The organism is Brevibacillus brevis, from assembly GCF_031583145.1.
Taxonomy (GTDB): Bacteria; Bacillota; Bacilli; order Brevibacillales; family Brevibacillaceae; genus Brevibacillus; species Brevibacillus brevis_E.
The window spans coordinates 392,501-450,171 of sequence record NZ_CP134050.1; the positions used below are offsets into that span (position 1 = coordinate 392,501).

A 57,671-nucleotide genomic window follows, 5' to 3' on the forward strand; every position below is an offset into this window, starting at 1 on the left:
AAACGGCGGCCGTAACTATAACGGTCCTAAGGTAGCGAAATTCCTTGTCGGGTAAGTTCCGACCCGCACGAAAGGCGTAACGACTTGGGCGCTGTCTCGGCAAGAGACCCGGTGAAATCATAATACCTGTGAAGATGCAGGTTACCCGCGACAAGACGGAAAGACCCCATGGAGCTTTACTGTAGCCTGGTATTGGAACTTTGTGCATCATGTACAGGATAGGTGGGAAGCTGAGAAGCAGGGGCGCCAGCCTCTGTGGAGCTGTCGGTGGGATACCACCCTTGATGTACGGAGTTTCTAACTCGTCGCCCTCATCGGGCGAGAGGACCATGCCAGGTGGGCAGTTTGACTGGGGCGGTCGCCTCCCAAAAGGTAACGGAGGCGCCCAAAGGTTCCCTCAGAATGGTCGGAAATCATTCGTAGAGTGTAAAGGCAGAAGGGAGCTTGACTGCGAGACCTACAAGTCGAGCAGGGACGAAAGTCGGGCTTAGTGATCCGGTGGTTCCGCATGGAAGGGCCATCGCTCAACGGATAAAAGCTACCCTGGGGATAACAGGCTTATCTCCCCCAAGAGTCCACATCGACGGGGAGGTTTGGCACCTCGATGTCGGCTCATCGCATCCTGGGGCTGAAGTAGGTCCCAAGGGTTGGGCTGTTCGCCCATTAAAGCGGTACGCGAGCTGGGTTCAGAACGTCGTGAGACAGTTCGGTCCCTATCTGTCGCGGGCGTAGGAAGTTTGAGGAGAGCTGTCCTTAGTACGAGAGGACCGGGATGGACGCACCGCTGGTGCACCAGTTGTCACGCCAGTGGCACAGCTGGGTAGCTATGTGCGGACGGGATAAGCGCTGAAAGCATCTAAGCGTGAAGCCCCCTCCAAGATGAGACTTCCCACAGCGTTAAGCTGGTAAGACCCCTCATAGACGATGAGGTTGATAGGTTCGGTGTGGAAGCGCGGCAACGCGTGGAGCTGACGAATACTAATCGGTCGAGGGCTTATCCACACAATCTTGGCAATCATGCAGATCCAGTTTTGAAGGAATGGGAAAAGAAAGCTGTATTCTCTGTTACTTGAAAAAGTAGCGGTGAATACAGCTTTCTTTGCGTTCGGGCGGTGGCGTTCCATCGAGTCAGATCTCTTATTTTGGTGGAAGCGGAATCTTTTGCTTTTTCAAATCTAATTCAAAAAAATAGATGCTCTAATGAATCTATCTATGACATCATGTCTGTCTATTGGCCCAAGCCAAGAGGTGGATGAAATGGAGGAAAGCAAGGTGAATCCAACGCTTCGAAAGATCGCCATGGGTCTAATGGTACTGGCCGTGGTGACCGGATGCTCAAGCAATCCTGAAAATTCTAACAGGAGAAATAGCCAGGCTGCCCGAGCCGTGCCTGTAGAGGTGAAAAAAGCAACACAGGAAGAATTTGCGGTGCAGATGAATCTATCGGGACGGCTGGAAGCGATCCAGCAGGTCGATGTTCCTTCCAAGGCTACGGGCCGGGTCCAGAAGCTGCTTGTAAAGGTAGGGGACCAGGTCAAGAGTGGGCAACCGATTGCCGTCTTGGACGGAGAGGAGCTGCAGATTCAGCTGCAAAAGGCGCAAGCATCCATGATGTCAGCGAAGGCCAAATACGCAGAGGCGACAGAAGGAACAGACGCGGAGACGCTTGCGCAGACAGCCAATTCGCTGGCGGACCTGCAGAACAAGGCAAACGCCGCGAAAGTAGATCTGGAGCGTTCGGAAAAACTGTTCAGCGAAGGCGCCATTTCCACGGCAGAGGTGGAGAAAGCCCGATTGGCGTTGACGACGGCTTTGACCAACCTGGAGAATCAGAAGCAAAAAGCGCAGCAAGAGAAAAAAGGTCCGACGAAAGCAGAATTGGACAGTGCAGCGGCAACGCTCAAGCAGTCTGAAGCGGATTACGCCTTGTCCCAGTTAAATGTGGCCAATCTAACGATCAAGTCGCCGATCGATGGCGTGATCGGCTCTCTGTCCGCTACAGTCGGGGAAAACGTATCAAACAACGCGGTCGTAGCGCAAGTGATCAATATCTCTACCATGAAAGTCACTGCGAAGGCTAGCGAGGGGCAAGTGGGCCAATTCGAGCCGGGGCAGACCGTGACGGTGAAGGTCCCATCAGCCAATATGACGGTGAATGGAAAAATCACGTCCGTCAGCCCGTTGGCGGATTCGAGCAAGTCATACCCGATCGAGATCGAGGTAGAGAATAAGGAGTTGCGGGCAAAAGCAGGGATGGTCGCTTCAATTGAAGTGAAAGGAAATCCACACAAAGCCATCGTGGTTCCACGCGAGGCTGTCATTACGAAAGCCCAAAGCTCGTATGTATTCGTAGTCGAAGGAGAAAAAGCGAAACAAGTGACAGTCACAACAGGGGAATCCGATGGAACGAAAATCGAGATCCTGAGCGGACTGCAGGGCGGGGAGTCCGTGGTGGTGCAGGGTCAGAATACCCTGACAGACAATTCGACCGTAGCGGTCATCGATCCGACCCAGCTGCAAAACGGTGGAGGAAAAAAGGCAGGGAATCGCGGCCAGGGCAGCGGGGCCGGTCAGCAAGGCGGCGCTGGTCGGCAAGATGGTGCGGCTCAGCAAGGTGAAGCGGGTCAACAAGGCGGCGCCGGTCAGCAAGGTGAAGCGGTTCAACAAGGCGGCAGGGGTCAGCAAGGTGGAGCCGGTCGCCAAGGGGGAGAAAGCCAGCAAGGCGGACAGGGCACTTCGGGTGGACAAGCCAACCCTGGCGGACAAACCAACAGCACAGGCACCCCCGAGCCAACGGCAACTCCAAAAGGATAGGTGATCCCCATGCATATATCGGAACGAGCCATTCGACGACCCGTCACGGTCATGATGGGCGTCCTCATCGTGATTATCTTGGGAATCATGTCGCTGAGCCGGATTCCTATCGATTTGTACCCAAAAATTGAAATACCGACCATCGCCGTCATCACCAGTTATTCGGGGGTAGGTCCCGAAGAAATGGAGAATCTCGTCACCAAGCCGATCGAACAGGCCGTCGCGACGGTCGCTGGCATCAAGTCGGTGAGCTCCACCTCCAGGGAAGGGAATTCGATGGTCATCGTAGAGTTCAATTACGGGGTGGATTTGGACAAGGCCGTCACGGAAGTCACGCAAAAAGTCGAGCGTGCGAAGCGCTCCTTGCCGGACGACGTGGACTCTCCGACGGTGGCCCGAATGGACCCGAACAGTACGGCCGTACTGACCTTGGCGGTGTCGGCAGACATGGGAGCCGACCAACTGAAAAGCTACGTGCAAGACCAGATCGCCCCTGCGCTGGAGAGGGTGAACGGCGTCGCTTCCGTGACTGTATCCGGCGGTTTGGACCGGGAAATCAAGGTGGTTGTCGATCAGAGCAAACTGGAGCAGTACGGAATCACGGTCTCGGATATCAGCCAGCAGCTGAAGAGCCAAAACATGGACTCTTCCGGCGGGAACATCACGGAGGGCGGCGTGTCTTACACCGTCCGTTCTCTGGGGAAATTCAAGTCGGTAGACGACATCCGCAAGGTATCGATTCCGTTGAAGGACGGAAGCCGGATCTTCCTCGAAGATGTGGCGCAAATTCAGGACGGATTCAAAGAAGTATCCATCGAAAACACCATGAACAATCAGACGACGGTCACGCTCTCGATCATGAAGCAGTCGGGAACCAACACGGTTGCGGTCGTGGATGACTTGTACGCCGAGATGGTCAAGCAAAGGATGAGCATGCCGCAGTCGATGTCTGTCATGGCGCTCTCCGATCAGTCGTCGTTTATTCGCGCGTCTATCAACACGCTGGTTCATGACACCCTCATCGGAGGGGTGCTGGCGATCCTGATCATCTTGCTGTTCCTGAAAAGCGCGAGCAATACCGTCATTATCGCCACGGCGATCCCGATCTCGGTCATTTCCACGTTTACGCTCATGTATTTTGCCGACATGTCGATCAACATCATGAGCTTGGGCGGTTTGACGCTGGGGATCGGGATGATCGTCGACGACGCGATCGTCGTTTTGGAAAACATCCATCGGCACCGGGAGACCGGCCTTTCCATCAAGGATTCGGCTGTCAAAGGTACCAAGGAAGTGGCGATGCCCGTTATCGCTGCGACTTTGACGACTGTCGCGGTCTTTTTCCCGATCGTGTTTGTGGAAGGCGTCACTGCACAGATGTTCAGAGACCTCGGGGTCACGGTGTCGTTCTCCCTGCTCGCGTCTCTGATCGTCTCGCTGACGGTCACCCCTATGCTGACGGCCAAATGGACCACTTCGCATAAGAAAGACATGCTGAAAGCCGCACAGGCGGATTCACCGAAACACTCGCGCGTCCTGTCGACGTACAGACGCATCCTGAACTGGTCCCTGCATCACCGCAAATCGGTCCTGGCGATCGGGATCGCGTCGCTGGTGGCGGGCGTTGGTCTGATTCCGTTTATCGGGTCCGAATTCATGCCGACGTCCGATCAGGGGCAAATCAACGTCTCCATCTCCATGCCGAACGGGACGGAGCTGGAGAAGACGAGGGAAGCGGTCACGCAAGCGCAGGCGATTTTGTCGACCATTCCCGAGGTGAAGACCATCTTTACGGCAGTGGGCTCGACGAATGCTACCCGCGGCAACTCCGCCTCGACTTCAGCGGGTTCCTTTCTGCTGATCCTCTCCGACAAATCGGAGCGGCAACGGTCGACCGCGGAAGTCACAGACGAAATCAGACAAAAGCTCAACCGCTTTCCCGGGGCAAGGCTCAGGGTCAGCGAGGCCGGGGGCACAACCTTGCCTGGCATGGGCGGTGGCGGCGGACAGTTCGGCGGCGCTTCGCCGATTTCCTACGCGATCCGCGGAAACGACGAAGATACGTTGAAGGAAGTAGCAGAGGGCCTGACGGCGGCGATCGCAGAAGTGCCCGGTGTGCGGGAAGCCGACAACAACCTCGAAGAGTCCCGCCCGGAAATCCAGGTGAAGCTGGACCGGGTGCGCGCCGCTGATTTGGGCGTTACACAAAGCCTCATTTCCAGCACGATTCAGACGGCCTTAAAAGACCAGGTCGCGACGAAATACGAGACGGCAGGGACGGAAGTGGACGTGACGCTCAGCCTTAGCGACGGTCAGGCGAGCAGCATGCAGGATATCGGAAACCTGCTGCTGACGACGCCAAAAGGAGAGCTGATCCAGATCAAGGATGTGGCGGATGTCGTCATGGCAGCCGGTCCACAGGCGATTCAGCGCTACAACCAGACCCGCGTGGTCAACGTCACCGCGGCGACGGCTCCCGGTCAAGACTTGGGAAGCGTGACAGCCGCAATCGATCAAGTGTTGGCCACTTATCCGATTCCGCCGGGCTACACAATTGAGAAGCAAGGTCAGAACCAGCAGATGGATGAGTCGACCAAGAGCATGCTGATCGCGTTTGGCCTTGCCATTGTACTGGTGTACATCATTCTGGCCGCCCAGTTTGAATCGATGGTCTATCCGCTTTCCATTATGCTTTCCGTTCCGCTGTCCATTTTCGGGGCGACATTCAGCCTCTGGGTGACGGGACGGCCGATCAGCGTCCCCGCCTTTATCGGGCTGATCCTGCTGGCAGGGCTGGTCGTGCGCAATGCGATCGTGTTGATCGACTTTACCAACATCCTGCGCCGCGAAGGGATGGAGCGGACGGAGGCATTGCTCACCGCAGGTCCTGTTCGTTTGCGCCCGATCCTGATGACGACGTTTTGTACCGTGCTGGCACTTTTGCCGCTGGCGCTCGGACTGGGGGAAGGGGCGGAAAGCCAGGCACCCATGGCGACGGTGGTCATCGGAGGGTTGCTGTTTTCTACCATGCTTACCCTTGTTGTGATCCCGGTCGTTTATGCTATGCTTGATGATATGTCGATCCGTTTGAAAAAAGTGGTGCGGATCACGCTGCCGTTTCGCAAGCCAAAAACGGTGGGCATGGAAAAATAAGGAGCTTGGGTAAGCGGCTTTGCAGATGAAAGAGGGATTGATATGCTGATTCTTGCAGTAGAGGATGAGCAAGCCCTGCTTCAGGCGATCGCCGGAGTCCTCTCGGATGAAGGCTACCAAGTGGACACCGCCGAGCGTGGAGACGACGGGCTTTTGCTGGCCCAGCGGGGAATTTACGACCTGCTGGTGCTCGATATCATGATGCCGGGAATGGACGGGCTGACTATGGTCAAAACGCTCCGTGCGAAGGGGATTACGACGCCGGTGCTGTTTTTGACGGCAAAGGACAGCGTGAAGTCCCGCGTGGAAGGTCTGGACGCGGGGGCGGACGACTACCTGGTCAAGCCGTTTGCCGCGGAAGAACTGACTGCCCGTGCGAGAGCGCTTCTGCGCCGCAACGGCAAAACAGGAGCGGAGGGCGAAATGTCGTACGGCCCGCTCTCCCTGAAAGTGAACGAATACGACGGCTTCATCGACGACGAGCCGATGAAGCTGACGACAAAGGAATACGAGCTGCTCAAGTACTTTTTGCAAAACCGGGAACAGATCTTGACCCGCCAGCAAATTTTTGACCGGGTGTGGGGGATCGACTCGGAAGCCAACTACGGGGTGGTCGACCTGTACGTCCACTACTTGCGGAAGAAGCTGGGGCCTTATGAAGGCTTTATCCGCACGATCCGCAACGTGGGCTACATTTTGAAGAAGGAAGAACGATAATGTTTCAAAAAACCCGGATTCGCCTGGTGGCTTTGAATGTCATCGTCGTTTTCCTGCTGCTGAACGGCTTGGGAAGCGCCGTTTACTTCACGATGAAATACCGCCTCTACTCCCAGGTGGACCACGAGCTGTCCAAGGTGGCGCAGCGATTGATGGTGGATCCGTTGCCGCGCCTCCAGCGGATCAACGAGGATCCGTTTCCGTACAACCGAAGCGAGCGCAAAAAATTCAGCGATCTGGACCGCCGGTATGCCCTGATCGTATGGGATGGGCTGGGACAAGTCATCGGCACGGCTTTCGGCGACCGCCTGGAGCCGGACGACCTGGCAGACTTTCGGCATATCGGCAAGCCGGACGGCATCGAGACCATGACGGTCGACGGGCAAGCCTTTCGCGTCCAGACAGTCACGATTCCGAAAAAGGTGGTCGTCGGCGAGCGCTTGCAGTTTGCCATGCAGTATCAAGTCGTCTACAATTTGGCCCCGGAGCAAAACATGCTGAACAGCCTGCTTTACGTCGTGGTGATCGGGGATGCCGTCAGCATCGTGATCGCGGTCGTGGCCGGCCTGTTCCTCGCCAGAAGGGCTCTCGTGCCGATCCAGGTCTCCTGGGAGAAGCAGCAGCAGTTCATCGCGGACGCCTCCCATGAGCTGCGTACGCCTTTGGCGGCCATTCTGGTCAATCTGGAGCGCCTGTTTCGCTATCCGGACCATACGATCGAGCAGGAAAGCGAAAAGATCATGATCGGGATGCAGGAGGCGCGGCGGTTGACCAAGCTGGTGTCGGACCTGTTGACGCTGGCCCGCAGCGATTCGAACGAACTGCAAATCATGCAGCAAAAGCTGCGGCTGGACGAGCTGGTGCTCAAGTGTACGCAGGTATTTTCCCAGATGGCGATCGTCAAGGAGGTCAGCCTGGAGACAGACATCGAGCAGCCGCTGGAGATGGTTGGTGACGAGGAACGCTTGCACCAGCTGCTGGTCATTCTGCTGGACAATGCCCTGAAGTACACGAACGAGGGCGGCGAGATCTTCGTCTCCTGCAAAAGAGAAGGACAGCGCGTGGCAGTCATGGTCAAGGATACCGGGATCGGTATACCGAAAGAGGATATTCCTTTTCTGTTTGACCGATTTTTCCGCGTAGACAAGATGCGCTCGCGAGTGACGGAAGGGACAGGACTGGGCTTGTCCATCGCGAAGTGGATCGTGGACGCGCACCACGGCAAAATCCAGGTGAGCAGCGAGGAAGGGGTAGGAACGAGCTTTCTGGTCACGCTGCCGCTCAAATAACCATAGAAAACGAAAAAAGCCGATTTCTCCAAAAGGGAAGTCGGCTTTTTTCGCTGAAGGGCGAGAGGGAATGGAGTTGTAGGAGGCTGCTTGTAGGATGCTGCGGCGAACAGGCGGCGGATCATAAATCCTTGGCCTTTGTCTTTGAAGGGAAAACCGCCCGCTCGCCTCTCTCGTACAGCGTAAGAATGCTGTGGACGGCCCGCAGTCTCGGTACCACTAAATAGACAGCCAGGGCGGAACCGATACTGATCAGTGCGCCCACGATGACATCCGCAGGATAATGTACCCCTACCCAGATACGGGAGATGCCTACGCAGAGGGCGAGCAGCATCCAAAGCAGTCTCCCCTTCTTTTTGAAAAGCCAGTAGCTCATGCAAAAGGAAAAAAACAAGATGGTATGGTCGCTCGGGAAGGAATTGTTGACCGCTTTTTCTACGAGCTGGTTCACGTCCGGCAGCTCCGCAAATGGCTGCTGGTTGAAGTGGAGGCTTCCCGCTGCTTTTCCGAGCAACTCGGCGAGGAAGAACGTGACAGTCGCACAGACCACCATCATTCGGTTTTCATCTGTTCGCGTAAACCAATACAAAAGCGCGCTCAACGCCAAGATGTAGACCATATACTCTGCTATGAATGTAAATGCAGGATTCAACACAGGGAAATGCTTTCCCAGGTCATTGATCATCCTGAAGTAGTGAACGTTGATTTCACTTGCGTTCATGTTACAAAAATCCTCCTCTTTCCAGATAGCAGGATTTTATCCCATTCGGAGGGATAGACAAATCGATTTATCTTTACACGCACTTACAGTATTGTAAGGTTGGCGGCTCGATCTTGCGGATGTATGCAAGACGGCGACTAGATCGTGCAAATGCCATCAATCATAAGGCCAATATTCGTTTTCAAGGTGCTGGCCTATTTACGGGCCGACACTTACTAGACTTTTTCGCTTTACATCTTTACAAAGTCAGTTACACTTGGGAAAGAGGGTATACTACCCAAAGGCAGCTTTTGAACAAGGAGTGAGAGATGATGGATTTGACAGTGACGACTGCAGCGGTTGACTGGTTTCGTCAGGAATGGGGGTGCGAAGCCGGAGACAGCATTCGCTTCTTTGTTCGATACGGCGGAGTGAGCACCGTTCAGGACTCGTTTTCGATGGGGATCGCCAAGGAACAGCCGAACGAAGTGGGCATTTCCACAGAGGTGAACGGCATCACGTTTTACATGGAAAAGGATGAGCTGTGGTACATGAACGGAAAAGGGCTGACGGTCGACTATTTGCCGGCGACGGACGAAGTAGACTTTCGGCTGACGTAATACAGACAGAGAGCCAGAGACAGAGGATCCGTTGTTCGGGTCTTCTTTTTTTAATTGGGCGACCGCGGCTCCGCCAAAAGCCATGGGGCACTCAGGTTTTCGAATGGAAAGAGGAAAGACTCTTGCACTTGGAGAGGGTTGGATTTATAGTAAGCATAACACTAACTACTAAGGGTGAGTCGATGGAGGACATCTTTAAAGAGCTGCAGAAGCTGGGCTTCTCCCCCTATGAGTGCAAGGCGTACATTGGGCTGCTCAAGCACCATCCGGTCACAGGCTACGAAATCAGCAAGAGGTCGGGCGTGCCCCGTTCGATGATTTACGAGGTAGTCGGAAAGCTGGTCGACAAAGGGGCGGTGTACATCGTGCCGACCGACCCAGTCACGTACGCACCTTTATCTGCCAGAGAGCTGATCGGGCGGCAGCGCAAGCAATTCGAGGAGTCGTTTGACTATTTGGAAAAAGAGCTCTCGGCATTGGAGAGCGAACGCGACGTCGATGTCATACGGCGGATTGATGGGGATGACCTCGTCGTCTCGGAAATGACGGAGTTGATCGGGAAGGCAAAACAAGAGGTATGGCTGTCGATTTGGGAGCCGCAAGTTCCCTTCGTGCAAAAAGCGATCGGCGAGCGGATGGAGGAAGGTGTCGATGTCTTCACCGTGCTTTTCGGGAGTCGGGATATACAAGCAGGAGTGACGTACCACCACGACTACATGTCGCCTGAAGTGGCGGAGAAGCGCATGGGCGGCCGGCTGACCATCGTGGCCAGAGACCACGAAGAAGTGCTGATCGCCAACTTCACGCCAAACGCCAGCGCCTGGGCGGTCAAGACGCAGGATCCTGCCCTGGTGCTGGTGGCGGTGGAATATATCCGGCACGACATCATGTTTGCGGCGGTGACCAAAGAGCTGGGGCCGGAGAAAGTAGAGGCGCTTTGGCGCAACAGGCCGGATCTCTTTCACGTCGTGACGGGAAGGCGGTATGAGCAAGGCGAGCGCGAATAGGCAGCCGGCTGGATTGTGTGGCATATATAGAAAAGGGAAAGGGAGAAGCAGGATGAGGGAGCAAGACATTCACATGAAATCAGCTGCCGTCTGGCAGAAAGAAGACTCTTTCCTCCAAGGAGTCAAGGATTGCATCCCGACGTTGCTCGGGTACTTGAGCATCGGGTTTGCTGCGGGCGTGGTGGAAAAAACAGCGGGTCTCAGCGTTGCCGAAATCGCGTGTTTATCGCTGTTGCTGTACGCAGGCTCCGCCCAGTTCATCGCGGCGGGAATGTTCGCCGCCAACGGTTCTGCCTCGGCGATCATCGTCACGATCTTCTTCGTCAACCTCCGGCATATTTTGCTCAGCGCGGCGCTCTCGCCGTATTTCCGCCACCTTTCCGGGGTACGCAACATGCTCATCGGAGCTTTGCTCACCGATGAGACGTTCGGAGTGGCGATCAACGAAGCGGCGAAGCGGAAGCAAATCAGCGAGCGCTGGATGCACGGCCTGAATATCACGGCCTACGCCAACTGGTTCCTCGCCAATATAGCCGGGGCGTATTTGGGGCAGTGGATTGCAGACCCGGAGAAGTTTGGACTCGACTTTGCCCTGCCGGCGATGTTCATCGGACTCCTGGTCTTGTCCATGGTAAGCCGGAAGAAATGGCTGCTGGACGGAGCGGTCGCCATCAGCGCCGTCATCCTGACTGTGGGCATCTCGCTCGCTTTTGGAGGAAATATCGGTGTCATCGCAGCGACCGTCATCGCATCTACGATCGGGATGGTGATTGAAAAATGGAAGTAAGATGGGATGTTATGGTCATCATACTGGGGGCGGCGCTCGTCACGTTTATTCCCAGGGTGCTCCCTTTGGTGCTGTTCAGCCGGATCGCGCTGCCTGAGTGGGGGATCCGCTGGCTGAGCCACGTTCCCATTTCCGTTATGGCTGCCCTGGTCGGACAAGAGTTGTTTTTACATGACGGCAAGTTGGCTTCCCTGACGGAAAACGTGGAGTGGATCGCGGCGATTCCGACGTTTCTCGTCGCGCTTAAAACGCGCAGCTTGCTCGGGACGGTAGTCGTCGGGATCGTGTCCATCATGGCGTTGCGCTATTTGGTTGCGTGGTTGTGACAGGAAGAAAGGAAGCTGGAAGCTCCGAAAGCTGGTGCTTCTTTTTTTGACTGAAATAATGGTGTCATAAATGGAAAGAGGGGCAAAAGCGATTGGTGGATTCCTGTTTGCAGCTCGGCGTCGCGGCGATGGTGCGGGCAGCGACGGTTGAACCAGATCAAAGGTGCTTTTTCCGATGAAGGGAATTCCTGTTTTTGGTATGATGGCATAGAGGTGAGTTCCATGATCATTCGAGAGATATGTACCTGCCCACTGGAGATCGTTCATGACATTATCAAAGGCAAATGGAAAACCATGATCGTATTTCAATTGAGAAACGGGAATACGACCCTAGCTCAACTGGAGCGAGACATTGACCAGATCACCCAAAAGATGCTGTTGCAGCATTTAAGAGAACTTCAGTCTTGCGGGATCGTGGATAAAATCAGAACGGAAGGGTATCCGTTGCATGTCGAATACTTTCTTACGGACCGCGGGAAAAGGCTGTTAGATGCGGTAATGATTATGCAAGAGATCGGTATTGAATACATGGTGGAAATGGGTCAAACCGAACTTCTTGATCGCAAAGGCATCCCCTACCAAATTTGAAATCGCTCATACCCATACCCACAAAAAAGTGGGTAATTCCCCATTCCCTTTACCGATATTACAATACGTTTAGAAACTAATTTCACGACGAGTAAAGGAGCCGTGTACCATGAATACAGCGTTAGTGTTGGTGGACATTCAAAATGATTATTTTAAAGGGGGCAGAAATGAGTTATTCAATCCCGATCAAGCGGCAAGCCATGCCGAAGAAGCATTGTCGCTGTTCCGGGAAAAGCGTTTACCGATTGTTCATATCCAGTGTGTTCTTCTGGAGGAGAACGCCACCTTTTTCTTGCCCGATACCGAGGGGATCAACATTCACGAACGAGTAACTCCGCAATCCGGCGAAAAAGTGATCGTGAAGCATACTCCCGATAGCTTCTTTCAAACGGAATTGCAAGAACATCTTGAATCGATGGACGTAACGCGGTTAGTCGTTTGCGGCATGATGAGCCATATATGTATCGATTCGACTGTGAGAACGGCAAGTCGTTTGGGCTATGAAGTGATATTGCTCGGTGATGCGTGTGCCACCCGGGATTTAGAGTGGAATGGCACTGTGATTCCAGCAAAAACCGTCCATGATACGTTTATGGCATCCTTGCAAGGTACCTTTGCTCAAGTAGTGAGCACAAGCAGCCTTGCCGACATGGTTTAAACGGTTTCCTTGCATGAACTCATCGAACGACAAATGATAAGAGGCCATGGCCGACGTCTGCTTTGTTCGTTAACATCCGGAGAAATCGAATGTGTATAATATGCAGAATATTCCGTCTAATTCATGCGCTATTCGTGAACCGTTCGTCATACAGGCAACGGAGGACAATCGTTCAACGAGGTCGTCTGACAGGCAACAAATCACCCAGTGGCAAAAGGCCGGGATTCCCTTGAAGGCAAGGGATCCCGGTCTTTTGCTTCGTATCAATAGTTCGGTATGACCGTCGTCGTCGATTGGCGGTTGGCAAAGTAGCTCTTGTGCTCGACGAGGGCGTCGCGGATCGCCGCTTCGTTGATGGCAAACCCGATGCCGGGGGCGGTCGGCACGTCCAAAACGCCAGGAGCGGCAAAATCGATCAGCGGGGTGACGATGTCCTCTGCGAAGTAGCGGTGAGACGGAGAGGTGTCGCCCGGAATCGAGAAGTTGGACAAGGACGCGATGGCGATGTTGTGAGCCCGGCCGATGCCCGCCTCCAGCATGCCTCCGCACCAGACCGGTATTCCCTTCGACTGGCACAGGTCGTGGATTTTCTTCGCGTCAGTCAATCCGCCGACGCGTCCGACCTTGATGTTGATGATCCGGCAGCTTCCCAGTTCGATCGCTTTGCGCGCATCCTCTGCGGTGTGAATGCTTTCGTCCAGGCAAATCGGCGTCTTCAGCTCCCGCTGCAAGGTCGCGTGGTCGATGATGTCGTCGTGGGCCAGCGGCTGTTCGATCATGATCAGCCCGAAGTCGTCCAGCTCCTTCAGCATATCGATGTCCTGTAAGGTGTACGCCGAGTTGGCGTCGGCCATCAGGGGCACATCCGGACCGAACTTCTGACGAATCGCGCGCATCGGCTCGACGTCAAAGCCGGGCTTGATCTTCACCTTGATTTTTTTGTAGCCGTCGCGGATGAAGCCTTCTACGCGCTCAAGCAGCTTTTCCACCGTAGGCTCGATGCCGATGCTGACCCCGACGTCGATCGTGCTGCGCGTGCCGCCCAACGCCTGGGAGAGGGACATGCCGTTCACCCGTGCGTACAGATCCCAGACGGCTCCCTCCAGCGCGGCCTTGGCCATGTGATTTCGGCGCATCCACGAGAACATCCGGGAGACGTCGTCGGGATGCTCGATTTCGCGGGAGAAAAGCTGCGGGATCAAATACTTTTCCAGCATGTACCAAACCGTGTCCACGTCTTCCTCGTTGTAGACAGGGACATCCATTACGACGCTCTCGCCAAAGCCGACGTGCGGGCCGTGGTAGGCGCGGACGAGGATGCATTCCTTGTGAGTCTCGACCCCCATGCTCGTTTCAAAAGGCGAATTCAGCGGGATTTTGATGCGCTGCAAGTCTACGCGTTCTATTTTCATGACCGTCAACTCTCCTTGCAAGTAGAGTATGAATCAAACGTGCCGCTCAAATGTCCGAAGTACGGTCCGGGTCAGGATTTCGATGCCGGCGAGCAAGGCTTCCCGGTCAAACGTCATCTGCGGGTGATGCAGGCCCGGAGCAAGTCCGCAGCCGAGACCGAGCATCGTGGCCCGCAGATGGGGCCGTTCCTTGGTGTAATAGTGGAAGTCTTCCGCACCCGGAGTGGAGATCGGCGGTTCGAGCTTGTCGGCACCGAGCGTCTCCGAAATCGCCTCGGCCATGATGAGCCGGGCTTCTTCATGCACTTCCGCCGCATACACGCGTTCGGTGATCGTGTACGGCAAAGGCACCTCGTACAGGTGAGCGATGTGCTGCAAAATATGCTCGACTTTGGAAAACAGCCTGTCGATGGCTTCGTTCGTCTGGGCCCGCAAATCCAGATGGAAGTGGGCGGACCCGGGAATGATATTGGTGCTTTTGCTGCCAGCGGACAGCTGCGTCATTTTGACGGAATACGGGATGAGCGGGTCCAGATGGATGCCCTTGAGCTGTTCCACGATCGCAGCGGCGACCTCGATGGCATTTACCCCGAGATGAGGCCGGGCACCGTGTGCGTCGCTGCCCTGGATATGGCCCGAGATGGTTCCTGCCGCACCGTGAAGGATGGCAGAAGCAGCCGTCCCGTTCGGAATTTCCTGGATGGGTCGCAGATGGACGCCATACAGAAAGTCGACGTCGTCCACCACTTGTTTGTTCACGAGGGTGAGAGCGCCGTCTCCCGTTTCTTCCGCCGGCTGAAAGATGAACCGAATCCGTCCAGGCGGCTTGATGTTTTGGGCGTGCAGGACCATCAGCACCCCCATTGCCATCGTCATGTGCGCGTCGTGGCCGCAGGAATGATTGGCTCGAAATTCCCCGTCCACCTCCTGCCACAGGGCGTCCATATCGGCCCGGACACCTACTGTAAAAGAACCGGGAGGACCGTAGTCCCCCACGACTCCCGGCACGTCCCCGAAGGTGGTGACCGTGCAATCGTGCTTGCGCAAAAAATCGGCGACAAACGCGGTAGTCTCGCGCTCCTGCCAGCTCACTTCCGGATGCTGGTGCAGATGATCGAACAGTGAAAAGATGGCAGGACGCAGTTGTTCGATAGTAGTACGCATGGTTCCTCCCTCTGATGATCGACCAAAAAGCTTGCTGGAAACCGTGATCGGATCAGGTGATGCCGATGTAGACGGCTGTGATCAGCGCCACGCAGGCGATTACTGCCCAGCCCAGAAGTAGCTTCCAGATGAATTTGACCCACTTTTCGTACGGAATACCGGCGACGGCCAAATAACCCATCAGAGCCGAGGAGGTCGGGATGATCGAGTTGGTGACCGAATCGCCGTACTGGAAGGCGAGGACGGCCACTTGGCGCTGGATGCCCAGCAAGTCGGCGATCGGAACCATGATCGGCATCGTCGTGGCGGCCTGACCGCTTCCCGACGAAATGAACAGGTTGAGCACCGCCTGAATCAGGAACATGGCCATGACGTTGATCGCGTCGGGCAAATGGCCAATCATCGAGGTCAGGGCGTTGATCATCGTGTCGATCGTCTTGCCGTCTTCGAGCACGACCGTAATGGCTCGCGCGAAGCCGACGATCAAGGCGCCGAACGTAACTGCCCTGGCACCAGCTACGAACGAGTCAAACAGCTTGTTGACGGAAAGTCCGCCAATGAGACCCGCGACCAATCCCATGATCAGGAAGGAGGCGGTCAGCTCGGTCAGGAACCAGCCGTGTTCGAAGACGCCGTACACGTTGCAGGCCAGTCCGGCGGCGATGACGAGAAACACGAGCTTGTGGCGGATGTTCAGCTCCGGAATGTCCACTTCCGCCTGTTCGGAGACAGCCTGTTTTTCTACGTCGTAAATCACGCTCTGGGTCGGATCGGCCTTTACCTTGTAGGCGTAGCGCATCACATACCAGATGGCGAAGCCGAGCACGACGACGTAGACGACGGCGCGGAACGCCAGTCCGGAGAAAAGTGGGAGCTGGGCCAGGGACTGCGCGACCCCGACGGTAAACGGGTTGAGCATGCCGCCCATGAAGCCGCTCGCCGCCCCCATGGTGATCATCGCCGTACCGGTGACGGCATCGAAGCCCATCGCCCGGGCCAGCGCGATGCCGATCGGCACGAAAATGATGCTCTCCTCAGCCATCCCCATGGTGAAGCCGCCGATGGAAAAGAGGAACATCGAGGCAGGAATCAGCAGCTTTTCCCGCCCCTCCAGATGCCGCACCCCTTTGTGGATGCCGGCTTCGATCGCGCCCGTCGAACGAATGATGCCAAAGACTCCGCTCACGATAAAAATGTAAAAGATGATTTGAGCGCCTTTCTGCATCCCGTCCGGAATCGCCTTGAACATGTCGAAAAATCCGACAGGGCTGCTCTCGACGGGATGGTAGCTGCCGTTCACGACGATGGTCTTGCCGGAAGCGGGGTCCTGCATCCGCTCAAACTCGCCGGTTGGCAGCACGTAGGATGCCAGAGCAGCCAGAATGATCATGATAAAAAGTATGGCGTACGTATGAGGCACGGAAAAGCGTTTTTTGGCTGGCGCTTTGTTCGGCGCGGGAGCCGGAGAAATAGGTTGTGTAGCCATGAGGTCACCTCGCTTGAATTTGTACGCTGAGGTAACAAGCAAGGGACGTGCCAACTTTCGACAAAACTCGCAATAGGCGTTTTCTTCGTTGGTTGTGGCAAAGTTCGAACAATGTCAGGCGGTTCTTTAGGATTGTTAATTAGGTGTTGGCTGACCTAATAAGACCTAATAAAAAGTGAATCCAGCCTAAATGCGAGAGAGGCTGCGCAGAAGTTCGATGCCGTCTCTCGTAATCGAAGTGCCTTGCCGCGTCGTACCGGAGCGCACCAGTCCGCGCTCTTCCAGCTGCTTGAGCTTGCCCCGCAGACTGCTCTCTGTCCAGCCCGTGGAGCGCAGAGCAGGGGAATGGGCGAGCTGGTAGCGCCCGACAGGCTTGCCTGTGACGGAATACTGGTACAGGCAGAGGAGCAGGTCCACGTCCCTGTCGTCGGTGGCGCAAAAGGCGGACGATGCGGCCATTGCCTTTTGGGCGAGTCGATCCGTGAATCGCTTGGGCAGGTCCTCGATGGTGATGGCGGGCTTTTCGCACACGGCGATGGCGTAGTCCAACACGTTTTTCAGCTCCCGGATGTTGCCGCGCCAGTCGTGGCTGTAAAGCAGCTCCATCACTTCAGGGGAACAGCTCTTGCGGATCCCCTTGCTTTGCAAATGGTCCTCGATCAGGAGGGGCAGGTCGCTGATCCGCTCCCGCAGCGACGGGATTTCGATCGGCAATACGGCGAGCCGGTAAAACAGGTCTTCGCGGAACTGGCCTTGCTCGATCGCCTGTTCCAGATCGCGGTTGGTAGCGGCAATCACGCGGCAATCGACGGACAGTACGCTGGTCCCGCCCACGCGGATCACCTGCTTTTCCTGAAGCACGCGCAAGAGCTTCACCTGGATGGCAGGGGAAATATCTCCGACCTCGTCGAGGAAGATCGTACCGCCGTCGGCCTGCTCGAACAGTCCGGGCTTGCCCCCTTTGCGAGCGCCGGTAAATGCGCCGTCTTCATAGCCGAACAGCTCGCTCTCCAGAAGGTTTTCCGGCAGGGAGGCGCAGTTGATGGCGACGAACGGGCCGTTATTGCGCAGCGAATGCTGATGGATGGCATGGGCGAACAGCTCTTTTCCTGTCCCGTTTTCTCCCAGCAGCAATATCGTCTGATTGTTTTTTGCCATTTTCTTGCTGACGTCGATCGCTTTCTGGATCGGCGCGCTTTTTCCTTTGATGTCCGCAAACGAGTACGTGGCGGTATGCCCCCGCTGGACGAGCTGGGTCTTCAGGCGCTGCAGCTCGGTGACATCCTTCAGCGTGCAGACGAAGCCAAGCCGCTCCTGCCGTCCGCGGATGCTCTGGCTGCTGACGAAAAACTGTTTGTGCCGAATCGTGATCAGGGTGTCGCCCTCGCCTTCCTGCTCGAAAAACGGTTCGAGGAAGGAGTGCTCCGCCAGCACGGTGTAGGACTGACCCACGACGTCCGCTGCATGCGGGCAGAAGAGCTCGATGGCGACATCGTTGATGAACGTGATTTGGCCCTGCTGGTTGCAGGCGACGATCGGATCGCGCACGGCCTGGAATGTCGACTGCAGCTGGCTGTTGAGCTTTTGCACCTCGGCGTACGACGTGCCCAGCAGTTTGGCCAATTCGGACATTTCGGCGATGAAGGCGGACAAGTACGCCCGCTCCCATTCCACCGGTACGCCCACCTTGCGCCCGATGTCGATCAGGTCGTGTATGTGGATCTTGCGAAAGCCAAGGTCGATCACTTCGATATGGGGCGGCGGCGGCACATCCGGAATGCTCATGATCACGGCGTAGCGTATGCTTGGATCGTCAAACGTGCAGCCGGGATGAAACGGGATGTAATGGAGGTGGTCCACGTTTGCCTCCCGCAGGTTTTGGATGACCTCCTGCGCGGTGACAGGCGAATTGTTCATGACCGGGACAGTCGTACCCGGCGGGATCTGCATCAACGCCTTGATTTTCTCCAGCTCGAAAAAGCGGTTCAGGACCGTGATCGGTACTTCGTCGGCGACGGCCTGTCTCGCAATTGTGTACAGCTCCGGCGATTTGGTGGTGAGGAAAATGTGCGCAGCTCCCCGCAAGTCAGGAATGTACTGGTGGCTGGCGTAGCCGATGACCTGACAGTACGGCTCGAAGTATGCTTTCAGTTCCTTCAGCAAAAAGTCAAGCGTATCCGTGCCTTTGGCAATCAAAACGATCGTGTTGTCCATGCGATACCGTCCTTTTCCTGACTGTTGCTTTCATGATAGCATATTGGACGGGGAATGCCGGGCTTATCCAAGGATTGGCTGGCAAGACAAGACAAGGCTGGCTCGAAAAGAGCGAATGTGTGGTTTAATAGAAGGAGAGAGAAACGCGAAAAGGAGCAGGGGGAATCATAATGGAGAACACTTTGGTTCCAGAAGTGTTGCAAATGATCGGCGAAGTCGTGCCGGACGGGGTATCGATCGCCATATCTGACGGTTCGCAGTACCTCTATTATCAGCCCAGTTCTACCATCGATCTGAAAATTGCGCCGGGTGACCGGGTGCCGGTCGGCTCCGCTACGTACAAGGCGCTGCAGGAAATGGGGAAAGTGGGTCATTACGTGGAGAGCCGCGTATTCGGCGTGCCCTACTACGGCCTGTCTCTGCCGCTGGTGAGCCAGGGGCAAGTCATGGGGTGTATTACGGCCATTTACGCGCCGCAGGCATTGCCTCTGCCTGCGCAGGAGCCTCGCATTTCCTTTTTGATCGGAAAAACCGACGACGGCTGGCTGCCGCTGTCGCTTCACGATATCGTCTACATCAGCTCCAGGGACGGAAGGACGTTTTTGCACACGAACAACGGCTCCTATGCCAACAAATACTCGATGGCCGAGCTGGAGACGCTTTTGCCGGCCGGTCAGTTCGTGCGCTGTCACCGTTCCTATTTCGTGAATATGGAATCGATCGGATTCATCCATCCACACTTCCATTCCACCTTTTTGCTGGAGATGAAGGACAAGCAAAAAACGCGCGTGCCGGTCAGCCAGACGTACGCCAGCTCTTTCCGCCAGCTGCTCGGCTTTTGATTTCGATCTGCCTGAGAATGGTTCGCGGCAAATATCGCTGGAATTGCCTCCGTTTTTTCTTGCTTGCGTCCAATTGAGTGACCGTTCAGATTTTCGGTGATAGTGTAAAAACAACGAGGAACCAAGAAACAAGGGGGTCACTATCATGTGGGAACGCTTACGCGATAAACGGATGGCGGATAAAGTCGTGACGGCGGAGGAAGCAGCCGGCTGGATCGAGAATGGCATGACGATCGGGCTAAGTGGTTTTACGCGTGCAGGGGATTCCAAACTCGTGCCGGTCACACTGGCAGAACGGGTCAAACGCGACAATCAACCTTTTAAAGTGAACGTATATACAGGCGCATCGTTGGGATCGGAAGTCGATACCGTCATGGCGGAAGCGGACATGGTGCTCAAGCGTCTGCCGTTTCAGACGGATGCCACCATGCGCAAAAAAATCAATGACGGCAGCATCCTGTTTGTGGACCAGCACTTGTCGCATACTGCGGAGCTGATCCGAGCGGGAGTCATGGGACCGATCGATTACGCGATTGTGGAAGCGGTTGCAGTTACAGAGGACGGGATGATCATTCCTTCCACTTCGGTGGGCAATTCGAACATCTTTGTGGAACAGGCCAAGCACGTCATTATCGAGCTGAACATGGCGCAGACGACAGAGCTGGAAGGCGTGCACGATGTGTACACGCCAGGGCCGCAAGGGATGCGCGGGCCGATTCCGCTCGTTTCGATCGACCAACGGATCGGAACGCTCGGCATCCCGGTCGATCCTGACAAGGTGAGAGGGATCGTCATCACCAACATGGAAGACTCGCCTTCGACGATTGTACAGCCGGATGAAGAAACGGCCCAGATCGCAGCGCACCTGATCAACTTCCTGCGAGAAGAAGTCAAAGCCGGACGCCTGACCGAAAAGCTGGCGCCGCTGCAATCCGGGATCGGCTCGGTGGCGAACGCCGTGTTCCAAGGCTTCCTGGACTCCGAGTTCAACGATCTCGAGGTGTACTCCGAAGTGCTCCAGGACTCGGTCTTTGAACTGATGGACGCCGGAAAAATTTCCTTCGCTTCGGGCTGCTCCATCACGCTGACGGCCGATATGGCGAAGCACGTCTTCGGAAACTTCGCGAAGTATCGCGACAAGCTGGTACTCCGCCCGCAGGAAATCACCAACCATCCGGAAATCATTCGCCGTCTGGGTCTGATCTCCATCAATACCGCACTGGAAGCGGACATCTACGGAAACGTCAACTCCACCAACGTCTCCGGTACGAAAATGATGAACGGCATCGGCGGCTCCGGCGATTTTGCCCGCAACGCCCGACTCGGCATCTTCGTCACGAAGTCCATCGCGAAGGACGGCAAGATCTCCAGTATCGTGCCGTTTGCCTCCCACGTGGACCACACGGAGCACGATGTAGACATCATCGTCACGGAGCAAGGGCTGGCCGACCTGCGTGGACTGGCGCCTCGCGAACGTGCGCTGAAAATCATCGAAAACTGTGCGCATCCGCTGTACAAGGACCAACTGCGGGCATACTACGAGGAAGCGCTGACTCGCGGAGGACACACGCCGCACGTACTCGAAAAAGCATTTTCCTGGCATGCGCGCTTTGCCGAGGAAGGAACCATGCTGGAGAAAAAGCCGGCATTGAGTCGCTAAGTAAACCGAGAACAAAAGCAAACCCGCCTGGCATTTGGCCTTGGCGGGTTTTTTGCTGTTGGGGGTGCGCAGGCCCGCTGTTATCGCGAATCCAAATTCCTCATATTTCATTGCCTACATATTGGTGAAAGGTTTTCTTTGATCTGGTTGATTTGCTTTTCCAACTGTTGGTGAACTGAAGCCAACATGTTCATTTGGTTTTTGACTTCATGTAGTTTCGCTACATATGGTTCCAGCATTTCTTCGCAATACATGTCCATTTCATGCAGGTTATCCTCGCATTTTAAAATTTCTGCTATCTCATCGGTAGTTAAACCAAAACTCAAATACAACTGAATGGTTTTGATTCTCGTGATAGCAGATTCATCGAATTCCCGATACGCATTCCTAAGGCGATTGGAGGAAAGCAAGTTTTTCTTTTCATAATGCCGAATGGACCTCGGACTTACACCGGTTAGTTTTGACAGTTGGCTGATCAGCATGTGGAACCCTCCTTTGCAGCATTTGATTTCATTATAAACATTGACATTTGTGTTAATGTCAATGTGATTTTCGGCTGTAAGAGGGTCCTCTTTGCGTTAAAAATTTTGGTTGCCGTTACACTAATGTCAATCTTTAGAATGTGGGTTGATCACATTCGAAAGGAGGCATTACCTGTGAAAAGTAATGACCGTCAAAAGCAAGCTCAGGATAAGAATAAAACATCGTGGGGGGTACTGCTCGTATTGTGCGGTGCCATCTTTCTGGAAGGGATCGACGTATCCATGCTCGGAGTAGCACTGCCGTCGATCCGAGCTGACCTGGGCATGTCAACCAGTTCTCTTCAATGGGTGGTAAGTGCTTACGTACTTGGCTACGGTGGTTTCATGCTGCTGGGAGGGCGAGCCGCTGATCTGTTCGGCAGGAGAAGAATGTTCCTTTTCTGGCTAACCGTATTTCTGGTTTTCTCGGGACTCGGCGGATTTGCAACCAACGGCTGGGTCCTGATTCTAGCCCGATTCATGACGGGAGTGAGTGCTGCATTCATGACACCCGCCGGTCTGTCCATTATCACGACGAGCTTCAGCGAAGGAGTGCAACGCAACAAGGCCCTTTCCATCTATGCCGGCACGGCTGCGGGAGGCTTCTCACTAGGTCTTGTTGCAGGAGGTATGCTGACGGAGCTTAGCTGGCGGTGGGTATTCTTCGGCCCTGTGATATTCTCGTTCATCATTCTCGTTGCGGGTTATAGACTTATCAAGAATACTGGCAGTCCTGAACAATCTGGGCAAGGCTTCGACTTGGCCGGGGCAATCAGTCTGACAGTGGCGATGCTACTCCTCGTCTTCGCGGTGGTGGAATCGCCTAACATCGGGTCGAATTGGACGATCGGCACACTTGCTGCAAGTGCTGTTTTATTCGCAGTCTTCGTGGCTGTCGAGAAGCGGACCGCTTCACCACTGGTGCGTCTCGGTATACTTCGCTCGGGCTCACTGATACGCGCCAACCTCGGCGGTATGTTGTTCGCGGGCTCGTTCTTTGGGTTTCAGTTCATTACCGTTCTCTACTTGCAAGAGCTGCGAGGCTGGTCATCGTTAGAAACAGGACTCGCTCTCTTGGCTATCGGAATTGATGCCGTACTATCGCCGACCCTCACTCCAAGGCTTGTGAGCCGTTTCGGCAATGTCCGTGTCATCTTCTGGGGCTTTTGCCTTGCCGCCGTAGCTTACACGTTGTTCATGCTGAAAGGCCTCGACTCGATCTACGCAGTAATGTTACCCTTCCTGTTACTGGTGGGCTTTGCATTTGCACTTGCCTACGGACCACTCACAATCGCCGCTACTGACGGCATTAGAGAAGAAGAGCAGGGGCTTGCGGGAGGGCTTTTTAACACATCATTCCAGTTCGGCGCGGCACTCGGGCTCGCTCTTGTTACCACGGTCTACGTCAGTGCCTCGGGAGCAGCGGGAATGCCTCAGGCGGATCTCAACAGCTTCCGTACAGCTCTGATCGTACCGGTCGCCGGCGTCGTTTTGGGCGCAGTTACTGTCGCCTTTGGTTTTCGCAAGCGTACCAAATCGACCAAGGAAGTTCATATTTCTTGATGGCAACGAAAATCGGGGGAACCAATTTTTGGTAGAAGATTTTTAATGCAGAAGTTCCTTTACTTTATTAAGCTTGAAAAGCTCTGCCCGTGGATGGCAGAGCTTTTTGCCTGATGATCCGATTGCTATCTTGGCCGTTTTTTTTGCCTGAAAAGGAGCAGGAAAGACGAAAGAGTTAGGCAGATGGCTACTCCGGAATTGCCTGAAGAAGGACAGCAAGCTCTTTTTTATAGGAATCGATTTTGGATGGATCCCGGGAAAAAAGCCTGTTGTCATTGATTCTTCCCGTGAGAGCATGCAATTTCGCGAATTCCTCGTGCTTGTTCTGGATTTGGGTGAGATCACGATGTTCCAGGAGCGGCTGCAGGTTATTCAGATACGCTTTTTTTTTCTGAAACAGCGTGACGACTTGCTCTTGCAGCTCTATATCCGCCAAAATTTGCTTGGTCTCTTCGTTGGTTAGGATAATGGCCGGAGTGAATGCAGGATTCTGGATCCGGTAGCTTTCGATCATTCCCGCTACGTAGGCGACCTGCTCTTTATCCTTTGCCTCGGACAGTTCTTTCATAATCTGTTCAAACTGATAAACCTGGACGGAATAGTGATGGTTGAAAACGTCCGTTAAGGTGGCTTGATACTGAATATGAACTTGCAAAGATTCGGCTGGAATTGCGGTGCAAGAAACCAAGAGAAGGGATAGGAAAGGGATCACAGCAGACCACTTTTTCATTTTTAAAAACTTCCTTTTTATTGAAATGATACCATATTTAATTGGGCGAGAACGATAAATTCGGCTATATAAAGGAGGGGACAAAAAAGAAAACCCCCTCTAAAAACGCGGTTTTAGAGGGGGAAACGCCTGGGTATGGCCTGTGATCAAGCGTGAACAAGCTCAGGGGTTTGCAAATGAAGCGGAGGCGGAACGAGCCATCCCTTTTCCTTGCTGATGCGCAGCAGTCTTCCGGCTGCCTGCACCTTTGCGGAGTGGAACTGCGTATACATCATGGCGATGTCTTCGCGAATGCACTGTCCGATAATCTGGCTGCAAGTCACCATTCCGGCTGCCAGGTCGCGCGCTACGCCGGCCGCAATCTCCGGGTCGTTGAAGCGTGCGCCTACCGGAATGCTTTCCAGGGAAGCGACTGGCCGCTCCGGCGGGGTGGGAGGAAGAGCTACTCCATTCACTTTCAGCAATTCTTCCACCTGCTGAATTTCCTGCTTCATCTCGCGGGTAAGGTCTTCGAGGAAGCCCTTCAAGTCCTTGTCGCCCGTGTGGTTGATGAACGTTTGGTAGCCCACGAGCAAGCCTTTTACGGTGGAGAGATAGCCCCACACTCCGAAAACTTCGCCGTAGTGCATTGGTTCATTTTGAGGATTTCCGCTTAAGATTCCCATGATGGTCCTCCCGGTATTCAGTAATGTCGTGACATCCATGTGGGTTCTCCTGTTTGTAAAATGTGACCCAGAGATAAGGTTTGCCGGAAGAGGGGAATTTATAAAGGGAAAAAGTCACAGCAGGTTCACGCGGCGGTTTTTCGGCGATACAGCATCCATCCCACAGCCAGGAGAAGGACTGCGAAAACGTCATAGGAGATGTCAAACCAGACTTGATTGGGACCCGGTTTCACGTGATGGGCCTGCAAAAGGTGATGATTCAGGATCCCTTCTACAAGATTGAAGGCACCAGCCCCCAAGAAAAAGCAGCCCCAGAATCCGGATGGCGGTTCTTTGGGATCTCCTTTCCACAATAGGATACTGGAGGCAAACATGACGACGGTCACCAGCAAATGAAAATACCCATCGCTCATGATCTGATGAATCCGATCCGTGTGCATGTTGACACTGTGCCATTGCAAAATTTGATGAAAGACAATCCCATCCAGCATGCCTATTATGGCAATCCCGAACAAAAATGCCCCGATTGCAGTCATGGTCATATGGCTTCGCCTCCCAAGCGCTGCCAACGGACGGCAGTGCTTTTTTCCAGGTATTATTTTTGCCGTACATACTGCTGATCTTTCATAAACAGCCGCCAAAAGTAAAAGAAGCCGGGAATGAGGATCGCGAAGCCGACGAGATAGCAGATGAACAGGGCGTGGAACGTCTCTGGATGGGTAAAGCCCGATTCGATGGTCACCTGGGGATAGACGATGTACGGCAGCCGTGCGGCACCATAGGCGTAGCTGGCCAAGAGGTATTGGACGACGGCCGCGACGACGGCGACCCGTGGCATGTGCAGGATGAGCCGGCGCTGCGGCGGCAGCAGAACGGCGATGTAGCTGGCAAAGAAAAAGAGTACGGATGCGATCAGCCAGGGCAGGTAAGCGAGGATCCGGTCGAAGAGCCACCGCGCCTCCATCTCCATCGTCACCACAGTCAGCACTGCCATGAGCAGCGTAATGGGACCGAGAAAGGTCGCATTTCTCCGGTAAACGTCGTATGCCTTCCGTTCGCCAGCCACGTAGGAGTAGTCGGCCAGCAGGAGGGAGGAGAGGAACAGCGTGCTGCTTACGGCCAGTCCCATATAGGAATAGACATGGGGGCTGGTGAAAAAAGCATGCCAGTCCAGCTGCTCGACGCCGTTGTACATTTGGATAAAGCCGCCCTGGGTGACGGGCAGCACGCTGATCAAGAGCGCAGGGACCAGGATCCCCGTGATGCCGGAGACGATGCTGAGCGTTTTGTCGTACTTGTGGATCAGGTGCGAGAAAACCATGAAGGCGCTGCGAAGCAGGATCAGCAGCAGGACCAGGCTCCCGGGGATGAGCAGGACGGTGCCCAGGGTGAATGTGGCGCCGGGGAAAAAAGTCACGAGCGCGACGACGATCAGCACGATGAAGACGTTGACGACCTCCCAGGAAGGGGAGAGGTAGCGGTTGGCGATGGAAGTGGCCTTCGTCTTTTCGCGGTTCACGTAGATCATGGACCAAAAACCCGCCCCGAAGTCAAAGGAGGCGGCGACGGAATAGATCACGACGAAAATCCACAGCAGGGTGATGGCGATGATGGTATCGGTCGTATTGATCATGACGAAGCCTCCCGAAATCAAACATTATTCGGCCGTGCGCTCGCTGCGCTGCCCGCCGGAATCCAGCTCCAGCGGGTGGCGGCCGAAGTAGCTGCGGAAGACCAGCAGCGTGACGACCGCCAGAAACAGGTAGACGGCCAAAAAGATCCAGAAAAACGTGGAGACGCCGACGGCTTTCGTAGCGGCATCGGCCGTTTTCATTACGCGGTAGATGACCCACGGCTGCCTACCGGTGCAGGCGAAAATCCAGCCGAACTCGATTCCGAGCAGGGACAACGGGGCGCTGGCGACAAATACCCAGAGCACCCAGCGGGGAAACTGGGAGCGCTTCAACAGCTTTTTCCAGGCAAAGCCGACGAAGCCGACGAAAATCAGAAGGCTGCCGACGCCGACCATGCCGTTGAACAGCGTATGGATGTACAGCGGGGGCCACAGCTCCTCGGGAAAATCGTCCAGGCCGACCACGACCTCGTCAAAGCGGTTCGCAGCGAGAAAACTCAGGGCCCAAGGAATCTCGACGGCGTATTTGACTTCTTTTGTCTCGGGGTCGGTGAACCCGCCGACCGCCAGCGGAGCGTAGGCCTGCGTCTGGAACAACCCTTCAGCGGCCGCGAGCTTTTCCGGCTGGTAGCGGTGCAGCAGCTGGGCCGATTCATGCCCGTTTAATGCCGTGAGCAACGAAAACGATCCGCCGACGATCAAGCCGAGCAGCAGCGCTTTTTGATGGTACTGATAGACGCGCCCGCCTCTTTCGGACCGAAGCATTTTCCATGCGGCTACGCCGGCGATGGCGAAGGCACCGGTCATGTAGGCGGAGACGGTGACATGCCCGGCTGTCACGAAGAAGCTCGGATTGAAAAAAGCCGCCCACGGGTCGACATCGACGATCTCCCCGTCCGCGATGCGGAAGCCGGCCGGTGTTCCTTCGAAGGCGTGAACGTTGGTAATCAAGATCGCAGAGGCTGTGGCTCCCACCAGCACCATGAACACGCTGAGCAGACGCATGGCGGGAGAGAGCCGGTGGGCGGCGTAGACGTAAATAGACATGAACAGCGCCTCAAGGAAAAAGGCAAAGATTTCGATTTGAAAAGGCAAGGAAATGACCTTGCCCACGACTTCCATGAAGCCGGGCCATAGCAAGGACAGCTGAACCCCTGAGATCGTGCCGGAGGGGATGGCGACGCCGAGCAGTATCGCCTGGGCTTTCGTCCAGCGCCTTGCCATGGTTTCGTAGTCGCGGTCTTTCGTACGCCAAAAGAGAAGCTCTACGAGCAGGATCATCAGGGGGAGTCCCACGCCGAGGGTAGCAAAAATAATGTGAAAGGCCATGGTTGTCCCGAAGGCCGCTCTAGTCATGACAATATCTTCCACGGGGCTTGCGTCCTTTCCGTATCATTCCTGAACCGTTAGGGATTCCCTGATAATGTCCCTAGAGGAAGATGGGATTATGCAAACAAAAAAGAGATGCCTGAAGCAAACTTGGGCTGCTCCAGGCATCTCTGCTGTTCTTCTGGCGGTGAAAGCAAAACGCATATCGATAAATGATTACTTGCGGTACAAGGGATAATCGACTTCGGTAGGCACCTGAATCAGTACCAGGCGGAGCGATGTGTCAGCGTCAGCTTCATATGCCACTATGACGTCATCGTTTTCTGCGGCAGTAACGACGAAGTCACCTGTGCGGAACGATTTAGCACTTGCGCTTGGCTGGTCTTCCTCGCTGTTGAAAGCGCGTCCTTGACCAGCGACCACGACCGCCGCATGGGAGTATCCAGCCGGCAGCTTTTGCGAGTAGGATTGCCCCGCAGGGATGGTGATGTCGCTCATGAGCGAATCGGTGACGAGCTGAATCGGCGCTTCCTGGCCAACGATGTGTTTGACGACTGTGCCGCCGACCGTTTCCACGGGAAAATCCTCGTGATTGTACTGATGGTAGGTCGGAGGGCGTTTGGTCGCCTTCGCCAGATGAGGCTCGAACCAGATCTGAAACATCTCGGTGTCCTTGTTCAATTCTTCGGCGTGATAGGCCCCCGAGCCAGTCTGCATGATTTGCACTCCCCCGGTCGTCACTTCCTGGAGGTTGCCCAGTGTGTCGCGGTGTCCAATCCTGCCTTGAAGCACGTACGACAAGATTTCGAATCCCGAATGGGGGTGCAGCGGAATCTCGAAGGTCTTTTCCGATTTCGCCCAGGCCCAGTAAAACAAGGGGCCGACCCGTGTGACGACTGATCCTTCGCGGGGAAAGCCGATCGGCTTGTTTTCGGTGATTTCACCGTCGCCAAAATGTCCTTTTGCCTGTTCCTCTCTTGTATAGACGGATAGTTCCATAGGGGATGCCTCCTTTGGTCCAATTATTGGCGCCCGCGTGAGGGGAGCAAAGATTAAAACAGGACGTATGCGCCAGGACCGATCAGAGCTACGCCGACCGCGATGGCGATGAGAGCCAGGTTGTACTCGTAACCGTTTTGTGTCGCCCAGTATCCGTTTGGACCGTGCACTTTGACAATCGCCATCAGCATGGTGATCACAATCAGAGCGGCACCTACCCAGGTCCAGACACCGGCTGCGAACAACAGTCCGCCGACAAGCTCACCCAGCCCGGCGAGCAGAGCCATCAAGACCCCCGGCTTTACCCCGATCGATTCCAGCCATCCGGCTGTTCCTTTCAGGCCGTGGCCGCCAAACCAGCCGAACAGTTTTTGCGTACCGTGAGCCGCAAACGTCAATCCAATCACCAAACGAATAATCAACAAACCAAGATCCATCATGATGTATCACTCCTTATGGGACTTACTATATAGTATGACCATTTATCTTCAAATATAATATTTTAAATTTGAGATATTTGGTGAAAAAAGGCTGGCGGGCCTTAAAAGGTTTCCGCCAGTTTAGCTGCTTTGACAACGCCTTCTTGCACGATTGCCTCTGCTTTGTCAGGGAATTGGTTGTGGCCTTCCACGATCACTTCGGTGATGTTGGAGATGCCCCAGAAGCCGAGCAGTGTGCGAACGTATTTGTTTGCCATTTCAACAGCTGCTGCAGGGCCTTCGGAGTATACGCCGCCGCGTGCGCTCAGCAGAGCCACTTTTTTGTCGCCCATCAGACCTACAGGGCCTTCAGCAGTGTATTTGAACGTTTTGCCTGCTTGGGACAGGTAGTCCATGTAAGTGTGCAGAGGTGCAGGTACAGTGAAGTTCCACATTGGGAATGCGATCACGACTTTGTCTGCTTCCGCAAATTGGTTCAGATATTTGTTGACGAGGTCTGCGCCTTTTTGTTCGTCGGCGCTCAGTTCCATTCCGCGGCCAGCTTTGAACATGGCGGTCAGCAGATCGTTGCCGTAATAAGGCAGGTTTTCTGCGAACAGGTCCAGTTCCGTTACTTCATCGTTTGGATGAGTTTCTTTGTAGGATTTCGCGAAAGCCTCATACAGTTTTACGCTTACCGCTTGTTCTACAGGGCGATCGTTTGCCTTGATCAAAAGTACTTTGCTCATGTTTATTTCCCCTTCCATTTTGTAAGTCGCTAACTTTTAATGTGTAAATCTCGATTTTAAGATTATTATTCATTCTTCTTTTTGTCAAGAACTTTTTTTCGGCGGTTGGCCGCCCGTTTGGCTAAAAGCTTTCTTGGGCGGCATGACCGAGTTTTTTAAGCAGGGCGATGGCTTGGCGCTGTTCTTCCGGCGTCAGGCCGCTGACCGCTTTTTCAATCGTTTGCTTGTGCGTTGGGAAAATGTCGGCCAAAAATTGTTGCCCTTTTTCCGTCAGCTCGGCGTAGATGACGCGGCGATCCTCCAGACACGGCTTGCGGACCAGCAGCTGCTTCTTCTCTAGCTTGTCCACTACATACGTAATGTTTCCGCTGGAGATCAGGATCTTTTCCCCAATTTGCTGCAAGGGTTGGGGCCCTTTATGAAAAAGAACCTCGAGCACGCCAAATTCGGTCGGATTGAGTCCATGCTGACGAATGTCGCGGCTGGTGTGGGCTGTGACCCAGTTGTACGCCCGTGACAGCACGACCAAAAGATCGAGGGAGACGTCCCGTTTGTCGGCTTCGGACATGATACCCCTCCTTTTTGTTAATATCTTTAATTTAAGATAACGCAATTTTACTCGATTTGCAGGGGTGTTGTCAAATCCAACCGCGGATCCTTATTGGCCAAGGCATCATTTTGGAAGGGAATAATCCGTTGCAGGACTTTTGTTTGTGTGATAAACTTTTGTTTGTAGATGAAACTGTGAATGCTACTCAAGAAGGAAGGAGGATGGCCGTGGACAAAGAAATGCAGATTTTGCAGCACATCCGGCACAATCCTTTTATCAGTCAGCAGGAGCTGGCCGATCTGATGGGAATTTCCCGTTCTGCCGTTGCGGGATATATCGCGCAGCTGACCAAGCGCGGGGAGATCAAGGGGCGTGCTTACGTGCTGCGCGAGGAAGGGCAAATCGCGTGCATCGGCGGAGCGAATCTGGACCGGAAGGCGCGCGGCAAGCAGCGGGTGCGCCTGCACTCTTCCAATCCCGTCACGATCATGGAGTCGTGCGGAGGAGTCGCCCGCAATATCGCCGAGAATTTGGGCAGGCTGGGCTGCAAGACCTCGCTGTTCACCAGTATCGGGGAAGACAAGGAAGGGGAATGGATCCTTCAGGAGACCAAAAAGCACGGCGTGGACATCAGCCAGGTATGGCGTCTGCCGACTCAGCGGACAGGCACCTATACCGCTCTGCTCGACATCGATGGCGAGATGATCGTCTCGCTGGCCAATATGGATATTTACGATGCGCTCACCCCGGAGATGTTTGCGGAAAAATGGTCGCATATCGCCGCCGCTCAAGCGATTTTCCTCGATACAAACGTACCGGCGGATTGCCTGGCGTACATCATCGAGCGTTGCCGGGCGGAAAGCATTCCACTGTTCGTAGACCCGGTCTCTTCCGCCAAAGCGAAAAAGCTGCCACAGCAATTGGACGGAGTGGAAGCCATCTTGCCGAATCGGGAAGAAGCAGAGCTGCTTGCAGGAGTGAGCATCGGATCGATCGAGGAATGCGCCGAGGCTTGCCGCAAGATCAGAGAACGCGGCGTGAAGCACGTCGTCGTCACGATGGGAGAGCAAGGCATCTATTATCAGACGGAGGGGATCTCCGAGCATTTCGCACCGTATCCTACGGACGTCGTGGACGTGACAGGGGCGGGGGATGCCTTCGCATCGGGCTTGCTGTACGGAATCGTCAGCGGCGAGTCGTTTGAGATGGCCTGCCGATTGGGGCTGGCCGCATCTGCCCTGACTTTGCAAACCGATCAATCCGTGTCCCCGCTGCTCAAGCCGGAGCAGCTCGAACAGGCTGTCAACCAATTTGAAAAGGAGCGATAAACGATGAAACAATATTTGACCTATACAGAGGAAGTTCGTCACGCGCTGGAAAACAATCTGCCGGTAGTGGCGCTGGAGACTACCATCATTTCGCACGGCATGCCTTACCCGCAAAACATCGAAATGGCCAAGGAAGTCGAGCAGATCATCCGCGACAACGGTGCGGTGCCTGCGACGATCGGGATCATGAACGGCAAAATCAAGATCGGCCTGACCGAGAGCGAGCTGGAGGAGTTCGCGACCAATAAATCCGTGGAGAAAGTGAGCCGCCGGGACTTCCCTTACATCCTGGCGAGCGGAAAAGTGGGCGCGACTACCGTAGCGGCAACCATGATCGCTGCCCAAATGGCTGGCATCCGCATGTTTGCGACCGGCGGCATCGGCGGCGTGCACCGCGAAGGCGAGATCACGTGGGACGTTTCGGCCGATTTGACCGAATTGGCACAAACCAACGTAGCGGTCGTCTGCGCCGGGGCCAAATCGATTCTGGACATCGGACGCACGCTGGAATATTTGGAAACGCACGGTGTGCCGGTTGTGGGCTACCAAACCTCTGAATTCCCGTCCTTCTTTGCCCGCGAGAGCGGATTTGGCGTAGACTTCCGTATGGACACGCCGGAAGAAGTGGGCACGTTGATGGATACCAAGTGGAAGCTGGGTCTGAATGGCGGCATGATCATCGCCAACCCGGTTCCGGAAGCAGATGCTTTGAACCACGCAGAGATTGAAGCTGTCATCCTGCAGGCTCTTCAGGAAGCAAAAGAAAACAACATCACGGGCAAAAAGGTAACGCCTTTCCTGCTCGACAAAGTGAAGTCGCTGACAGCAGGCAAAAGCTTGCAAACGAACATCGCGCTGGTAAGACACAACGCAGAGGTGGCGGCAAAAATCGCAGTCGCCTACCAGCAAAAAGCCAACCAGGCAAACTAAGCGAATACGCCGAAGACCGGCACAAGCCCCCGAGAAATCGGGGGCTTTTCTTATGGCGCTTTTCCGGAATTCGGCAGGTCGAGCAGGACTATCCCATAGGAGTTCGAAGATAGGATGGAAATAGAAGTTGATCTGGGAGGGGTGTCACAGATGAAGATCGCTGCACTCTATGATATTCACGGAAATTTGCCGGCGCTGAACGCAGTGTTGAATGAGCTCGAGGAGGTCAAGCCTGACCTGATTGTTGTTGGGGGGGATATCGTTTCCGGACCGATGCCAAAGCAAACGATGGAACGGCTTTTTGCCCATGCTGATCCGGTTCGCTGCATTCGCGGGAACGGAGACCGGGAAGTCGTGATGGCTTTCGACGGGCAACCGCTTCCTGCCGCCTTGTCGGAAAAAGGACGCCAAAAAACACAATGGGTAGCGCAGCAGTTGACCCCCTCTCAAAGGGATTTTCTTTGCGAACTGCCCGCAACAGCCACACTGCATGTCGAGGGGCTGGGCGATGTCCTGTTTTGCCACGCAACACCGTACAGCGATGAAGAAATCTTTACACCGATCACACCACAGGAACGGATTGTCACGATTTTTGCCGGGATCCGGGAAAAGATGGTGGTGTGCGGACACACCCATATGCAGTTTGAGCGTCAAGCAGGCAGTCTGCGCATCGTCAATGCGGGAAGCGTTGGCATGCCGTTTGCGGACCAGCCGGGGGCGTACTGGCTCCTGATCAGTCCCGCGGGCTATGAGTTTCGCAGGACGGCGTATGACCTTGAGACAGCGGCTAAGGAGATAAGAGCGAGCGGAGACCCGCAGGGGGACGAATTCGCGGAAGGGAACGTGCTCAAGGTTCCGACGGCGGGAGAGGCAACGCAATTCCTGGAAGGCATGGCTGCGAAAAACTGATTGCTTTGCCGAATAAGAGGGACGATACCAATGGGTTTCGTCCTTCTTTTTTGTTCGAAAAAACCATTTGAAAAAAATGCTTGATATACCCTGTGGGGGTATATTATACTGAAGGTGCATCAACGAGAGGTCATTAGGGAATCTTACTCGGATATATACCCCGCGAGGGTATGTGTTGATGGAGGAATCAATATGAGTGCAAAATCAGCGGAAGCCACCGTTCCGATAACCGGGATGACGTGTGCGGCGTGTGCACTTCGGATTGAAAAAGGATTGAACAAACTGGAGGGCGTAGAGGCAGCCAACGTCAACCTGGCGCTGGAGAAATCGACTGTGGTCTACGATCCCGCCGTCACCAGTCTGGATGCGATACGCGGCAAGATCGAGTCGCTCGGCTACGGCGTAGCGGCGGATAAGGCCGAATTGAACATCACGGGGATGACCTGCGCCGCTTGTGCGACCCGCATCGAAAAAGGGCTGAACAAACTGCCTGGTGTCCTAAAGGCAAGTGTCAACCTGGCGCTGGAGACGGCGGCAGTCGAATACGATTCGTCGCAGGTCGGGATCGCGGACCTCATCCGCCAGGTCGAAAAGCTCGGGTACCAAGCGGAGCGCAAAGTGGATGGCGATGGCCGGCAGCAGGCCGACCGCAGGCAGCTGGAGATCAGACGGCAGACCGTGAAGTTTTGGGTCTCCCTGATTTTCTCGCTCCCGCTCTTGTGGGCGATGGTAAGCCATTTCTCCTTTACATCGTTCATCTGGCTGCCGGATGCCCTGATGAACCCGTGGGTGCAGCTCGCTTTGGCTACCCCCGTGCAATTCATCATCGGCGCCCAGTTTTACATCGGTGCCTACAAGGCGCTGCGAAACAAGAGCGCAAACATGGATGTGCTGGTTGCCCTCGGCACGTCGGCCGCCTACTTTTACAGCCTGTATGTGGCGATCTCGTCCATCGGCACCCATGCCCACATGCTGGAGCTGTACTTCGAGACGAGCGCGGTGCTGATCACCCTGATCCTGCTCGGCAAACTGTTCGAGGCGAAAGCCAAGGGCCGTTCCTCGGAGGCGATCCGCAAGCTGATGGGGCTGCAAGCGAAAACCGCCGTAGTCATCCGCGATGGCGTCGAGCTGGCCGTCCCTGTGGAAGAAGTAAGGATTGGTGATGTCGTCCACGTCAAGCCCGGGGAAAAGGTGCCGGTCGACGGGCTCGTGCTCGAAGGCCAGTCGGCGGTAGACGAATCGATGCTGACGGGCGAGAGCATCCCGGTAGACAAAGCGGCAGGCGATACCGTCATCGGCGCGACGCTGAACAAAAACGGCTTTCTGAAAGTCCAGGCGACCAAGATCGGTAAGGAAACCGCGCTGGCGCAAATCATCAAGGTAGTGGAAGAGGCGCAGGGCACCAAAGCGCCGATCCAGCGCCTCGCCGACAGCATCTCGGGCGTCTTCGTCCCGATCGTGGTGGGGATCGCCCTTCTGACCTTCATCGTCTGGTATTTCTGGGTGCTGCCCGGCAGCTTCGCCGAGGCGCTGGAGAAGGCGATTGCTGTCCTTGTCATCGCATGCCCGTGCGCCCTCGGCCTTGCGACTCCGACCTCGATCATGGCAGGGTCCGGGCGCGCCGCCGAGCTGGGTGTCCTGTTTAAAGGCGGCGAGCATTTGGAGACGGCACACCGGCTGGATACGATCATCCTCGACAAGACAGGGACCGTGACCAAAGGGGAGCCGGAGCTGACGGACGTCATCGCGATGGACGATGATGAACCCCATCTGCTCGCACTGGTAGGTGCAGCGGAGAAAAATTCCGAGCATCCGCTGGCCCAGGCGATTGTAGCGGGCATCGCCGAAAAAGGGGTCGCGCTGGCAAGTGCTTCGTCGTTCGAAGCGATCCCTGGCTACGGCATTCGCGCCACCGTCGACGGGCAGGAAGTCTTGGTAGGCACCCGACGCTTGCTGGAGCGGGATGACATCCCGTTCGAACGTGCGGCGGATACAATGCTGGCCTTCGAGCGGGCTGGCAAAACAGCGATGCTCGTGGCCATTGACGGCAGGCTCGCCGGCCTGATCGCCGTGGCGGACACGATCAAGCCAACCTCGAAAAAAGCAGTGGAACGGCTGAAAGCCATGGGTCTCACTGTCATCATGATAACCGGAGACAACCGCCAAACGGCAGAGGCCATCGCTCGCGAGGCAGGAATCGATCAGGTCATCGCTGAAGTTTTGCCAGAAGGCAAGGCGGCGGAAGTGAAAAAGCTGCAGGCTCAAGGGAAAAAGGTCGCGATGGTCGGCGACGGGATCAACGATGCGCCGGCGCTTGCCACGGCCGACATCGGGATGGCGATCGGCACCGGCACGGATGTGGCGATGGAAGCCGCCGACATCACCCTGATGCGCGGCGAGCTCACCAGTGTGGCTGATGCCATCGAGATGAGCAAACGGACCATTCGCAACATCAAGCAAAACCTGTTCTGGGCCTTTGCCTACAACACGCTGGGCATCCCGTTTGCCGCCTTGGGCTTCCTCGCTCCGTGGCTCGCGGGAGCGGCGATGGCATTCAGTTCCGTGTCTGTCGTCCTCAACGCCTTGCGCTTGCAGCGGGTGAAGCTGTAAAGCTCGCCCTTGAAAGACAACCAGGCAAGAAGCGGCCTTGGCCGCATACCTATAAAAAAGGAGAGATTTTTCATGAAAACCGTGACCCTGAATGTAGAAGGAATGTCTTGCAATCACTGCGTAAACACCATCGAAAAAACGCTGAAGGAACTCGGCGCAACCGGCAAAGTCAATCTGGCGGCCAAAAACGTGGAGGTTTCTTACGAAGAGGGCAGCGTTACCCTGGAGTCGATCAAGGAAGCGATCGAAGACCAGGGCTACGATGTAGTCTAAGGTCCAGATAGCAGCCGCAAACACATGTCTCGCGAATCAAAAGCATCAGCCCTGACGGAACAGAGTCGGGCTGATGCTTTTTCTCTTTTTTTGTAAAGAAAGTGTTAATCGTTTACCAAACCTACATATAGGGTCAGGATTCGAACAAAAAAAGGCCGCCGGGACGGCTCTCTCGTTTATCAAAGCTTTTTCCTGCCTTTATATGACGTTAAAAAAGCGACGATACAATGAAACCAAGCAAAACGCAACAAGTCGGAAGAAAAGGAGGACACAAACGGGATGGACCTGCATCTGCATACGACGGCTTCAGACGGTTTGCTGTCACCCGTGGAATTACTGGCCGAGGCGAAAAACCGCGGTGTCAGCCATTTGGCCATTACCGATCACGATACGATCGACGGCTATTTGGTCGCTCTGGAAGAATCGCGGCGGCTCGGGCTTCAGATCGTGCCGGGCATCGAGTGGAACACGGAGGGGCCCGAGGATGAGCTGCATATTTTAGGCTACGGCTTTGATATTTCGGATTCGCGTCTTCTCCACCTGATGGACAAGCGCCAGCAGGAACGCATCCAGTGGATCAGCGAAATCGTGGAGCGCTGCAATCGCCTGGGGATGGCGGTCACGGCAGAGGAGTGCCTGTCTTTGGCAAAAGGCGGTGTGCCCGTCCGGACGCATATCGCAGAAGCGCTGGTAGCCAGAGGGTACGGCAATACGATACAGGGCGTGTTTGATCGCTATTTGCGAAAAGGCGCTCCGGCTTATGTTCCCCGTCCCGCCTTCAGCGCCCGTGAGGCTATCGAGTGCACGCACGATTTTGGCGGAATTGCGGTACTCGCTCATCCGGGAATTTACTCGTTTGAGGTCCAGCTGGGATCTCTGCTCGACTACGGACTGGATGGCATCGAAGTGTACTATTCTCGCCACTCGGCTGCCCAGATGGCTTTCTGGGAGCGTGAGGCCAGGCGGTATCACCTGATTCGATCGGGAGGCAGCGATTTTCATGGGTTTGGCTCCCGCAATCCGTACCCGGTAGGAAGCGTGCCGATTCCGCCGGACGTAAAGGAGTGGTGGGCATGCTGTATGTTTCCTCGACGCTGATGTGGAAATACCCGGTGGAAGCGGCCATCCTGATTGCCCGGCAATACGGCTTTTCCGGCATGGAGGTCTGGGCCGAGCACGTCTGGTTTCACCAAAGCAATCCCTATGAAATCCGGGAGGCAGCGAAGCGCTCGGGATTGAAGCTGACGCTGCATGCGGCGAGTTGGGATTTGAACCTCTGCTCGTTGAATCAAGGCATTCGCCGGCAATCCGTTCAAGAGGTCAAGCATTCGCTGGAGCTGGCCTGTGAAATCGGAGCAACCAGTGTCACGGTACATCCGGGAAGGGTCACCCTCTCTCCCAAAAGCCGCAGCTGGTACGAGCCGATCTTGGTCGATAGCCTGAATGAGCTCGCCCGGGAGGCTTCCAGGCTGGGGCGTGTCCTTTCCATCGAGCACATCGAGCCGCTGCCCAAGGAAATGGTCGTGACTCCGGAGGATCTGAACCGTTTGAGAGCTTCGCTGCATTGTCCGACGACTGCTACCTTCGACATTGCCCATGTACCGCTGAACAGCTCCCTGCCGCAGTTTTATCGGGAACTGGAGGACATCGACAAAATCCATGTCAGCGATGCGACGGCAACGAAGCTGCACGTCCCGCTCGGTACCGGCGAGATCGATCTTCCCGCGATTTGGCCGCTCCTGTGGGAAAAACAATGCCCGATTGTGGTGGAAGGCTGGGATGACTCGCGAGATTTGTCCCTGCTCAAACAAAACCTGCTGTTTTTGCAGCAGAAGGATTGTGTTTCTTTTTGATAGGGGGTTCGCTGAATTTTGAATATTCTCATTACCAATGATGACGGCATTTTTAGCAACGGTGTTCTTTGTCTGGCAAAAGCGCTGCAGCCGTTCGGGAATGTCTCCATCGTCTGTCCCGATCAGGAGCGCAGTGCGATCAGCCACGCCATTACGCTGAAATCGCCGGTGAAGGCAAACAAAGTGAATTTTTTCGACACGGCGCTGGAGGCGTGGGCTGTCAATGGAACGCCGGCCGATTGCGTCAAAATGGCCCTCGAAGTGATTCTCAAGGACAAGCCGGACGTGATTGTGTCAGGGATCAATCGCGGTCCCAACCTGGGCAGAGACGTCTTTTATTCCGGAACGATCTCGGCAGCCATCGAGGGGGCGATGTACCAGATTCCTTCGATCGCCGTTTCGCTTGCGACCTTGAAGCCGAACGCTTCCTTTTCCGTCGTCGAGCCAATCGCCTATGACGTGTTTGAAACGCTGCTGGGTCACAAGCTCAGTGCGGAAACCGTCCTCAACATCAACCTGCCGTATCTGTCCAAGGAGATGGTGAAAGGCGTAGCAGTCGTGCCGCTGGCGATGGACGTGCTTCGTTACCAGTACGTCGGCTTGAACGATCCGCAGGGTTATCTCTGCTACTGGCTGTCCGACAATCTGGGGGAGCTGTATTTCGACGATCAGGAATCGGACTACTTCAAGCTGCGAGATGGCTTCATCACCGTTACTCCACTGCAATTAAACATGACGAACATCGCCATGAAGGCCAAAATTGCGAAATGGTTTCAAGGCGCCAAGCAAAGCTCATAGCCGCTTCACCCACTTATGTCAGGAGGAACCAGGAATGAAACTGAGTGCGATGCGTACATGGACCATGTCTTTATTTGCAGCAGTATCCGTAATCGGATTGGCAGCTTGCGGGAATCAGCCTGCGCCGGCCCCTAAGGCCGAGTCGCAAACGCCAGCACAGGCCAGCGCGGCTGCGTCAACTACATCTTCAGCTCCCAAAGTGGAGGGCACCCTCAGCTTTTACACGTCTCAGCCGGATACGGATGCAGCCGCCCTGATCGAAGGCTTCACGAAAAAGTATCCGGATGTGAAAGTTGAGCTGTTCCGTTCGGGGACGGAGGAAGTCGTCAGCCGCTTGCAAGCGGAGGCAAAAGCCGGGCAGGTGAAGGCAGACGTGCTGCTTGTCGCAGACGCTCCGACCTTTGCCAGCCTGAAAAAGCAGGACTTGCTTCTGCCCTATTCTTCACCGGAAGCGGCCGACATCCCGGCAGAGTGGAAGGATGCAGACGGTGCTTATACGGGTACGAAAGTCATGGCGACCGTGCTTGCGGTAAACACCAGTAAAGTCAAAACGCTGCCGGACAGCTGGAAGGCACTGACGAGTCCGGAGGCTGCAGGGAAAGCGATCATGCCAAGCCCGCTCTACTCAGGGGCTGCCGCATACAACGTCGGCGTCATGACACGTCAGGCTGACTTCGGCTGGGATTACATCCAGGGCCTCAAGAAGAATGAAATGACCGTGATCAAAGGTAATGGCGCGGTGCTGAAAAGCGTGGCAGGCGGCGAAAAGGATTATGGCATGATCGTCGATTATCTGGTGGCTCGTGCGAAAGCGGAAGGCTCTCCGGTAGAGATGGTGTACCCTGGAGAAGGCGTGCCTGTCATTACAGAGCCGATCGGCATCCTGAAAGCCTCCCAGCACCAGGAGGCAGCCAAAGCGTTCGTCGATTTTGTCCTCTCGGAGGATGGCCAAAAGCTGGCGGCAAGCCTCGGATACACGCCGATCCGCAAAGGGGTGGCGGCACCGGAAGGGCTGAAGTCCATCGATCAGATCAAAGTGATGTCCGCCGATACAGGGGAATTGGAAGCAGCACGGGAAGCAGACAAAAAGAAATTTGGAGAGATGATGGGTGGCAAGTAACTGGCAAACCGTTTGGACGGAGCGGCAGGCTGATCAGGGGCGCAGGTGGGCCGCCCCTGTCACCCTTGAAAAGGCGACAACATGGCTGGTTCTGCTGCCAGTCGCTTTCTTTTTTGTCTATCCGTTGTGGAAGCTCCTGACGCTTAGTGTAGAGACGGAAACGGGACTCGGTTGGGCCCATTTTTCAGAGGTGCTGGCAGATGCCCGTACGTGGGACGCGGTCAGCCATACCATCGTCGCAGCAGGAGCTTCGACTGCCATTGCCGTCCTGCTCGGCGTTACGCTCGCCTGGCTGTGCGCCTATACGGATCTTCGCGGAAAAGGGGCAATCCACTTGTTGGCGCTGCTGCCGCTGCTCATCCCTTCGTACGTCATGACGCTCGCCTGGACACAGATGGCCGGGCCGCAAGGGGTATGGAACCGGGCAGCAAGCTGGCTGGCCGGGACGCCGATGGAGGTGTGGAACGTATACGGACTGGACGGCATCGTCGTGGTGATGGGCTTGACCCATTATCCTCTGGTGTACATGCTGACGCTCTCCGTGCTTTACCGCGTCCCCAAGGAGCTGGAGTGGGCGGCTCGCTCGTCGGGAGCAAGGGCTGGGGATGTGTTTCGAAAAGTGACGCTCCCGCTCGCCTTGCCGGGAATTGCGAGTGGTGGATTGCTCGCGTTCATCTCCGGACTCGACAATTTTGGCATTCCGGCCTTTCTCGGTATACCAGAGAATATTTCTGTACTCAGTACGCTCATATACGAGCAAGTGACCGGATTTGGGCCGAGCGCCTTTTCCCGGGCGGCGGTCTTGTCCATTTTGCTGGGGGTGATTGCGCTGGCAGGCACGGGATTGCAGTGGCTCCTCCTGCGAAAAAGCCGCGTCGATCAGACCAGTGCAGCCGACAAGTCTGTCCGCGTCCCGCTTGGCGGGCGGCGCTGGGCAGTCGAGGCAGCGGTTTGGCTGTTTCTCGTGGTGACGAGCGTGCTCCCGCTCTTGTCGATGGCACAGACGGCATTTCTCCAAGCATACGGCTTGCCGTTTGTTTGGGATAACGTGACGGGAAAGCACTTCGCGTTCGTGCTGTTTGACCACGCAAGCACGAGGGCGGCGATCGTCAACAGCTTGATGCTGGCGGGCTTGTCCGGCCTGGTTTGTCTGGTTGCGGGCACGTGGTTCGCGCAATGGCGCCTGCAGCGCCCGTCGCTTGCGGCCAAGGCGATGGAAGGGGCGGTTTCGCTGCCCTACGCGCTGCCGGGCATGGTCCTCGGGCTGGCGATGATCCTGACCTGGATCCAGCCGCTTCCCGGTTGGCAGCCTGGCCTTTACGGTACCGTCTGGCTGATCTTGATCGCTTATGTGGTCCGTTTTTTCATCTTGCAGGTAAAAAGCAGCACGGTATCGATTATGCAGGTCGGCCGGGAAGTAGAGGAAGCCGCCAAAATCAACGGCGCCCGCTCATGGACGAGGTGGCGGCGAATCTTGCTGCCGCTGTACGCTCCCGGTATGCTGACCGGTCTGTTTCTCGTCTTTTTGACGGCCTTTACGGAGTTGACGATTTCGTCCCTTTTGTGGTCATCGGGCTCCGAGACGATCGGCGTCGTGATTTTCAGCTTTGAGCAGGCAGGCTCCACGACGCTTAGCACCGCCCTGTCCACGCTGATCGTGGCCGCGATTCTCTCGGCCTTGGCTCTGGGCGGCTGGTTGAAGCGATATTGGCAACGGAGGTTGGAAGGATGAACAGTGCATTGGCGACAGGCGTTTCCAAGCGGTTTGGCAATGTTTCCGCCTTGCATCAAGTCGATGTTGCGGTCGGGCAGGGAGAGTTTGTCGCCCTGTTGGGACCGAGCGGCTGCGGCAAGACGACATTGCTGCGTTTGCTGGCAGGCTTTGAAGCCCCGACGGACGGGGAGATCTGGATCAACAATGAGCTGGTGGCCGACAAAGCAAAAAGAAGGCCCCCCGAAGAGCGCCGCATCGGTATGGTGTTTCAGTCGTTTGCTCTTTGGCCGCATCTGACCGTGTACGAAAACGTGGCGTTTCCTTTGCGCCATCAGCAGCATGTGCCGGAGGAATACCGGAAAAATCCCCGGCAAAGAGTGTCGCAGATGCTGGAGATGGTCGGGCTTGCAGGGATGGAGAACCGGTATCCGAGCCAGCTGTCGGGCGGCCAAAAGCAACGCGTCGCCTTGGCGAGGGCGGTGGTGTTCAACCCGGCCCTGCTCTTGATGGACGAGCCGCTGAGCAGCCTGGACGCGGAGCTGCGCATGCAGATGCGCAAAGAGATCTCGCACATCCACCGCGAGCTGGGGACAGCCATTGTCTATGTGACGCACGATCAGTCCGAAGCCCTGGGCATGGCGGACAAGATCGTGGTGATGCGGGACGGCAAGATCGAGCAGGCCGGGACTCCCCAGGAGATTTACTACGCGCCGCAGTCGACGTTTGTCGCCAAATTCGTCGGCCGCGCCAACTTTTTAAAGGGGAGCTGGACCGACAAGCAGACTTTTTTGCTGACAAGCAAAGAGCAAACGGTACCGATCCGCGTAACGCGCGACTGCACGCCGTTTCACGCGCAGTCTCTTCTGCCTGTGCGACCGGAGCAAATCAGGCTTCGGCAATGGCACCGCGATTCTCAGGGCATCACGGGCACAGTCAAGCATGTGCAATTTCAGGGACGGGAGCTGCTCTATTCGATCCAGGCAGGGGAAGAAGAGTGGGAGGTTGTCACTGATATTCGGGAGAGATTTGACTACGGTCAGCAGGTCGCGATTGAAATATGCGTATGAAAAAGGCTCCGCCCTCGATCAGGCGGAGCCTTATGCCTGTTCTCGTATGCGGCCCAGGACAGATCAGGCAAGCATTTTCTCGAGATCCTTGTCCAATACGTACACCTCGATCCTCTCCCCCATTTTGGTGCTGATGTCGCTGTGGCTGGAGAGCACCTTGCATCCCGTATGCTTTTCCACGATTTCCTCGGACTCTTCGCTGTACATTTCGCGCAGCACCTCGCGCATTTCCTTCACAATCCGCCTGCCTTTATCGTGACTGGATAAATGCCGCTCCTCCACAGTGAGTACGCCCTTGAACCGGCAGATGACCATGTCTCCGACGATATACGTTTTCGCTTCCTGCGGTCCCCGGCCGATCAGGTCGCGTTGGAATTTGATAAACGCTTCGCTGATCTCCGCTTCCAGCTTTTTTTTGTTAGAGATGGCCAAACGCCATACCCCCTATTTTATGATTGTGCCTTATATTACTCAGGGGTTACAGGGCTGTCAACCTGAACTCGAAGCGGGAGGGGGGAAAGCGGAGAGGAGAGCGAAAACGCAAGAGAACTCGCGAAATAACACGATCGGATGAGACCTGATAGAGATAATACGCTTACATCGATGAAGAATCCACAAATCGTGCAAAACAGCCAGAAACAGGACATTAACAACCAGTTATGCCGGACGTATAATGAGACTCGTAACCAACAATTGCAAAATCTGGCCAAATTCCGAGGCACTCGGAAACGGAGGACCCAATCAGTAGGGGTTAATTCCGCGATTCGTCGTGGAAGGGATGAGAAACTCTTTCGCCATCCTACCCGTCAGCTAACTTCGTCGGCTAAAGCGAGGGAGGTCTAAGGACCGCCTATTTGGGAGGCCTTTTTTGTTGCCCTGACGGCAAAGAAAGGCTGCGTCCCCTATCATTCTGCCGGTCTTTTTGTTTTGCTCCAAAAAAGAATAAGCTGTTTTCGGAAAAAGGAAACGGGAGACAAAACGCAAAGAGGGCAACAGCTGCCAGCTGGGCGTTCGGTAGACCAATGAGTACTTTTTCTCCGATAACGGATCGTCATGGCCACGGACTTCGGGCGACTGCGTTCGTCTGTTCCGTCTGCCTCCTTTTGGGCGATTCTCGGGGAAATCGTAAGCATTGGTCTATTTTTATGGATTCGGACGGCGGATGGCTTCCGAAAGAGAGCATCCGCACGAGAGGATCGAGGCGAAAGAGGCGCACAGACAGACAGTTTCTCACAGATGGTGAATCGCATGGAGGTGGAATCGCTGCATGGCGGCGCAAGTGAACGGGAGAAGACAAAGAAGAGGAGAGGAATGACATGGACGCGGTTTCCATACTGCTTTTGGCGCTTTCATTCGGTGCTTTTTTCGCTTTCATCAAATTTTGTGACGCCGTGGTGAAGGAGCAGGGAGGGAAAGAACGATGATGTTGTTTTTGCTAATCATGGGAGCGCTGGCCCTGTATTTGTGCCATGCCTTGATCTATCCGGAAAAGTACTGAGTCTATCCGTTTGATTTTTGATACAGGAGTGAAGGGGGAGCTGTCGTGGATTTTCTGCAAATATCGTTGGTGTTGGTCGTATTGATTGCTCTGGCCATACCGATGGGACGCTATCTGGCTGGTGCTTTCTCGCTGGAGGAGACGCGGCTTGACCGCCTTTTCGGCGGAGTGGAACGACTGATCTGCAAAGTGTGCGGCATTCGCACCGCAGACATGAACTGGAAGCAATACGCAACGGCCGTGTTGGTGAGCAACATCGCGATGGTAGCGATCGCGTATCTATTGCTTCGCCTGCAGGGCGTCCTGCCTGCCAATCCGAGCGGGATCGCCGCGATGGAGCCGCTGCTGTCGTTCAACACCGCAGTCAGCTTTTTGACCAACACCAACCTGCAGCATTACAGCGGGGAGAGCGGATTGTCGTATCTCTCGCAAATGATGGTCATCATCTATCTGATGTTTACCACGCCGGCCACAGGCATCGCCGTCGTCATGGCGTTCATGCGCGGACTGACAGGCAAGCGCAGCATCGGCAACTACTACGTGGATTTGATCCGCGCCCACACACGCTTGCTCATCCCGCTTTCGGTCGTCGTCACGCTGCTGCTCGTCGCCCAAGGCGTCCCGCAAACGTTGGAGCCGACTGCGACGGCGGAGACGATCACGGGCGCCCAGCAGGAAATCGCACGGGGACCGGTAGCCTCACTCGTTTCCATCAAGCACCTGGGGACGAACGGCGGCGGATTTTTCGGGGTCAACTCTTCGCATCCGTTTGAAAACCCGACCCCTTTGTCGAATGTCATGGAAATTCTTTCGATGTTTCTCATTCCGGCATCGCTTCCGTTCGCGTTTGGCTTCATGGCGAAAAGCCGAAAGCAAGGCTGGATGATCTTCGGTGCAATGGGCCTACTGTTTCTCGGCTTCCTGGTCCTGGCGTACGTGAGCGAGGCGGATGGCAACCCGGCCTTGGCGCATGCGGGCTTGTCACAGACCATGGGCAGCATGGAGGGCAAAGAGGTGCGCTTCGGGATTGCGCAGAGCGCTCTGTTCACAGCCGTCACGACGGCGGCGACCACGGGGACGGTGAACAACATGCACGACACGCTGACACCTCTCGGCGGACTTGTGCCTATGGGCGAAATGATGCTCAACTGCGTCTTTGGCGGAGACGGCGTGGGTACGGTCAACATCCTGATGTACGCGATCCTGGCTGTGTTTATCGCAGGACTGATGGTGGGCCGCACGCCGGAATTTTTGGGCCGCAAGATCGAGGGCAAGGAAATGAAGCTGATCGCGATTGCGATCCTCGTGCATCCGCTGATCATTTTGGCTCCGACGGCCATCGCATTGGCGAGTGAAACGGGCACGGCCGCGATCTCAAATCCAGGCTTCCACGGCATCTCCCAGGTGCTGTACGAATTCACGTCGTCGGCTGCCAACAACGGCTCCGGCTTCGAAGGACTCGGAGACAACACGCCGTTCTGGAACGTATCGACGGGTCTGGTCATGCTGTTTGGCCGATACGTTTCGATCATCGCGATGCTCGCGGTAGCAGGCTCTCTGATCGCTAAGCGGTCCGTGCCTGAGACGCTGGGAACGCTTCGCACGGACAATGCGATGTTTCTGGTCATCCTGCTCGCGACGGTGTTGATCGTGGGGGCGCTGACATTCTTGCCCGTACTGGTACTGGGGCCGGTCGCCGAGTGGCTGACGATCCGTTAGGAAGCAAGGGGTTGCAAATGAGAGAGGCAAAGGAGAGTTTTCGATGAGCAGAACGCGCACGGTTGCGCTCCCCAAAGATTTGTACCGGCTGGCGTTGGTCCAGTCTTTCAAAAAGCTGGATCCGCGCATCATGATAAAAAACCCGGTGATGTTCGTGGTGGAGGCAGGATTCGTCATCACGTTGCTGCTGACCTTCGTCCCGAGCCTGTTCGGAGGAGGTTCGGACCGGATTTACAACGCGGTGGTCACGCTGATTCTTTTCGTGACGATCTTGTTTGCCAACTTCGCGGAGGCGCTGGCGGAAGGACGGGGAAAGGCCCAGGCCGACAGCTTGAAAAAAACCAAGCAGGATACCCGGGCGCGAAGAGTCGCCAAAGATGGATCGGTGCAAATGGTCAACTCCACCGAGCTGCGTAAAGGGGATGTCGTCCTCGTTGAGGCAGGCGAGCTGATCCCCGGTGACGGAGAAGTCGTGGAAGGGGTGGCATCGGTAGACGAATCCGCCGTCACGGGCGAATCCGCTCCGGTCATCAAGGAGGCTGGCGGCGACTTCAGCGCGGTGACCGGAGGCACGCGCGTCGTCAGCGACCGGATCCGGGTGCGGATCACGGCCGATCCGGGCGAGTCGTTTCTCGATCGCATGATTTCGCTCGTAGAAGGCGCCAAACGCCAAAAGACCCCAAATGAAATCGCACTGAGTACGCTTTTGGTCAGCCTGACCCTGATTTTCCTGATCGTCTGCTCCACGTTGCTGCCGATTGCCGGATATGTAAATGCAGCGATCCCGATCGCGACATTGATCGCGCTGCTCGTTTGCCTGATTCCGACCACGATCGGCGGCCTGCTGTCAGCCATCGGGATCGCAGGGATGGACCGGGTCACCCGATTCAATGTGATCGCCATGTCCGGGAAAGCGGTAGAAGCATCGGGCGACATCAATACGATCATCCTCGACAAGACGGGAACCATCACATACGGAAATCGGATGGCTGCGGAGTTCGTGACCGTCGGCAAGGCCAGGCAGGACGAGCTGAACCAGGCGGCGGCGCAAAGCTCGATTTACGACGAAACGCCTGAAGGACGCTCGGTTATCGAACTGGCGAAGAAACAAGGGGTGGCAGTGACCGACCTGAAGGCTCCCGGTGCGGAAGGAATCGAGTTTCGCGCCGAGACTCGCATGAGCGGAACGAATTTGGCCGACGGCACAGTGATTCGCAAAGGGGCAGTCGATGCCATTAAGGCATTTGTCAGCGAAGAAGGAGGCAGCATCCCTGCAGACCTGGATGAAAAAGCGAGACGGATTGCTGCGGCGGGCGGTACGCCGCTGGCTGTTGCGAAAGGGAAGGACATCCTCGGCTTGATTTACTTGAAAGATACGGTGAAGCCCGGGCTGCGCGAGCGTTTCGAAGAGCTGCGCCGCATGGGGATTCGCACGGTCATGTGCACAGGGGACAATCCGCTGACGGCGGAGACAATCGCCAAGGAAGCCGGTGTAGACGACTTCGTGGCGGAAGCGAAGCCGGAAGACAAAATCGCGCTGATTCGCAAAGAACAGGCAGAGGGCAAGCTGGTTGCGATGACTGGGGACGGGACGAATGACGCGCCTGCGCTGGCCCAGGCCGACGTCGGGCTGGCAATGAATTCGGGGACGGTCGCAGCGAAGGAGGCCGCCAACATGGTCGATCTGGACTCGGACCCGACGAAGATCATCGAGGTGGTGGCGATCGGCAAGCAGCTGTTGATGACGCGGGGCGCGTTGACGACGTTCAGCATCGCGAACGACGTAGCCAAATACTTTGCGATCATCCCGGCGATGTTCATGCTGGCGATCCCGCAAATGAGCGCGCTGAACATCATGAACCTGGCGACGCCGCAAAGCGCGATTCTGTCCGCGCTGATCTTCAACGCCGTCATCATCCCGCTCCTCATTCCACTGGCGATGAAAGGGGTCAAGTACACGCCGATGAGCGCGTCCAAGCTGCTCGGCCGCAACTTGGCAATCTACGGTCTGGGCGGGATCCTCGTGCCGTTCGTCGGCATCAAGCTGATCGACTTGATCCTGAGCGGGATCGGCCTTGTGTGACCATCATTTACTAAAAGGAAAGCAAAGGTGAAGGGATATGTGGCTGACCAATCTTCGTCTCAGTTTCGTATTGCTGTTGATTTGCGGCCTGGCCTATCCGCTGGCGATGACGGGAATCGCGCAGGTCGTCCTGCCGGTCCAGGCAAGCGGGAGCCTGATCACAGATGAATCGGGAACAGTCCTCGGCTCCGAGCTGATCGGCCAGACTTTTGCCGATCCGAAGTATTTTTCCGGCCGCGTCTCGTCCATCGACAACGACGCTGCCGGCTCCGGCTCCAACAACTACGCGCCGTCCAATCCGGCTCTGATCGAACGGACGCAAAAGGATTTGGAAGCCTTTCTGAAAGCGAACCCGGGAGTCGGGAAGGAGGAGATTCCCGCTGATCTGTTGACCAACTCGGGATCGGGTCTCGACCCGCACATTTCCCCGCAAGCCGCCTACGTACAGGTGGAGCGCATCGCGAATGCGCGGAAACTGGATCCAGCCAAGCTGCGTGCGCTCATCGGGCAGCATACGGAAGGCAGAAGCCTGGGGGTGTTCGGGGAACCGCGCGTAAACGTGCTGAAGCTGAATCTGGCGCTGGATGCGCAAAAGTGATGGGCAAAGAAAGGAGAGCGGATGGCATGGGAGTGCGGTTTCGTGCGGCTGCTGCGTACAGGCGTCTGCAGTCTCTCGCGGCTGTGCACTGCTCGTTTACCTGAATTCCCGGAAGTAAGAGACGGTGTGCAGAAAAGCATACGCGGCTATGGCTGCCATCTTTCATCTCTGCTACACTAGTGATATAAGCGTTCGTTTATGAGTGGAGGAGGAGTAGCTTTATGCTGAAAAAGCTGATGGCGAAATTTGGTGTGGGCGCAGCCAAGGTCGATCTGCGGCTGGACCGTCCGGGATACCGCTTGGGGGAAACGATGACCGGCGTCGTCCGGATCGAGGGCGGCAATGTCGAGCAGAAGATTGCGGATTTGCGTGCAGTATTGATGATGAAGGCGTATGTGAAGGGGCAGGAAGTCACGAAGGCCGTGCAGGCTTTCCCGGTCAGAAGCAACTTCACGGTGCAGCCCAAGCCATATTCCACTGAAATTCCTTTTGCCTTTGAACTGCCGGAAGGCCTGGCCATGTCCACGCCGTCCATCCAGTATTACCTGCACACAAAGCTGGATGTAGAAATGGCGCTGGACCCGACTGACCTGGATACGATTCAGGTGCTGCCTCCCGAACGGGTGGAGCGGGTCTTGCGGGCTTTGGAGCGGCTGGATTTGCGGCAAAAGCCGGACTCGGGCAAACTGACACCGTACGGACAGGCATTTTCCTTTTTCCCGGGCACGCCTTTGGGCTTTTCCCTGAAGGAGCTGGAGGTCATCTTCTTCTCCGCACCCGGCGAGCTCAAGCTGCTGGTCGAGCTCGATCTGGCCGAGGGATGGCTGCGGCGCGAGAAGGATTACAGGGCGGAAATCATCGTGCCGGAGTCGCTGCTTACAGAGGGACAGGATGAAGAGCTTTCCCGGTTTCTCCTGGACACCATTCGCGAATACGCCACGAATCCAGAGGGCATCCCGTACGTTTCGTTGGCCCAGTACCAGACGGGCCAGTACGGCCACCACCGCGGCAGCGGCATGGGCGGCATGATCGGGGGCATGGCTGCCGGCTTCCTCGGCGGGATGCTGCTGAATGAATTGATGTTCGGCGAGGACGAAGCATCCGCGGAAGAAATGAGCGAAGAAGAGGGCATGGACATGGATACCGACTTCGACTTCGGCGGGTTTGACGACGAGCTGTAAGCTGAGCGGGAATGTCATGCGAGTGAAAGCCACCGTTTGCTTGAAAAGGCAAGCAGTGGCTTTTTTATTGGGTTCTTTCTGTCTCCGTTTTCCTTCCCGTATGCGGATGGCCGCGACCGGAGTTCACCTTTCTGACATGCACATGGGAAAAGCAGTCCGCGTATACCTAGTAGGCAACGAGAAAGAGGTGACCACATATGAGCGGATGGCTCTCGCTCCTGCTCGTTTCCCTGGCCATCAGTATGGACAGTGTCAGCGTAGGATTGACGTATGGGCTGCGCAACATGAGAATGCCGTTCTTGTCGCTAGTCGTCGTGTCAGGTTGTTCGTTTGTCGTCGTATACAGTGTCATGATGCTCGGATCGTCGCTCACGTACTGGCTGACTCCCGAAATTGGCAAGCGGGTCGGTGCCGCGGTCTTGATCGGGATGGGGCTGTTTACGCTATGGAGACTCGTTTCCCCGCGATCTGCAGAAGAAGAGCAAGGGCAAAGCTCGCGTGCGCCGGCCCGGATCGAATCGCAGGAGTCGCCTGAACCGGCCGTGCTGTCTCAATTTCGCATGTTTGGCTTGATGATTCAGATTCTTCGCGATCCCGCCCGGGCAGATACAGACCGATCGGGGCACATCATGGGCTGGGAAGCGGTCATGCTCGGTTTGGCCCTGTCCCTGGACGCGTTTGGCGCCGGGATCAGCCTGACTTTCCTCGGGTACTCCCCGCTCCTGGTCGCTTTTTGCATCGCAGTGATGAGCGCTTTGCTGCTGGCGATCGGTCTGGCGCTGGGACGGCGGGCCGGCCATATCAAGTGGATCTCGAGGCTGACCTGGCTGCCGCCGATTCTTCTCATCTGCATCGGTGTCGCGAAAAGCTTTAAATAACGGAAGCCCACTCGCCCGTCCCAAGTCAAGGGACGGGTTGTTTTATTTTGTGGCTCGTCTGCATACATATCAGAAGGAGTGAGAAGTGGATGGAGGAGATGTAGGTGGATACACAGCCAATTCGAAAATGGTACACGCTGGCGGCTGCCGACGTGACCGATGCCCTTCATAGCGATGCGGCGCAGGGATTGACTCAGCAGGAGGCAGAGCGGCGACTGGCAAAACACGGTGCCAACCAGTTGGCTGAGAACAAGAAGAAGCCTCTCTACGCAGTCTTTCTCGATCAGTTCAAAGACTTTATGGTACTCATCCTGTTCATCGCGACGTTGATTTCCTACTTTCTCGGGGAGTATCTGGACGCCATCACGATTATTGCGATTATTATCATCAACGGAATTCTCGGATTCATTCAGGAGGCGCGGGCGGAGCGGTCCTTGCAGGCGTTGAAGGAACTGGCATCCCCAATGGCTCGGGTCATGCGGGACGGGCAATTGTCGATGATTCCTGCTTCCCGGCTGGTGCCCGGCGATCTCGTGTGGCTCGAAGCGGGGGACCGCGTGCCCGCCGATTTGCGTCTCCTTTCCGCCAATCGGCTGGAGGTCGAGGAGTCGGCATTGACCGGAGAATCCGTCCCGGTAAGCAAATCGATCAAGCGGCTGGATGTGGCCGATACCGCGCAGGTACCGTTGGGAGACCAGAAGAACCTCGCTTTCATGGGAACGATGGTGACGGGAGGAACGGGCAGCGGCCTCGTCGTCGCTACGGGAATGGGGACCGAAATCGGCAAAATCGCGCACATGATGAATACGGCGGAGGAAGCGGAGACGCCGCTGCAGCTTCGTCTGGAGCAAATGGGCAAAATCCTCGTCGTCGTGGCCGTGCTGCTCACGATCGTGGTTATTGCGGCGGGAGTTTGGCACGGACACGAGCTGTTTGAGATGTTCCTCGCCGGGGTCAGCCTGGCCGTGGCAGCCATCCCCGAAGGTCTGCCAGCCATCGTGACTGTGGCTCTCGCACTCGGTGTCCAGCGGATGATTCGCAGAAATGCCATCGTCCGCAAGCTGCCGTCCGTGGAGACGCTGGGCTGCGCGTCCGTCATCTGCTCCGACAAGACCGGGACGCTCACCCAGAACAAGATGACCGTGACCCAAGTATGGCACAGCAACACGCTCTACGAAGTAAGCGGCAACGGCTACGTCCCCGAAGGCTCGTTTCTCCTGCATGGAAAAACCGTGTCGCCGACCAGGGACGGCGCGCTCAATCAGATCCTGCGCATCGCGGAACGCTGCAACAATGCCCGGCTGACCTGCGAGGAGCAGAGTACCCGCAATCTTCTCGGAATGGGCAAAACGACGCGCTTCTGGAATGTCGTCGGAGACCCGACCGAGGGAGCGCTCAAGGTATTGGCAGCGAAGGGGCAAAACGGCTCGGCCGACCGGGCCAAATCCGGTTACCAGGCTGTCCGGGTAGAGGAGCTGCCCTTTGATTCCGAACGCAAGATGATGTCTGTCGTGGAAAAAGGCTCGGATGGAGTACATTCGCTTTTGACCAAGGGGGCGGCAGAAGCGGTGCTGGCGCGCTCTACCCACGTCCTCTGGAAGGGGGAGCTGCAGCCGCTCTCGGCTACAATTCGCCACCAAATCCTCGAGCAAACTGAAGCCATGGCAGGGAAAGCTTTGCGGGTCCTGGCGTTCGCGTATAAGACGCTGCAAGGCTACCGGCCCGGCCAGCCGATCGGCTCCGTCGAGAACAACCTCGTCTTTGTCGGTCTGGCAGGCATGATCGACCCGCCGCGTGATGAAGTCCGCCCGGCCATCAACCTGTGCCACCAGGCCGGGATCAAGACGGTTATGATCACGGGCGACCACAAAGTGACGGCGGAAGCCATCGCCCGTCAGATTGGGCTGGTGCGCAGCTACGGGGAAGTGCTGGAAGGCCGGGACCTGGACTCGATGTCCGACGAAAAGCTGGCGGAGTACGTAGATCGCGTCTCAGTCTATGCCCGCGTCTCGCCGGAGCACAAGCTGCGCATCGTGCGCGCCTTGCAGAGCCGCGGGCATGTGGTGGCGATGACCGGGGACGGAGTGAATGATGCGCCCGCGATCAAGACGTCGGACATCGGGATCGCGATGGGTATTACGGGCACGGATGTGACCAAGGAAGCTGCCGATCTGGTGCTGCGCGACGACAACTTCGCCACGATCGTCGCAGCGGTGGAGGAAGGGCGAAACATCTACGACAACATCCGCAAATTCATCCGCTATCTTTTGGCCTCCAACGTCGGGGAAATTCTCGTCATGTTTTTCGCCATGCTGCTCGGCTTGCCTTTGCCGATGGTCCCCATTCAGATTTTGTGGGTCAACCTGGTGACAGACGGACTCCCCGCCATGGCGCTGGGCGTGGATCAGGCGGAGGCGGACACGATGTACCAGCGCCCGCGCAACAAGGAGGAAAATATCTTCAGCCGGGGGCTGGGGTGGAAGATCATCAGCCGGGGCTTTTTGATCGGAGCAATGACGCTGCTCGCTTTCTGGCTGACCTTGCGGGAAGACCCAAACGATCTCGTCCACGCCCAGACAGTGGCCTTTGTCACCTTGGTCATGGCCCAGCTGATTCACGTGTTTGATTGTCGCAGCCAGTACAGCGTCTTTCATCGCAACGTCTTTGAAAACAAATACCTGGTCTGGGCGGTGCTCTCCTCGCTGGTGCTCGTGCTCGGCGTCGTCTACATCGATGCCCTTCAGCCCATCTTCAAGACGACGGACCTGTCTTTCCGCGACTGGGCGCTGATTCTCGTCACTTCCGGAGTGCCGACGTTCGTGGCGGGGATCGGCGGGGTGCTTGCCAGCGGCAGACCGAGGACGAACAAGCAACGTCGCTCGTCCATGCGTACCGTGCGTCCTGACTAACCGCTGCGGTGTCTCACCGTGAAGCCAGAGAGAGGGATGGAGCGTGCGTTTGAAAAGAGGGGGATGGCAGAGGCGCGGCAAGCGGTTTCTCACGACCACGCTGCTGCTGATCATCGCACTGTTCACGTTGTTTGTGATTGCGGAAAAGCAGCTGGAACCGACGCTCATGCTGATCGCCCAGGCGAAGGCAGATCAGGTGGCGAAGCTCGCGATTACCGATGCCGTCACCAAGCGGCTCAGCCAGCAAGGGATCGATTTCAACGAAGTCGTGCTCATGGAGAAGGATCAGGAAGGCAATATCAAGGCCGTGAATTTCAACTTTCGCGAGTACTCCCGGATTATCGGAGAGACGACTGCCCGCATCCAGAACCGGCTGAAGGAATTTGAGAACGACAACGTCCAGATGACGATCCCGCTCGGGGTTGCCACCAAAAACGTCTTTCTGGAGCATTTGGGGCCCGACATCCCCATCTCGTTCGTTCCGATCGGCGCTGTCAAAACGAGGCTGGAAACGGGACTGAAGCAGGCCGGCATCAACATGGTGCTGGTGACGGTCTACATTTACGTGGAGGTCGACCTCAGGGTGATCATCCCGTTTGCCACGCAGCAGCAGACGGTTACGACGCAAATCCCCATCACGGAAGCGCTGATCGTGGGTAAAGTCCCCACCTATCTGTACAACAATCCGTCGGGCAAACCGGATGTGCCGCTGCCGCGAAACGGCCCGGTGATCAACCAACCGTAAAAATTTATTGTGAAACGTTTGAAGAATGCTGCCGTCCAAGTTTATAGACACACTAAAAGCAAACACAAAACTTGGAGGTATACAGCATGAAAACAATCCGTACGGGAATGATGACGTTGGCGGCGCTGGCCGTCTTGGGAACGAGCTCGGCATTCGCAACATCCGAACCGGTGAAAGAGCTGTCCGTCGATGTAAACGGTCAGCCAATCGAGCAAGCAGCGATTTTGGATAAAGGCCAGCAAACCGTGCTGGTCCCCCTCCGCGAAGTGGCGGAATCCCTCGGGTTCCAGGTGAAGTGGAACGCCGAGCTGAAGGCGGCGGAAGTAGCCAAAGGCGCAATCTTCAGCTACGCGAAGGCTGGCGAGGACCGCTATCCGTTCGCGAAAATGTACAAAACCCTGGGGGCGGAGCCTCGCCTGATAAACGGCAGCACCTATGTGCCGGTCGCATTCGTGGATGAGATCCTGCAAGCGGAGGTAACCGTGGAAGGGGATGCGGTCACAGTGGTGGATCAAGACTCCGAGGCAGCTCCTATGCGCACTGGTACGATCACGACGATCACCAAAGGCCAGAATGGCAAGCTGATCTTCCAACTGAACGGGTACGAGACGGGAATCATCCTGCACGTGGATGAAAACACGAAAATCACCACGGCGGACGGAAAAGAACTGAAGCCGGAAGATCTGAAGCTGGGCATGGAAGTGGAAGCCACTCACCAAAAAATGATGGCGATGAGCATGCCGCCGCAATCCGGCGCGATCAGCATCGTGGTGAAAAGCAGCCTGGAGATGCCGGAAGTCGTAGGGACGGCAGGCAAGATCGTGAGCATCGACAAAGACGAGCAGGGCAATTACAAGATGCTGGTAGAAGGACAGGGTCTGACGGAAAACGCGCCTGAAAAGGTAGCGCTGATCATCAACGAGAAGACCAAGATCGTCAGCGCCAAGGACAACAGCGAGCTCAAAGCCTCGGACCTGAAAGCGGACATGAAAGTGTTTGCCTACTACGGCCCGACATTGACTCGCAGCCTGCCGCCGATCGGGGGAGCGGTAAAAATCGTAGTGGAGTAAGAACGGACTGAGAAGCGGAACGGCCACGGCTGTTCCGCTTCTTTTTGCTTCGGGGCGGGGAGCTTCTCGTCCCGAAATAGCCGTTTCTTCCAGATATAAGGCGGAAGTAGCATCGGGCGAGCGCGAGGTTCAGGGAATTCCCTGATACACTTTCCCTCCCGCAACCCCTACAATAGCGGTAAGAAGATTGTCTAGCGAGGAGGAGCGCATGAGCACGTGGAGAGAAGAGCTTGGGACGTCCCATGAGATGATCCCGCTGCTGCAGTCCATCTTTGCCAACGTCAGCGATGCCATCCTGGTAGTCGACCGCGGCGGGCAGATCGTCAAGGTCAATGCGGCTTTGGAGCAAATGACTGGCTGGACAGAGGAAGAATTGGTCGGCCGCAAGCATATTTGCGAGCTCTGCCTGGGGATGGCGACGTGTCTGGAAGAGACGACCTGTGCGGATTGCTTCTTCAAGCAGGTCCAGCTGCCGTCGTTCGAGATGCGCCTGCGGACGCGGGATGGCAGAGAGTACCCGGTAGCAGCGAGCTCGGCCCGCCTTCCGGATGACGGGAACGGCAAGCTGGTGCTCGTCATTCGCGACATGTCGGCTCAGCAGCGGGCGGAAAAGGAGCGGTACCAGCACAAGCTGACCAACTATGTGATTCAGGCGCAGGAAGAAGAGCGCAAGAGGATTGCCCGCGAGCTTCACGATGGAGTGGGACAGGCGCTGTACAGCATCCTCGTCGGACTCAATGTCGTGGGCCAGAGCAGCTTGAGCGATCCGATCCGTCAGCACGTCAACGACTTGTTGCAGATGACTTCCAAGGCGATGGAAGAAGTCAAGCGCATGGCACTGGAGCTGCGTCCATCCGCGCTGGACGACCTGGGGCTGCTGCCCGCTCTGCGTTCGTTGATGAAGCGGGTGGAAAAAAGCTTTGGCATTCAGGTAGAGCTGCACGCCCAAGGGGAGCGGCGGAGGTACCCGGCGGCGACGGAAACCGCCTTGTACCGGATTGTCCAGGAGGCGATGACCAATACCGCGAAGTACGCGCAGGCCAGCCAGCTCGGCATTGTGTTTGAAGACAGGGAAAAGGAAATCGTGGTGACGATCGTCGATGACGGCGTGGGATTCGACGTCGATCAAACGCTCCACACGGGCAAGGGCCTGGGGGTGTTCGGCATGCGGGAACGGGCGCAGCTCTTGGGCGGTACGCTCGACATCCGGTCGGCGCCCGGCGAGGGAACGACCGTCATTGTCCGCATTCCGATTCAAAAGGAGGAGACCGAACATGGCGATTCGCGTCCTGATCGCTGACGATCACGCCATTGTGCGCTCTGGGCTGGGGATGCTGTTGGCCGCCCAGGAGGATATGGAAGTAGTCGGCTATGCCGCTGACGGAAAGGAAGCGTGCGAAAAAGCGTGGGATCTTCGGCCGGATGTCGTCCTGATGGATTTGAGCATGCCGCCGGGAGAAAACGGCCTGACCGCGACAGCCAGGCTCAAGGAGTCGGCTCCCGATATCCAGGTGCTCGTCCTCACGATGCACGACGACGAAGAGTACTTGTTTCGGGTCCTCCAGGCAGGTGCGGCGGGGTATATCCTCAAAAGCGCGCCGGACATCGACCTCATCGCTGCCATCCGCTCGGTGCACAGCGGCATGGCCTATCTGTATCCATCCGCGACCAAGTCGCTGATCGAGGAATTTCTGCAAATGGTGAAAAACGGCGAAGAGCAGGCCAAGTACGAGATTCTCACAGACAGGGAAAAGGAAGTCCTCGTCCTGATCGCCAAAGGCTTCAGCAACAAG

Annotated in this window: 50 protein-coding genes, 1 rRNA gene and 1 riboswitch (2 of these 52 running past the window's edge); of the genes, 35 read left to right on the forward strand and 16 right to left on the reverse strand. The window is 56.0% G+C overall.

The features are described from left to right. From RGB73_RS02185 to RGB73_RS02205, 5 genes are all read left to right on the forward strand, one after another. Window positions 1-1,002: ribosomal RNA gene (locus RGB73_RS02185) — 23S ribosomal RNA — on the forward strand; it begins 1,926 nt to the left of the window's first position. Between the two features lie 255 nt (window positions 1,003-1,257). Next, the gene (locus tag RGB73_RS02190) at window positions 1,258-2,814 is read left to right on the forward strand and encodes an efflux RND transporter periplasmic adaptor subunit (RefSeq protein ID WP_310768693.1); all 1,557 of its coding nucleotides are present in this window, start codon (window positions 1,258-1,260) and stop codon (window positions 2,812-2,814) included. 9 nt (window positions 2,815-2,823) lie between these two features. Then, the gene (locus tag RGB73_RS02195; RefSeq protein ID WP_310768696.1) at window positions 2,824-5,967 is read left to right on the forward strand and encodes an efflux RND transporter permease subunit; all 3,144 of its coding nucleotides are present in this window, start codon (window positions 2,824-2,826) and stop codon (window positions 5,965-5,967) included. Window positions 5,968-6,009: 42 nt separating this feature from the next. After that, window positions 6,010-6,684, forward strand: a complete 675-nt coding sequence (locus RGB73_RS02200) for a response regulator transcription factor (RefSeq protein WP_310768698.1) — start codon at window positions 6,010-6,012, stop codon at window positions 6,682-6,684. Beyond that, complete coding sequence (locus RGB73_RS02205; RefSeq protein ID WP_310768700.1) at window positions 6,684-7,973, forward strand: sensor histidine kinase; 1,290 nt, start codon at window positions 6,684-6,686, stop codon at window positions 7,971-7,973. The genes RGB73_RS02200 and RGB73_RS02205 overlap by 1 nt, the downstream gene beginning before the upstream one ends. Window positions 7,974-8,094: 121 nt before the next feature. On the opposite strand, the gene RGB73_RS02210 is transcribed toward RGB73_RS02205, so the two are convergent. Next, entirely contained in the window at window positions 8,095-8,694 is a 600-nt protein-coding gene (locus RGB73_RS02210) for an undecaprenyl-diphosphatase (protein ID WP_310768703.1), read from the reverse strand. A gap of 311 nt (window positions 8,695-9,005) precedes the next feature. Between RGB73_RS02210 and RGB73_RS02215 the strand changes: the two genes are divergently transcribed. The 6 genes from RGB73_RS02215 (at window position 9,006) to RGB73_RS02240 (ending at window position 12,659) form a co-directional block, all read left to right on the forward strand. Next, a complete protein-coding gene (locus RGB73_RS02215) occupies window positions 9,006-9,293 on the forward strand; it encodes a HesB/YadR/YfhF family protein (RefSeq protein ID WP_310774062.1) in 288 nt (95 codons plus the stop codon). Between the two features lie 182 nt (window positions 9,294-9,475). Then, window positions 9,476-10,300, forward strand: coding sequence for a TrmB family transcriptional regulator (locus RGB73_RS02220; RefSeq protein ID WP_310768705.1), 825 nt, complete (start codon window positions 9,476-9,478; stop codon window positions 10,298-10,300). Window positions 10,301-10,352: 52 nt separating this feature from the next. Next, window positions 10,353-11,087, forward strand: coding sequence for an AzlC family ABC transporter permease (locus RGB73_RS02225; protein ID WP_310768708.1), 735 nt, complete (start codon window positions 10,353-10,355; stop codon window positions 11,085-11,087). Beyond that, on the forward strand, window positions 11,078-11,413 hold the full coding sequence (locus RGB73_RS02230; RefSeq protein ID WP_310768711.1) for an AzlD domain-containing protein: 336 nt from the start codon (window positions 11,078-11,080) through the stop codon (window positions 11,411-11,413). Before RGB73_RS02225 ends, RGB73_RS02230 begins: the two co-directional genes overlap by 10 nt. A gap of 147 nt (window positions 11,414-11,560) precedes the next feature. Beyond that, window positions 11,561-12,001: a winged helix-turn-helix transcriptional regulator gene (locus RGB73_RS02235; RefSeq protein WP_310768714.1), complete on the forward strand. Its 441-nt coding sequence runs from the start codon at window positions 11,561-11,563 to the stop codon at window positions 11,999-12,001. Between the two features lie 109 nt (window positions 12,002-12,110). Further along, a complete protein-coding gene (locus tag RGB73_RS02240; protein ID WP_310768717.1) occupies window positions 12,111-12,659 on the forward strand; it encodes a cysteine hydrolase family protein in 549 nt (182 codons plus the stop codon). A gap of 263 nt (window positions 12,660-12,922) precedes the next feature. Here the strand turns inward: RGB73_RS02240 and menC are convergent, their stop codons facing one another. The 4 genes from menC to RGB73_RS02260 all read right to left on the reverse strand — a co-directional run bounded on the left by menC (window position 12,923) and on the right by RGB73_RS02260 (window position 18,935). Continuing rightward, window positions 12,923-14,071: an o-succinylbenzoate synthase gene (menC, locus tag RGB73_RS02245; protein ID WP_310768719.1), complete on the reverse strand. Its 1,149-nt coding sequence runs from the start codon at window positions 14,069-14,071 to the stop codon at window positions 12,923-12,925. Between the two features lie 33 nt (window positions 14,072-14,104). Next, window positions 14,105-15,235: a M20 peptidase aminoacylase family protein gene (locus RGB73_RS02250; RefSeq protein WP_310768720.1), complete on the reverse strand. Its 1,131-nt coding sequence runs from the start codon at window positions 15,233-15,235 to the stop codon at window positions 14,105-14,107. Between the two features lie 52 nt (window positions 15,236-15,287). Further along, window positions 15,288-16,721: a YfcC family protein gene (locus tag RGB73_RS02255; protein ID WP_310768721.1), complete on the reverse strand. Its 1,434-nt coding sequence runs from the start codon at window positions 16,719-16,721 to the stop codon at window positions 15,288-15,290. Window positions 16,722-16,907: 186 nt separating this feature from the next. Further along, window positions 16,908-18,935: a sigma 54-interacting transcriptional regulator gene (locus tag RGB73_RS02260; protein ID WP_310768723.1), complete on the reverse strand. Its 2,028-nt coding sequence runs from the start codon at window positions 18,933-18,935 to the stop codon at window positions 16,908-16,910. A 170-nt stretch (window positions 18,936-19,105) separates the two neighbouring features. Here RGB73_RS02260 and RGB73_RS02265 point away from each other — a divergent pair, with 170 nt between their 5' ends. Further along, window positions 19,106-19,777, forward strand: coding sequence for a LytTR family DNA-binding domain-containing protein (locus RGB73_RS02265; RefSeq protein ID WP_310768725.1), 672 nt, complete (start codon window positions 19,106-19,108; stop codon window positions 19,775-19,777). 145 nt (window positions 19,778-19,922) lie between these two features. After that, entirely contained in the window at window positions 19,923-21,437 is a 1,515-nt protein-coding gene (locus RGB73_RS02270) for a succinyl-CoA:acetate CoA-transferase ScpC (RefSeq protein WP_310768727.1), read from the forward strand. Between the two features lie 107 nt (window positions 21,438-21,544). On the opposite strand, the gene RGB73_RS02275 is transcribed toward RGB73_RS02270, so the two are convergent. Continuing rightward, on the reverse strand, window positions 21,545-21,919 hold the full coding sequence (locus RGB73_RS02275) for a MerR family transcriptional regulator (protein ID WP_310768729.1): 375 nt from the start codon (window positions 21,917-21,919) through the stop codon (window positions 21,545-21,547). 174 nt (window positions 21,920-22,093) lie between these two features. Here RGB73_RS02275 and RGB73_RS02280 point away from each other — a divergent pair, with 174 nt between their 5' ends. Continuing rightward, a complete protein-coding gene (locus RGB73_RS02280; protein WP_310768731.1) occupies window positions 22,094-23,521 on the forward strand; it encodes an MFS transporter in 1,428 nt (475 codons plus the stop codon). A 187-nt stretch (window positions 23,522-23,708) separates the two neighbouring features. Here the strand turns inward: RGB73_RS02280 and RGB73_RS02285 are convergent, their stop codons facing one another. The 9 genes from RGB73_RS02285 to RGB73_RS02325 all read right to left on the reverse strand — a co-directional run bounded on the left by RGB73_RS02285 (window position 23,709) and on the right by RGB73_RS02325 (window position 30,613). Beyond that, window positions 23,709-24,251, reverse strand: a complete 543-nt coding sequence (locus RGB73_RS02285; RefSeq protein ID WP_310768733.1) for a hypothetical protein — start codon at window positions 24,249-24,251, stop codon at window positions 23,709-23,711. A 146-nt stretch (window positions 24,252-24,397) separates the two neighbouring features. Then, the gene (locus RGB73_RS02290) at window positions 24,398-24,916 is read right to left on the reverse strand and encodes a DUF3231 family protein (protein ID WP_310768735.1); all 519 of its coding nucleotides are present in this window, start codon (window positions 24,914-24,916) and stop codon (window positions 24,398-24,400) included. A 125-nt stretch (window positions 24,917-25,041) separates the two neighbouring features. Next, window positions 25,042-25,458, reverse strand: coding sequence for a DUF2243 domain-containing protein (locus RGB73_RS02295; RefSeq protein WP_310768738.1), 417 nt, complete (start codon window positions 25,456-25,458; stop codon window positions 25,042-25,044). Between the two features lie 53 nt (window positions 25,459-25,511). Next, the gene (locus tag RGB73_RS02300) at window positions 25,512-26,549 is read right to left on the reverse strand and encodes a cytochrome d ubiquinol oxidase subunit II (RefSeq protein WP_310768741.1); all 1,038 of its coding nucleotides are present in this window, start codon (window positions 26,547-26,549) and stop codon (window positions 25,512-25,514) included. Between the two features lie 24 nt (window positions 26,550-26,573). Then, window positions 26,574-27,905: a cytochrome ubiquinol oxidase subunit I gene (locus RGB73_RS02305; protein ID WP_310768743.1), complete on the reverse strand. Its 1,332-nt coding sequence runs from the start codon at window positions 27,903-27,905 to the stop codon at window positions 26,574-26,576. A 189-nt stretch (window positions 27,906-28,094) separates the two neighbouring features. Beyond that, window positions 28,095-28,877 carry a pirin family protein gene (locus tag RGB73_RS02310; RefSeq protein ID WP_310768746.1) on the reverse strand — a complete coding sequence of 261 codons (783 nt, stop codon included), beginning with the start codon at window positions 28,875-28,877 and terminating at the stop codon, window positions 28,095-28,097. A gap of 53 nt (window positions 28,878-28,930) precedes the next feature. Beyond that, the gene (locus tag RGB73_RS02315) at window positions 28,931-29,317 is read right to left on the reverse strand and encodes a DoxX family protein (protein ID WP_310768749.1); all 387 of its coding nucleotides are present in this window, start codon (window positions 29,315-29,317) and stop codon (window positions 28,931-28,933) included. A gap of 101 nt (window positions 29,318-29,418) precedes the next feature. Continuing rightward, the gene (locus tag RGB73_RS02320) at window positions 29,419-30,045 is read right to left on the reverse strand and encodes an FMN-dependent NADH-azoreductase (RefSeq protein ID WP_310768752.1); all 627 of its coding nucleotides are present in this window, start codon (window positions 30,043-30,045) and stop codon (window positions 29,419-29,421) included. A gap of 121 nt (window positions 30,046-30,166) precedes the next feature. After that, window positions 30,167-30,613 (reverse strand): MarR family winged helix-turn-helix transcriptional regulator, encoded by a 447-nt coding sequence (locus RGB73_RS02325; protein WP_310768755.1) that lies wholly within the window; start codon window positions 30,611-30,613, stop codon window positions 30,167-30,169. A gap of 209 nt (window positions 30,614-30,822) precedes the next feature. On the opposite strand from RGB73_RS02325, the gene RGB73_RS02330 reads away from it, so the two are divergent. The 11 genes from RGB73_RS02330 to RGB73_RS02380 all read left to right on the forward strand — a co-directional run bounded on the left by RGB73_RS02330 (window position 30,823) and on the right by RGB73_RS02380 (window position 43,197). Further along, complete coding sequence (locus tag RGB73_RS02330; protein WP_310768757.1) at window positions 30,823-31,923, forward strand: carbohydrate kinase; 1,101 nt, start codon at window positions 30,823-30,825, stop codon at window positions 31,921-31,923. Between the two features lie 3 nt (window positions 31,924-31,926). Continuing rightward, complete coding sequence (locus RGB73_RS02335) at window positions 31,927-32,853, forward strand: pseudouridine-5'-phosphate glycosidase (protein ID WP_310768761.1); 927 nt, start codon at window positions 31,927-31,929, stop codon at window positions 32,851-32,853. A 114-nt stretch (window positions 32,854-32,967) separates the two neighbouring features. Beyond that, entirely contained in the window at window positions 32,968-33,762 is a 795-nt protein-coding gene (locus RGB73_RS02340) for a metallophosphoesterase family protein (RefSeq protein ID WP_310768764.1), read from the forward strand. 192 nt (window positions 33,763-33,954) lie between these two features. After that, window positions 33,955-36,372 carry a heavy metal translocating P-type ATPase gene (locus tag RGB73_RS02345; RefSeq protein WP_310768766.1) on the forward strand — a complete coding sequence of 806 codons (2,418 nt, stop codon included), beginning with the start codon at window positions 33,955-33,957 and terminating at the stop codon, window positions 36,370-36,372. Between the two features lie 72 nt (window positions 36,373-36,444). Beyond that, window positions 36,445-36,645, forward strand: a complete 201-nt coding sequence (locus RGB73_RS02350; RefSeq protein WP_310768769.1) for a copper ion binding protein — start codon at window positions 36,445-36,447, stop codon at window positions 36,643-36,645. A gap of 279 nt (window positions 36,646-36,924) precedes the next feature. Beyond that, complete coding sequence (locus tag RGB73_RS02355; RefSeq protein WP_310768772.1) at window positions 36,925-37,743, forward strand: PHP domain-containing protein; 819 nt, start codon at window positions 36,925-36,927, stop codon at window positions 37,741-37,743. Continuing rightward, the gene (locus tag RGB73_RS02360; protein ID WP_310768775.1) at window positions 37,719-38,498 is read left to right on the forward strand and encodes a sugar phosphate isomerase/epimerase family protein; all 780 of its coding nucleotides are present in this window, start codon (window positions 37,719-37,721) and stop codon (window positions 38,496-38,498) included. The genes RGB73_RS02355 and RGB73_RS02360 overlap by 25 nt, the downstream gene beginning before the upstream one ends. A gap of 18 nt (window positions 38,499-38,516) precedes the next feature. Next, a complete protein-coding gene (surE, locus tag RGB73_RS02365; protein WP_310768778.1) occupies window positions 38,517-39,296 on the forward strand; it encodes a 5'/3'-nucleotidase SurE in 780 nt (259 codons plus the stop codon). 34 nt (window positions 39,297-39,330) lie between these two features. Then, on the forward strand, window positions 39,331-40,416 hold the full coding sequence (locus RGB73_RS02370; protein WP_310768780.1) for an ABC transporter substrate-binding protein: 1,086 nt from the start codon (window positions 39,331-39,333) through the stop codon (window positions 40,414-40,416). Next, complete coding sequence (locus RGB73_RS02375) at window positions 40,406-42,148, forward strand: ABC transporter permease (RefSeq protein WP_310768783.1); 1,743 nt, start codon at window positions 40,406-40,408, stop codon at window positions 42,146-42,148. The genes RGB73_RS02370 and RGB73_RS02375 overlap by 11 nt, the downstream gene beginning before the upstream one ends. After that, the gene (locus RGB73_RS02380; protein ID WP_310768786.1) at window positions 42,145-43,197 is read left to right on the forward strand and encodes an ABC transporter ATP-binding protein; all 1,053 of its coding nucleotides are present in this window, start codon (window positions 42,145-42,147) and stop codon (window positions 43,195-43,197) included. The genes RGB73_RS02375 and RGB73_RS02380 overlap by 4 nt, the downstream gene beginning before the upstream one ends. Before the next feature lie 63 nt (window positions 43,198-43,260). On the opposite strand, the gene RGB73_RS02385 is transcribed toward RGB73_RS02380, so the two are convergent. After that, entirely contained in the window at window positions 43,261-43,629 is a 369-nt protein-coding gene (locus tag RGB73_RS02385) for a Na-translocating system protein MpsC family protein (RefSeq protein ID WP_310768789.1), read from the reverse strand. A 262-nt stretch (window positions 43,630-43,891) separates the two neighbouring features. Beyond that, window positions 43,892-44,037, forward strand: a riboswitch (cyclic di-AMP (ydaO/yuaA leader). Window positions 44,038-44,740: 703 nt separating this feature from the next. On the opposite strand from RGB73_RS02385, the gene kdpA reads away from it, so the two are divergent. The 10 genes from kdpA to RGB73_RS02435 all read left to right on the forward strand — a co-directional run. Then, entirely contained in the window at window positions 44,741-46,414 is a 1,674-nt protein-coding gene (kdpA, locus tag RGB73_RS02390) for a potassium-transporting ATPase subunit KdpA (RefSeq protein WP_310768792.1), read from the forward strand. Window positions 46,415-46,457: 43 nt separating this feature from the next. Beyond that, window positions 46,458-48,497, forward strand: coding sequence for a potassium-transporting ATPase subunit KdpB (gene kdpB / locus RGB73_RS02395; protein ID WP_310768794.1), 2,040 nt, complete (start codon window positions 46,458-46,460; stop codon window positions 48,495-48,497). 37 nt (window positions 48,498-48,534) lie between these two features. Next, a complete protein-coding gene (gene kdpC / locus RGB73_RS02400; protein ID WP_310768797.1) occupies window positions 48,535-49,095 on the forward strand; it encodes a potassium-transporting ATPase subunit KdpC in 561 nt (186 codons plus the stop codon). Between the two features lie 221 nt (window positions 49,096-49,316). Then, window positions 49,317-50,276: a sporulation protein gene (locus RGB73_RS02405; protein WP_310768800.1), complete on the forward strand. Its 960-nt coding sequence runs from the start codon at window positions 49,317-49,319 to the stop codon at window positions 50,274-50,276. Between the two features lie 197 nt (window positions 50,277-50,473). Further along, entirely contained in the window at window positions 50,474-51,154 is a 681-nt protein-coding gene (gene ytaF, locus RGB73_RS02410) for a sporulation membrane protein YtaF (RefSeq protein WP_310768803.1), read from the forward strand. 104 nt (window positions 51,155-51,258) lie between these two features. Then, a complete protein-coding gene (locus tag RGB73_RS02415; RefSeq protein ID WP_310768807.1) occupies window positions 51,259-54,063 on the forward strand; it encodes a calcium-translocating P-type ATPase, SERCA-type in 2,805 nt (934 codons plus the stop codon). Between the two features lie 43 nt (window positions 54,064-54,106). Continuing rightward, entirely contained in the window at window positions 54,107-54,808 is a 702-nt protein-coding gene (gene yunB / locus RGB73_RS02420) for a sporulation protein YunB (protein WP_310768810.1), read from the forward strand. Window positions 54,809-54,894: 86 nt separating this feature from the next. Then, window positions 54,895-55,878: a copper amine oxidase N-terminal domain-containing protein gene (locus tag RGB73_RS02425; protein ID WP_310768813.1), complete on the forward strand. Its 984-nt coding sequence runs from the start codon at window positions 54,895-54,897 to the stop codon at window positions 55,876-55,878. Window positions 55,879-56,086: 208 nt separating this feature from the next. After that, a complete protein-coding gene (locus RGB73_RS02430) occupies window positions 56,087-57,178 on the forward strand; it encodes a PAS domain-containing sensor histidine kinase (RefSeq protein ID WP_310768815.1) in 1,092 nt (363 codons plus the stop codon). Next, window positions 57,153-57,671, forward strand: the 5' portion of a protein-coding gene (locus tag RGB73_RS02435) for a response regulator (protein ID WP_310768817.1). The gene runs 138 nt beyond the window's last position; the window shows 519 of its 657 coding nt (coding positions 1-519); its start codon is at window positions 57,153-57,155; the stop codon falls past the right edge of the window. The genes RGB73_RS02430 and RGB73_RS02435 overlap by 26 nt, the downstream gene beginning before the upstream one ends.

Bases quoted from the DNA above. Each gene is read 5' to 3' on its own strand.
- RGB73_RS02190 (WP_310768693.1), top strand. From the start codon at position 1,258: ATGGAGGAAAGCAAGGTGAATCCAACGCTTCGAAAGATCGCCATGGGT.
- RGB73_RS02195 (WP_310768696.1), top strand. From the start codon at position 2,824: ATGCATATATCGGAACGAGCCATTCGACGACCCGTCACGGTCATGATG.
- RGB73_RS02200 (WP_310768698.1), top strand. From the start codon at position 6,010: ATGCTGATTCTTGCAGTAGAGGATGAGCAAGCCCTGCTTCAGGCGATC.
- RGB73_RS02205 (WP_310768700.1), top strand. From the start codon at position 6,684: ATGTTTCAAAAAACCCGGATTCGCCTGGTGGCTTTGAATGTCATCGTC.
- RGB73_RS02210 (WP_310768703.1), bottom strand. From the start codon at position 8,694: ATGAACGCAAGTGAAATCAACGTTCACTACTTCAGGATGATCAATGAC.
- RGB73_RS02215 (WP_310774062.1), top strand. From the start codon at position 9,006: ATGGATTTGACAGTGACGACTGCAGCGGTTGACTGGTTTCGTCAGGAA.
- RGB73_RS02220 (WP_310768705.1), top strand. From the start codon at position 9,476: ATGGAGGACATCTTTAAAGAGCTGCAGAAGCTGGGCTTCTCCCCCTAT.
- RGB73_RS02225 (WP_310768708.1), top strand. From the start codon at position 10,353: ATGAGGGAGCAAGACATTCACATGAAATCAGCTGCCGTCTGGCAGAAA.
- RGB73_RS02230 (WP_310768711.1), top strand. From the start codon at position 11,078: ATGGAAGTAAGATGGGATGTTATGGTCATCATACTGGGGGCGGCGCTC.
- RGB73_RS02240 (WP_310768717.1), top strand. From the start codon at position 12,111: ATGAATACAGCGTTAGTGTTGGTGGACATTCAAAATGATTATTTTAAA.
- menC (WP_310768719.1), bottom strand. From the start codon at position 14,071: ATGAAAATAGAACGCGTAGACTTGCAGCGCATCAAAATCCCGCTGAAT.
- RGB73_RS02250 (WP_310768720.1), bottom strand. From the start codon at position 15,235: ATGCGTACTACTATCGAACAACTGCGTCCTGCCATCTTTTCACTGTTC.
- RGB73_RS02255 (WP_310768721.1), bottom strand. From the start codon at position 16,721: ATGGCTACACAACCTATTTCTCCGGCTCCCGCGCCGAACAAAGCGCCA.
- RGB73_RS02260 (WP_310768723.1), bottom strand. From the start codon at position 18,935: ATGGACAACACGATCGTTTTGATTGCCAAAGGCACGGATACGCTTGAC.
- RGB73_RS02265 (WP_310768725.1), top strand. From the start codon at position 19,106: ATGGAGAACACTTTGGTTCCAGAAGTGTTGCAAATGATCGGCGAAGTC.
- RGB73_RS02270 (WP_310768727.1), top strand. From the start codon at position 19,923: ATGTGGGAACGCTTACGCGATAAACGGATGGCGGATAAAGTCGTGACG.
- RGB73_RS02275 (WP_310768729.1), bottom strand. From the start codon at position 21,919: ATGCTGATCAGCCAACTGTCAAAACTAACCGGTGTAAGTCCGAGGTCC.
- RGB73_RS02285 (WP_310768733.1), bottom strand. From the start codon at position 24,251: ATGAAAAAGTGGTCTGCTGTGATCCCTTTCCTATCCCTTCTCTTGGTT.
- RGB73_RS02290 (WP_310768735.1), bottom strand. From the start codon at position 24,916: ATGGGAATCTTAAGCGGAAATCCTCAAAATGAACCAATGCACTACGGC.
- RGB73_RS02295 (WP_310768738.1), bottom strand. From the start codon at position 25,458: ATGACCATGACTGCAATCGGGGCATTTTTGTTCGGGATTGCCATAATA.
- RGB73_RS02300 (WP_310768741.1), bottom strand. From the start codon at position 26,549: ATGATCAATACGACCGATACCATCATCGCCATCACCCTGCTGTGGATT.
- RGB73_RS02305 (WP_310768743.1), bottom strand. From the start codon at position 27,905: ATGACTAGAGCGGCCTTCGGGACAACCATGGCCTTTCACATTATTTTT.
- RGB73_RS02310 (WP_310768746.1), bottom strand. From the start codon at position 28,877: ATGGAACTATCCGTCTATACAAGAGAGGAACAGGCAAAAGGACATTTT.
- RGB73_RS02315 (WP_310768749.1), bottom strand. From the start codon at position 29,317: ATGATGGATCTTGGTTTGTTGATTATTCGTTTGGTGATTGGATTGACG.
- RGB73_RS02320 (WP_310768752.1), bottom strand. From the start codon at position 30,045: ATGAGCAAAGTACTTTTGATCAAGGCAAACGATCGCCCTGTAGAACAA.
- RGB73_RS02325 (WP_310768755.1), bottom strand. From the start codon at position 30,613: ATGTCCGAAGCCGACAAACGGGACGTCTCCCTCGATCTTTTGGTCGTG.
- RGB73_RS02335 (WP_310768761.1), top strand. From the start codon at position 31,927: ATGAAACAATATTTGACCTATACAGAGGAAGTTCGTCACGCGCTGGAA.
- RGB73_RS02340 (WP_310768764.1), top strand. From the start codon at position 32,968: ATGGAAATAGAAGTTGATCTGGGAGGGGTGTCACAGATGAAGATCGCT.
- RGB73_RS02345 (WP_310768766.1), top strand. From the start codon at position 33,955: ATGAGTGCAAAATCAGCGGAAGCCACCGTTCCGATAACCGGGATGACG.
- RGB73_RS02350 (WP_310768769.1), top strand. From the start codon at position 36,445: ATGAAAACCGTGACCCTGAATGTAGAAGGAATGTCTTGCAATCACTGC.
- RGB73_RS02355 (WP_310768772.1), top strand. From the start codon at position 36,925: ATGGACCTGCATCTGCATACGACGGCTTCAGACGGTTTGCTGTCACCC.
- RGB73_RS02360 (WP_310768775.1), top strand. From the start codon at position 37,719: ATGCTGTATGTTTCCTCGACGCTGATGTGGAAATACCCGGTGGAAGCG.
- RGB73_RS02370 (WP_310768780.1), top strand. From the start codon at position 39,331: ATGAAACTGAGTGCGATGCGTACATGGACCATGTCTTTATTTGCAGCA.
- RGB73_RS02380 (WP_310768786.1), top strand. From the start codon at position 42,145: ATGAACAGTGCATTGGCGACAGGCGTTTCCAAGCGGTTTGGCAATGTT.
- kdpB (WP_310768794.1), top strand. From the start codon at position 46,458: ATGAGCAGAACGCGCACGGTTGCGCTCCCCAAAGATTTGTACCGGCTG.
- kdpC (WP_310768797.1), top strand. From the start codon at position 48,535: ATGTGGCTGACCAATCTTCGTCTCAGTTTCGTATTGCTGTTGATTTGC.
- RGB73_RS02405 (WP_310768800.1), top strand. From the start codon at position 49,317: ATGCTGAAAAAGCTGATGGCGAAATTTGGTGTGGGCGCAGCCAAGGTC.
- ytaF (WP_310768803.1), top strand. From the start codon at position 50,474: ATGAGCGGATGGCTCTCGCTCCTGCTCGTTTCCCTGGCCATCAGTATG.
- RGB73_RS02425 (WP_310768813.1), top strand. From the start codon at position 54,895: ATGAAAACAATCCGTACGGGAATGATGACGTTGGCGGCGCTGGCCGTC.
- RGB73_RS02430 (WP_310768815.1), top strand. From the start codon at position 56,087: ATGAGCACGTGGAGAGAAGAGCTTGGGACGTCCCATGAGATGATCCCG.